Below are 57,394 nucleotides of genomic sequence, written 5' to 3'. Positions count from 1 at the left end.
TGGGATAGGTGCGATACAGGCGCGTCAGCACCGAGCGCTCGAAACGCTTGCTGATGTCGTCCAGCGAGCCGTCCAGCACCTCGTCGCCCAACGACATCTCCACCTCGAACTCCGGCAACACGATATCCTGCGGCCGCAGTTCGTAGCCTTCGGTTTGCGTCAGCGCGCGGTAGATGGCGTTTTTCAGCTGGCGCACGTTGCCCGGCCAGCCGTATTTGCTGAGGAAGCCGCCCAGATCGTTCGCCAGCTTGGGCCGCGCCACGCCCTGCTCATCGGCGAAGCGCGCCACGAACAGCTCGGTCAGCGGCATGATGTCCTGCGGACGTTCGCGCAGCGGCGGGATGGTGATGGTCAGCACGTTGAGGCGATAATAGAGGTCTTCGCGGAATTCGCCGCGCTGCACCAGCTCGGTCAGGTTCTTCTGGGTGGCGCAGATCACGCGCACGTCGACGTGCACCTCATGCTCTTCGCCGACCCGGCGGAACGTGCCGTCATTGAGAAAACGCAACAGTTTGGTCTGCATGCGCGGCGACATTTCGCCGATCTCATCCAGCAGCACCGAACCGCCGTTGGCCTGCTCGAAGAAGCCCTTTTTGCCTTCCAGCGCGTTGGGATAAGCGCCCGGCGCATGGCCGAACAGCTCGCTCTCCACCACGTCATCCGGCAGCGCGGCGCAGTTCAGCGCCAGGAACGGCTGCTTGCCGCGCGGGCTGCGCAGGTGGCAGGCGCGGGCCAGAATATCCTTGCCGGTGCCGGTATCGCCCACGATCAGCAGCGGCGCATCGAGCATCGCCAGCTTGCGCGCCTGCTCCAGCACGTGACGCATCTTGGCGCTCACCGCGACGATGTGGTCGAATTCGGTATCGTCGTTCACCGACAGATTTTGCAGTTGGCGGCCCATGCGCGCGGTGGACTTCAACATCACCACCGCGCCAACCGCGGCCGGCTGTTGCTGTTCGTCCTCCAGATAGATAGGCGTAATGTCCATCAGGAAGTCCTGGCTGCGGATCACCACCCGTTCTGAGTGCGGCGCCGTATGCTCGCTCTCCAGCCAGCGGCTGAAGTTATAGCCGCCGATCAGCGCCCCGGCGGTCTGGTTGCGGATCTTGTCTTCGCTCAGGCTGAACAGCGCCAGCGCCGCCGGGTTGGCCAGCTCGACCTTGCCCTTCATGTCGATAGAGAACACCGGCTCCGGCATCGACTCCAGCAGCGCACGCAGCGCGCGATGCTCGCGTTCGGAAGGCATAAAGCTGACGGTGCGCACGTCGGTTACGCCGGCGATGCGGCGGATCTCCGCCATCAACGCGCGGAAAGTATCGAACTCCAGCTGGGAGAAATTGAGGTAAATGCGGCCGATGGGATCGATCTCGATGCCACGTAAGTCAATGCTGCGCGATACCAAAAGATCGAGTAATTCTCGAGTGAGACCGAGGCGGTCTTCGCAAAATACTTCCAAACGCATCAGTGTTGGCCTTATCTCTGCAAGTGCGGGGATCGTTAGCGATGATGATACTCCCTCGCACCGGGCGGTAGAAGCGATCTGTCAGCAAAAGTTGACAGAACTCTGATTTATTGCCGTGGTTGCTGATTTTAAACGCAAGTGAATAACAGCATCGGCGTCATTTTAGCCTACAAACAGAGAGTTATCACAACCATAATTAATTTTGCAGAGATTTATCACGCAATCACAGGGGGATCGACTGTCGTCAAGTCTCGATTACGTCCGGCGTCGGCACCGCTCAGAAAACGGCGCTCCTGAGAGCGCCGTCGCGGGGTTATTTGGCCTTGCCGTCGCCCTTTTTCAGCGTATCTTTCAACTGGCCAATCAGCTGGCTGCGGAAATCGCCGAGCTTCGGTTTTTCCCCTTCCAGCCACGGCAGCGGGCGGCACAGTTCCATCGCCTTGATGCCCAGCCGCGCGGTCAACAGCCCGGCGCCAATGCCCTGCGCCGCGCGCGCCGACAGCCGCGCCGCCAGATCCTGCGACATCCAGTCCATCCCCACTTCGCGCACCAGCTCGGAAGCGCCGGCGAAAGCGATATTGAGCAGCACCAGCCGAAACAGACGAATGCGGCTGAAGTAACCCAGTTCGATGCCGTACAGCGCGGCGATGCGGTTAATCAAACGGATGTTGCGCCAGGCGATAAACGCCATATCCACCAGCGCCAACGGGCTGACGGCAATCATCAGCGTCGATTCGGCGGCGGAGCGGCTGATTTCGCGCCGCGCCTGATTGTCGAGCACCGGCTGCACCAGTTTGGCGTACAGCTCCACCACTTCACGATCGTTTTGCGTTTCATGCAGCGAGGCCTGCCAGCGCTGCAGCGCCGGATGCCCCTGATCCAGCCCGGCCTGGCGCGCCAGCTTCTCGCAGAATTCGCGCCCTTGCCCCAGCCCGTGGCTGTGCAACAGCTCGCGCGCCACGTCGCGCTCTTCCGCGCGCTGGCGCAGCCGATACAAACGCCGCCACTCAGTGACCACCGAACCGACGCCAGCGAACACGATCAGGCCGCCGGCCACGCCGCCGCCCATGGCGATCCAGTCCTGCTGCACCCAGGCGGTATGCACCCACTGCACGCCCTGCGCCACCACGCTGACGCCGAACAGCGCCAGCCCGGCGGTCACCATTTTGCGCCACAGGCTGCGTTTAGGTTTCAGCGCGGCGTTAATGATGCCTTCGGCGCGCCCTTCTTCCTCCTCCTGCTGCAGCTCCGGCGCCGCCGGAAAGAAGCTCTCCGCCTGCTCGGCGTCGAAAGCGACGCCGGCGCGCAACGCCGGTTCCTGCGGCGGCTGCAGCGGCTCGTCAAAGTCGATACGCGGTTTGATCGGCTCGCTCATCGCAATTTATCTCCCAATAAAAACTCCATTACCGCATCCAGACGGATATGCGGCAACGGGCTGTCCACGCTCATGGCGCGCGGGCGAAATTCATCGAAGTGGAACCCCTGGCTCTGCCAGAACGCCGGCCCCGGCAGGCGGGCGGGCACTTCGCCAGGGAACACCGTCAGCGGCGCGCCGTCGCTGAGGCGGTTGCCCTTCAGCGCCGGGATACGCTGCCCCTGATGATCGACGATGCCGCTCTCGGTCGCCTGCACCGAGGCCAGGCCGACGCAATCCATGCTGATGCCTTCGAACGCCGCATTCTGCCACGCCTCTTGCACCAGCTGTTGCAGCAAGGACACCAGATTGGCGTGCTGATCGGCAGTGATATGGTCCGCTTTGGTGGCGGCGAACATCAGTTTGTCGATGGTCGGCGAGAACAAGCGGCGAAACAGCGTGCGCTTGCCGTAATGGAAGCTCTGCATCAGTTGGGTCAACGCCAGACGCATGTCGTTGAACGCCTGCGGGCCGCTGTTGAGCGGCTGCAGGCAGTCGACCAGCACGATTTGCCGATCGAAACGGACGAAATGCTCTTTGTAGAAGTTCTTGACGATCGACTGGCAGTAGTAATTGAAGCGAGCGCGCAACATGCCGATGTTGGTGTGTTTGTCGGCCTGCGCCAGCTTCGACTCGCCGATCGCGGCCACGTCAGGCCACGGGAAAAACTGCAGCGCCGGCGCGCCGGCCATGTCGCCCGGCAGCACGAAACGCCCCGGCTGAATGAAGTGCAGCCCTTCGCTCTTGCAACGCAACAGATAATCGGTGTAGGCCTGGGCGATCACCGCCAGCCGGTTTTCGTCGGCCGGCGCCAGCGGATCGCAGGTTTTGCACAGCTCAAGCCAGGGCTTAGCCCATTCGGCGCGTTCGCCCTGCAGCAGCCCGGTCATCTGGCGCGACCAGGCCAGGTAATCCTGTTCGAGCATCGGCAGATCCAGCAACCATTCGCCGGGATAGTCGACGATCTCCAGGTACAGCGTTGAGGTGTCTTTGAAGTGGCGCAGCAGCGAGTCGTTGGAGCGGTAGCGCAACGCCAGACGAATTTCGCTGACGCCGCGCGTCGGCGTCGGCCAGGCCGGCGGCGTGCCGTACAGTTGCGCCAGCCCTTCGTCATAGGTGAAACGCTGGATGCCGAGATCGCGCTGCGGGATGCGTTTAACGCCCAACAGGCGTTCTTCGCGCACCGGTGAAAACAGCGGCATGCGCGCGCCGCTGTGCACATGCAGCAGTTGGTTAACGAAAGCGGTGATAAAGGCGGTTTTGCCGCTGCGGCTCAGGCCGGTCACCGCCAGGCGCAGATGGCGATCCATTCCGCGGTTGACCAGCGAGGTTAACTCATTTTGCAGTCGTTTCATTGCTCTCCTTGACGTAACGCCCGAAAGCCTTGTTCAGGCCTTTACGGAACAGCGGTTCCAGCACCAGCGCCAGCACGAAGCGCACCGGTTTGCGGCCGACGGTTTTCAACAGCCAGCCGGCAGCGCCCGCCGGGCCATAGTTCAATAACGCTATGATGATGACTTTAGCCAATGTCTTCAACATTGCCGCCGCTCCTCGTTTAAATCCACCCGTTCTGGCGGTGTTCGCGACATCGATTTTATTCATGACAATGCCCTCCGGCACAAGACGATTAAGGTTATTCACGGGATAACGGCGGCGAAGATGCCCGGCCTGCGCAGGCCGGGTCTCGCAAGAAGGGTTACAGCTTGCGGAAACGGCTCTGTACGCCGAAGGTGTCGGACGTCACGTAACGCTCGACCTGACGCAGCTGCTGCTCGCCGCTGCCCAGCTCATACTCCAGCTGATCGAGCAGCTGGCGCGGCGTCTTCTGATGCTCGCCTTCGAAGCGGCTGGCCGGCGCCTCGTCCAACACGAACACCAGCGCGATATAGGCCACCAGCGTGAAGAAGAACAGCCCAAAGAACAGCGACAGCACCACCATCACGCGGATCAGGCGCACCGGCACGTCGAAATAGTGGGCCAAACCGGCGCAGACGCCTTTCACCATGCCTTCTTCGGGTACGCGATAAAGCTTTTTACTGCCCAGCGTATTACTCATCAGGACTGTCTCCAGTTCGGGTGTTCCGCATCAAGGATCTCTTCCAGCGCCTGAATGCGTTCACGCATGCGTTTGGCGTCTTCCGCCAGCTGCGCCAGGCGCTGCATTTCTTGCTGACTCAGCTGGATGCCAGTCTGTTGCCGATTGCTGTAATGCAGCCAAAGCCAAATCGGCGCGACAAACAGCACGAAAATTGTCAGCGGAATGGCAAGTAATAAAGCACTCATTGTTATTCCTTCTTATCGGGTCCTGGATTGGCGGCCACCTCCGGCGTGTGGCCGCGGTTCGCCTTACTCTGAGCGGTTCATCTTGGCTTTCAGCGCCGCCAGCTGCTCACTGATGGCGTCGTCGGCTTTCAGCTCGGCAAACTCCTGGTCCAGCGACTTCTTTTTACCGATGCTGATGCTTTCCGCTTCGGCTTCCATGTGGTCGATGCGGCGTTCGAACTGTTCGAAACGCGCCATCGCCTCGTCCAGCTTACCGCTGTCGAGCTGGCGACGCACTTCACGGGAAGAAGACGCGGCCTGATGGCGCAGCGCCAGCGCCTGCTGCCGCGCGCGGGTTTCGGTCAGCTTGTTTTCCAGCTCGCCGATTTCGCTCTTCATGCGCGCCAGCGTTTCTTCTACGGTCGCCACCTCCTGCGTCAGCGTGGCGATCAGGTCGGCAACCTTTTGTTTTTCGATCAGCGCCGCGCGGGCCAAGTCTTCTTTATCTTTGCGCAGCGCCAGCTCGGCTTTTTCCTGCCAGTCGCTTACCTGGCTTTCGCCCTGCTCGATGCGACGCAGCAACTGCTTTTTCTCCGCCAGCGCGCGCGCCGACGTAGAACGGACTTCAACCAGCGTGTCTTCCATCTCTTGGATCATCAACCGCACCAGCTTCTGCGGATCTTCCGCCTTGTCCAGCAGGGTGTTGATGTTGGCGTTCACGATGTCGGCAAAACGAGAAAAAATACCCATAATTCACTTCCTCTTGGTTCTGATGGCGTCTGAAGCGCCGCGTTAAGTCGTACAGCTTGCCCAAAGAGATAATCAAAACCCGTGCCAACTTTTATATTATTGAAAAACAACAACTCTTTATTTTTGACTCTCTGCGCGCTTGCTGTAGAGTGATTATTTTCACCAAACATTGGCGAATTTCATCATGAACGAACAGCCAGAAAATTTGTTGGGCGAAGCAAATGCCTTTGTCGAAGTATTGGAGCAAGTCTCCCAGGTGGCAAAGCTGAACAAACCGGTGCTGGTGATCGGCGAGCGCGGCACCGGCAAAGAGCTGATCGCCCATCGTCTGCACTACCTCTCCAACCGTTGGCAAGGGCCGTTCATCTCGCTCAACTGTGCGGCGCTGAATGAAAACCTACTGGACTCCGAGCTGTTCGGCCACGAGGCCGGCGCCTTTACCGGCGCGCAGAAACGTCATCTGGGCCGCTTCGAGCGCGCCGACGGCGGCACGCTGTTCCTCGATGAGCTGGCGACCGCGCCGATGCTGGTGCAGGAGAAATTGCTGCGGGTGATCGAATACGGCCAGCTGGAACGCGTGGGCGGCAGCCAGCCGCTGCGGGTGGATGTGCGCCTGGTGTGCGCCACCAACGACGATCTGCCGGCGCTGGCGGCGGCGGGCAAGTTCCGTGCCGACCTGCTGGATCGGCTGGCGTTCGACGTGGTGCAGTTGCCGCCGCTGCGGCAACGCCGGCCCGATATCATGCTGCTGGCCGAGCACTTCGCCATTCAAATGTGCCGTGAGCTGGCACTGCCGCTGTTTCCCGGCTTTACCGAACGCGCCAGGCAGACGTTGCTCAACTACGGCTGGCCGGGCAACGTGCGCGAACTGAAAAACGTGGTGGAACGTTCGGTCTATCGTCACGGCGACAGCGACAACCCGCTGGATGAGATCGTCATCAACCCGTTTGCACCACGCGAGGCCACGCCGCTTGCGCCCGCCCCTGAAGGCGCCGGCGTGTTGCCGTCGCTGCCGCTCGAGCTGAAAAACTGGCAGTTGGAGCAAGAGAAGGCGCTGATCGAGGCAGCGCTGCAGCAAGGGCGATTCAACCAGCGCAAGGCGGCGCAGTTGCTGGGGCTCACCTACCATCAGCTACGCGGCATGCTGAAAAAACATGCGCTGCTGCAAAACGGCGAGCAAGACGAGGATTAGCAACGCGGGGATTGGGTGCCGGTCTTTCCCGGCCGTCAGCTATTAGCCCAGGTTAAGAGATGTGGCCTGAGAACGGCCGCCTGGAGATGTCGGCCTTTCCCGACGGTCACTTCTATCTGCGGATAGCCCGCCGATGAATCACCTTTTTGCAAGATCACTGCGGTATTTTTCCTGACCGGTAAATGACGCCGAGCGACAACGCGACGCAGACCAGAAAGGCATAGCGCAGACCGACAGTTTCGGATAAGAACCCGATTAACGGCGGCCCGATCAGCGTACCCAGAAAGCCGATGGTCAGCACCGCCGCGATGGCGGCGCTTGGCGCCATGGAAGAAGACCTTGCGGCCGCCCCCGCAACCAGCGGAATAATGGCGCAAATGCCAAGGCCGACCAGAAAAAAACCGATTATCGACATCACTAAACCCGGTAACCAGGTCGTTAGCGTCATGCCGGTGAACGCCAGCATCCCACCCCACTGCAACGTTCTTCTCACTCCGATCCGATCCACGAACCGGTTCAACATGAGCCGGCCGATCGTCATGGCAGCCATAAATACCGTAAAACCCAGGCCGATGTATTTTCGATCGACCGAGACGACGTCCTGAAAATAAACGACGCTCCAGTCATACATGATGCCCTCACAAGCCATCGAGCAAAAAACGATCAGACCATAGTTGAACAGAGAACGGTCCGGGATGGCGAAAACGCGCCCAGTCTGTTCCAGCTCCGGTTTGTCGAACAATGCCCGCCGACACAACAAGGCGGACATCAGAGCCACCGCCGCTATGCCCGCAAAGTGCAGCGGCAAGGCGACACCCCGACCGATCATTAACGCCCCGATCCCTGCGCCGACGAACCCCGCCACGCCCCATATACCGTGAAAGAACGGCAACCTCGTTTTACCGCTGACCGCCTCGGCGATACTGGCCTGCATGTTGTTCGAGACATTGACCGCGCTGTAAGCGAACCCGGAGAAAAACAGCAACGCCGCCAGTTGAGGGACCGTCGCGGCGAAGGGCACCAGAAGCAAAAGCGTGGCGTTGATCAGAATAGCCGCAACGCCGACCACCCTGCTGCCGAGTTTGGCGATCGCCCATCCCGATATCGGCAGCGACACGACCACGCCGGCCGACATGGCGAACAGGACGGTGCCGAATACGCCGTCAGACAACGCAAGCCCTCCCTTGATCGTCGCCATCCTTGAACTCAAACTGCCGAAACACAGCCCCAGCATGAAAAACATGCTGGATATCGCCAGGTTTTTTTCTTTCATCATCGACATCATAAGCGCCCCCTTATCCGATTAGCGGTCTGGTCAGGCAAAGGCATCAATGCCGGTCAGCGATGCCGAAAGCGCCCACAGACGCTGCGCCTGTTCCGGGTCGATCGCGTATTCCTTCACGCCGACCAGCGCCTGACTGTCGTGGACGGCTATGCCGGCAATATCGCCATCCTCGCAGTAGAGGCCCCCCAATCCCTGCAACTGCGGTGAGGTGGCGGCCCACACCTGCGTAGCAGCCCCCTGTTGAGGCGTTTTAAGGGCATCGGGATCGGCCGGGTTGCCGTCTTCGTCCATCCAGCCCAGGGCTATCATCTCTGCTCTCGATATGTGCCGCTGCAGCGGCGTGGCGATGCTGCCCGGATGCAGGCTAAATGCGCGGATCCCCCGCGAGCGGCCCAGAAGATCCAACCGGACGGCGAACAGGGCATTCGCCGTCTTCGACTGACCGTACGCCAGCCACTTGTCATAACCGCGTTCGAACTGCACATCTTCCCAGCGGATCGCCGAATGGTGATGCCCGGCGGAGGAGACAGTGACCACCCGCCCGCCATCGGCAATGGTCGGCCACAGCAAATTGGTCAGCGCATAGTGGCCGAGATGGTTGGTGGCGAACTGCCTTTCCCAACCGTGCCCCACCCGCGCCTCCGGGCATGCCATCACCCCGGCGTTGTTGATGACGATATCCGCCCGTAGGCTCGATGCGGTAAAGTCTGCAGCGAAACGACGCACGCTGTTCAAATCGGCGAGATCGAGTTCGGCGATCTCGACGCCGGCGCTCTGCCCTAACACCGCTTTGGCTGCCGCCGGTGCCCGGCAAGCGACGATAACCCGTGCGCCGGCGTCGGCCAGCGCCAGCGTCGTCTCCAGACCGAGGCCTGAATAGCCACCGGTGACGATGGCCAGCGTGCCTGACAGATCCTGGCCCGCGAGCACCTCACCGGCGGTCGTTTTGGGCCCGAATCCTGACTTGATGGGGGTTTGTTGGGTAATCACAGGCATGCTCCTCACGGTTAACAGTGGCCGGCCAAACGCAGCCGGCGCGTCGATGAGAAGGAGTATGAAATTCCGTCACGGGACTGTGAATGCATGAAACCCCGAACTTCTGTCGAGATCGTCCAGGTTACGCGGCGAAAAAAGAAGAAAGTGGAGCATGGCGGCTCGCCAGGCGAGGTTTCCGGTCTGAGACAGGCAAAAAAAAAGCCAGCACCCGAGCTGGCTTAAAAAACACTGGAAGCAATGTGAGCAATGTCGTGCCTTCCACATCAGAGCCGCAAACTGTGGCCTTCCGTGAACTGCCAGGCGATGATAATAGTTATCAGTATCGTCTGTAAAGCACTTTGTTGAGAATTTTTCTCATTACCACACGAAGATTGCGCAATTACCACTCAGGGAACGGGTCCGCCATGTCCAGCCAATAGTCCACGCCAGCGGCCATTTCGTCGTCGTTCAGCAGGCAGTCGTCCAGCAGACGCACGATCGCCGCCTGTTGCAAGTGCTGGCCGATAAACACCAACTCCTGGCGCATGTCGCCGAACGGCTCCACCCATTTCTCCTGAATATGCGCCCGCGTTTGCGGATCCTGCGGCCAATTATCTTGCGGGATCGCGCGCCAAAAGGTGCCCGCCAGGCCGTAATGGGCGATGCCGCCGGCCTGGCTCCACTGCCCGGCCTGCCGCGGCCGCGTCGCCAGCCAGAAGAAGCCTTTCGAGCGCAGCAGCTTGCCGCCGCCCCAGTCGCCGTTGATCACGCGGTAGAACTTGTCCGGCGCAAACGGCCGCCGCGCCTGATAGACAAAGCTGCTGATGCCGTAGCTTTCCGTTTCCGGCACGTGTTCGCCGCGCAGCTCTTTCAGCCAGCCGGGCGCCTGCTGCGCCTTTTCAAAGCTGAAGCTGCCGGTATTCAGCACCGCCTCCAGAGGCAGTTTGCCCGGCGCGATCGGCACAATGCGGGCGTCGGGATTCAGGCTGGCCAGCAGCGCCATCACTTCGCCCTGCTGCGTTGGCGTCAACAGATCGGTCTTGCTGACCAGGATCACGTCGCAAAATTCAATTTGCTCAATCAACAGGTCCGCCACGCTGCGCAGATCGTCCTCGCCCAGGCTTTGGCCGGCTTCCTGCAGGCTTTGCGCCTGCTGGTATTGCTGAATGAAATTCACCCCGTCGACCACCGTCACCAGCGTATCCAGCCGGGCGAATTGGGACAGGCTTTCGCCCGTTTCATCCTCAAAGGTAAAGGTTTCCGCCACCGGCAGCGGCTCCGAGATGCCGCTCGATTCGATCAACAGGTAATCGAAACGCCCCTCCTGCGCCAGTTCGCGCACCGACACCAGCAGGTCTTCGCGCAGCGTGCAGCAGATGCAGCCGTTGCTCATCTCCACCAGCTTCTCTTCCTGGCGATCGAGATGCACTTCATTCTCCACCAGCGCGGCGTCAATGTTCACTTCGCTCATGTCGTTAACAATCACCGCCACGCGCATGCCCTGCCGGTTGTTCAGGATATGGTTCAGCACCGTGGTCTTGCCGGCGCCGAGGAAGCCGGAAAGCACGGTCACGGGAAGTTGTTTCATGGGGACCTCATTAAAATTCATTGCGTAATGCCTGGTAACCGCGCACCAGTTCGACGTTGGTGGCGGCCACTTCTTCCGAAAACTGCAGCGCGCCGCGATCGACCTGGCGATAGCGCGACAGATCGCTGTCCGGCCCCACGCGTTCGGTCGAGGGGATATAGCGGTTTTCCGGCAGCGTCACGCCGTCCACCACCGCGTTGTAGCGCACCACGCAGCCGGACTGAACGTGGCAGTTGAACAGCACGCTGTTGAAACCGATAAACACCCGATCGCCGATGCGACACGGGCCGTGCACGATGGCGCGGTGGGCGATCGAGCTGTAACGGCCGATGGTCACCGCCGCCCCGCTCTTGGAGTGGATCACCACGCCATCCTGAATATTGGAGTGCGAGCCGATGACGATCGGCTCCATGTCGCCGGCGGCGTTCAACTCGTCGGCGCGGATCACCGCATACGGGCCGACGTAAACGAAATCTTCAACGATCACCCGACCGCAAATAATGGCGGTGGGATCGATGTAGGCCAGCGGCGAGACCTGCGGCAGATGACCGCTGGGATTTTTACGCAGCATGGTGTTCTCCCCGCCAACTCAGCTCCGCCACCGCATTGTGGGCATGCAGGCTCTCCTGATGTTCAACGCGCAGCGAGAAAGCGCGGTAGTCGCACTGGCTGCGCAGCATGCGGTACAGGCGCCGCGCCGCATCCTCGCAAAACATCAGGTTCTGACCGTTGGCCAGCGCGAAGGCCTGCTCGTCGCGGCGTTTCACCAGCGTTTGCACTGGCGTGCCCAGCGCGTGTTCGATGCGGTCGATCAGTTTTACCGGTTCGAACGCCCGTTCATTCTCGGGCGTTACTGTGATCCAGGCCCAGCTGCGCTGGCTGTGGGGGGTGGCCGGCATTCCCTGCTCCAACAGCCACTCGCTCACCTGCCGCTGGCTGACCCGCTCCGCCTCCTGTTCAAAATCAAACTGGAACTGTTGCTGCGCCAGCTGGCGGCTGAGCGCCGCTGAACTCGGGCAGGTGGAGGAATAAGGCACGCCGACGGTCAGCGCCAGCGTCAGCGTGTCCGTCAGGGTGGCCTCGATGCGCAGCGGATAGGCTTTCCAGCCGCGCTGCGGCGACAGCAGCGCCGGGCGCGACAGCAACAGCTCGCCGCTGAGCGTCAGGCTGGCGCGATCGCTGTGTTCCGGCTGCGAAGCCAAAAAGGCCTGCAACGTCCGACCGATGCGCTGTGGCGTCAGCTCTCCCTGCGTCAACTCGTCCAGCGCCAGATACAGCCGCGACATGTGAATGCCGCGTTCCCCCGCCGCTTCGGCGCGCAGGTTGATACCGGCGTCGACCTTCGCCATCAATGGCTTGCCGGCCAGCTCCAGCGGCAGCGCGATCCCTTGCATCCCGACCCAATCGAGCCCGACATCACTCATTTCGCCGCGCCATGCCTGAGCGTCCGGCAGCGAACGGCGTGGTGGAAGTGCAACTTCGTTCATACATCCCCTTGCGTTATGGTGACTTTGCCGGGGAACGGTAACATGATTTTGTTATATTATAACATAACATAAAAAACTTTTTTCTTGCCGCTGAACGGGCTGATTAATCAAGTCGCAGAAAACTCAGCGATTTTGCTCAATGGATTGGGCTGCTGGTCAGAGTGCGATACACTAACGCTATTGCTGATTAACCCATGAGCCTCTATGCGTGGTTTACCCTTTTGGATACTGTCGTTGTGCCTGACGGGCTCTGCCCTGGCCGCGACAACACCGCCCGCGCCCGCCGCGGCGCCGCTGCCGGACATTCGCCAAAGCGGCTTTGTTTATTGCGTCAGCGGCATACTGAATACCTTCAACCCGCAAATGGCCAGCAGCGGCCTGACGGTGGATACCCTGGCCGCCCAGCTGTACGATCGCCTGCTGGACGTCGATCCCTACACCTATCGCCTGATCCCCGAGCTGGCGCAAAGCTGGGAAGTGCTGGATAACGGCGCCACCTACCGCTTCCATTTGCGCAAGGACGTGCCGTTCCAGACCACCGCTTGGTTCACGCCCACCCGCAAGATGAACGCCGACGACGTGGTGTTCAGCTTTGCCCGCGTATTCGATCAAAAACACCCGTATCACGACGTGAACGGCGGCGAATACCCCTATTTCGACAGCCTGCAGTTCGGCGATTCGGTGCAGAGCGTGAGAAAGCTCGACGACTACACGGTGGAAATTCGCCTGCAGTCGCCCGACGCCTCGTTCCTGTGGCACCTGGCGACTCATTATGCGCCGGTATTGTCCGCCGAATACGCCGACGCGCTGACGCGCGAAGGCCATCAGGAGCTGATCGATCGCGAGCCGGTCGGCAGCGGCCCGTTCCTGCTCAACGAATACCGCTCGGGGCAATATATTCGCCTGGCGCGCAACGCCGCCTACTGGAAGGGCCTGCCGCGCATGCCGCAGGTGGTGATCGATCTGGGCGCCGGCGGCACGGGCCGCCTCTCCAAGCTGCTGACCGGCGAGTGCGACGTACTGGCCTATCCGGCGGCCAGCCAGCTGTCGATTCTACGCGACGATCCGCGCCTGCGCCTGACGCTGCGTCCGGGGATGAACATCGCCTATCTGGCGTTCAACACCCGCAAACCGCCGCTCGACAACCTCAACGTGCGCCAGGCGATCTCGCTGGCGATCAACAACCAGCGGTTGATGCAGTCGATCTATTACGGCACGGCGGAAACCGCCGCCTCGATCCTGCCGCGCGCCTCCTGGGCCTACGACAACGACGCGCACGTCACCGAGTACGATCCGGCCAAATCTCGCGAGATGCTGCGGCAGGCCGGCGTCAGCCAGCTGAACCTGAAGCTGTGGGTGCCGACCGCCTCGCAGTCTTACAACCCGAGCCCGCTGAAAACCGCCGAACTGATCCAGGCCGATCTCGGCCAGGTGGGCATCAACGTCACCATCGTGCCGGTGGAGGGCCGTTTCCAGGAAGCGCGCCTGATGGAGATGAACCACGATCTGACCCTGACCGGCTGGGCCACCGACAGCAACGATCCGGACAGCTTCTTCCGGCCGCTGCTGAGCTGCGCGGCAATCCGTTCGCAAACCAACTATGCTCACTGGTGTGATCCGGGCTTTGACGAAGTGCTGCAGAACGCGCTGCTGTCGCAGCAGCTGTCTCAGCGCATCGACAACTACCGCAAGGCGCAGAAAATCCTCGAGCAGCAATTGCCGGTGCTGCCGCTGGCGTCTTCCCTGCGCCTGCAGGCCTATCGTTACGACATCAAGGGATTGGTGCTGAGCCCGTTCGGCAACGCCTCGTTCGCCGGGGTGTACCGTGAATCCGCGCCGGAGGTGAAAAAGTGATTATCTTTACCCTGCGCCGCATTCTGCTGCTGCTGATCACGCTGTTCTTCCTGACGCTGGTCAGCTTCAGCCTGAGCTATTTCACGCCGCGCGCGCCGCTGAACGGCGCCGCCCTGCTGGACGCCTATCAGTTCTACTTCGTCAGCCTGCTGCACTGGGACTTCGGCGTCTCCAGCATCAACGGCCAGGCGATCAGCGAACAGCTGCGCGAAGTGTTCCCGGCCACCATGGAACTGTGCCTGCTGGCCTTCGCCCTGGCGCTGTTCATCGGCATTCCGCTGGGCATCATCGCCGGCGTGCTGCGCGGCAAGTGGCAGGACACCGCCATCAGCACCTTCGCGCTGCTGGGCTTTTCGATGCCGGTGTTCTGGCTGGCGCTGCTGCTGATGCTGTTCTTCTCGTTGCATCTGGGCTGGCTGCCGGTTTCCGGCCGTTTCGATCTGCTGTATCAGGTGAAACCCATCACCGGTTTCGCGCTGATCGACGCCTGGCTGTCGGACTCGCCGTACCGCGCCGAGATGATCGGCAGCGCGCTGCGCCACATGATCCTGCCGATCGCCGCGCTGGCGGTGGCGCCCACCACCGAAGTGGTGCGGCTGATGCGCATCAGCACCGACGACGTGCTGAGCCAAAACTACATCAAGGCCGCCGCCACCCGCGGCCTGTCGCGCTTTACCATCATTCGTCGCCACGTGTTGCACAACGCGCTGCCGCCGATCGTGCCCAAACTGGGGCTGCAGTTCTCCACCATGCTTACGCTGGCGATGATCACCGAAGTGGTATTCAGCTGGCCGGGCCTCGGCCGGTGGCTGATCAACGCCATTCGCCAGCAGGACTATGCGGCGATCTCCGCCGGCGTGATGGTGGTCGGCACGCTGGTGATCACCATTAACGTTCTGGCCGACATTCTGGGTGCGGCAACCAACCCGCTGAAACATAAGGAATGGTATGCCCTTCGATAACGTATACCGCGAGAAAAAGATGCCGAGCCCGCTGCGCTACACCTGGCGGATTTTCTACGGCGACGCGCTGGCGATGATCGGTTTTTACGGCGTGATCGCCCTGCTGCTGCTGTCGCTGTTCGGCAGCCTGCTGGCGCCCTATGCGCTGGATCAGCAGTTCCTCGGCTATCAACTGCTGCCGCCGTCCTGGTCGCGCTACGGCAACGTGTCGTTCTTTCTCGGCACCGACGATCTCGGGCGCGACATCCTCAGCCGCCTGTTGACCGGCACCGCCGCCACCTTCGGTTCCGCGCTGGCGGTGACGCTGGCCGCGGCGTTCTGCGGGGTGATCCTCGGCGTGTTCGCCGGCGTCACCCACGGGCTGCGCTCGGCGGTGCTTAACCACATTCTCGATACCCTGCTGTCGATTCCGTCGCTGCTGCTGGCGATCGTGGTGGTGGCGTTTATCGGCCCCAAACTGGAACACGCCATGCTGGCGGTGTGGCTGGCTCTGCTGCCGCGCATGGTGCGCACCATCTACAGCGCGGTGCATGATGAGCTGGAGAAAGAGTACGTGGTGGCGGCGCGGCTTGACGGCGCTTCCACGCTGCAGATCCTGTGGTATGCGGTCATGCCGAACATCGCGGCGGTGCTGGTGACCGAATTCACCCGCGCGCTGTCGATGGCTATTTTGGATATCGCCGCGCTCGGCTTCCTCGATCTCGGCGCGCAGTTGCCTTCTCCTGAATGGGGAGCGATGCTCGGCGATTCGCTCGAGCTGGTGTACGTCGCGCCCTGGACGGTGATGCTGCCCGGCGCGGCCATCCTCGTCAGCGTGCTGCTGGTTAACCTGTTGGGCGACGGTATGCGCCGCGCAATCAATGCCGGGGTGGAATAATGCCGTTACTTGATATCCGCAATCTGACGATTGAATTTATGACCGCCGAAGGGCCGGTCAAGGCGGTCGATCGCGTCAGCATGACGCTGACCGAGGGTGAGGTGCGCGGCCTGGTGGGCGAATCGGGCTCCGGCAAGAGTCTGATCGCCAAAGCCATCTGCGGCGTGACCAAAGACAACTGGCGTGTCACCGCCGATCGTTTCCGCTTCGACGACATCGATCTGCTGCAGCTGAGCCCGCGCGAGCGGCGCAAGCTAGTGGGCCACAACGTCTCAATGATCTTCCAGGAGCCGCAGTCCTGTCTCGACCCTTCCGAGAGCATCGGCCGCCAGCTGGCGCAGGCCATCCCGGGCTGGACCTACAAGGGCCACTGGTGGCAGCGCTTCAACTGGCGCAAACGCCGCGCCATCGAGTTGCTGCACCGCGTCGGCATCAAGGATCATGACGACATCATGGGCAGCTTCCCGTACGAGCTGACGGAAGGCGAGTGCCAGAAAGTGATGATCGCCATCGCGCTGGCCAACCAACCGCGCCTGCTGATCGCCGATGAGCCGACCAACGCCATGGAACCGACCACGCAGGCGCAGATTTTCCGCCTGTTGGCGCGCCTCAACCAGAACAACAACACCACCATTCTGCTGATCAGCCACGACCTGCAGATGATGAGCAAGTGGGCCGATCGGGTGAACGTGCTGTACTGCGGGCAAACGGTGGAGAGCGCCCAGTGCGAAGAGTTGCTGGCGGCGCCGCACCACCCTTACACCCAGGCGCTGATCCGCGCCATGCCGGACTTCGGCCGCTCGCTGCCGCACAAAAGCCGGTTGAATACGCTGCCGGGCGCCATTCCTTCGCTGGAGCACCTGCCGATCGGCTGCCGCCTGGGGCCGCGCTGCCCTTACGCGCAGAAGAAGTGCATCGAAACGCCGCGCCTGCGCCCGGTCAAAAACCACTTCTTCGCCTGCCACTTCCCGCTGAACATGGAGGAGCAATAACATGGAAACGCTGTTGGAAGTGCGCAACCTGAGCAAAACCTACCGCTACCGCACCGGGCTGTTCCGCCGCCAGCACGTTGAGGCGGTGAAATCGGTCAGCTTTACCCTGCGCGAAGGCCAGACGCTGGCGGTGATCGGCGAGAACGGCTCCGGCAAATCCACGCTGGCGAAGATGCTCTCCGGCATGGTGGAGCCGACCGCCGGCGAACTGTTGATCGACGATCATCCGCTGGAATTCGGCGACTATCGCTACCGCAGCCAGCGCATTCGCATGATTTTTCAGGATCCGAGCACCTCGCTCAACCCGCGCCAGCGCATCGGCCAGCTGCTGGACGCGCCGCTGCGGCTGAACACCGATCTTGAGCCTGCCGAGCGCGAGCAGCGTATCAACCAGACGCTGCGCCAAGTCGGCATGCTGCCGGATCACGCCTACTACTATCCGCACATGCTGGCCTCCGGGCAAAAACAGCGCGTCGCGCTGGCGCGCGCGCTGATCCTGCAACCGAAGGTGATCGTCGCCGATGAGGCGCTGGCCTCGCTGGACATGTCGATGCGCTCGCAAATCATCAACCTGATGCTGGAGCTGCAGGAAAAACACGGTATTTCCTATATCTACGTCACCCAGCACCTCGGCATGATGAAGCATATCAGCGACCAGGTGCTGGTGATGCACGAAGGGGAAATCGTCGAACGCGGCAGCACCGCGGAGGTGTTGGCGGCGCCGCTGCACGAATTGACCAAGCGCCTTATCGCCAGCCACTTCGGCGAAGCGCTGACCGCCGATGCCTGGCGGCGCGACGGCGGCCGCTTCTGAGTCACGCCTTCACCTACAAACCCGCTGCGGCGGGTTTTTTATCGCCTTGCGCGCCTGCCGCTTAGCGAGAAAGCGCACATGCAAATTACATTCTTGTTATATATCCTTATATTTTATTCCTTTCAGTTATTGATTAGTCCGTAACATTATTTTATCTCGCCAGGACGATCGGTGAGGATATCCCCTACGTTGCACTTCTCATACGACAGGATATCGCACTGATGAACAGCCTTCGCCATCGCCGCCTTACGCAGTTTCTGCTCACCTTGGCCGCCGGTTTTTCTGTTTACGGCCACGCGCTGTGCTGCGATGAGCTGCGCTAAATCCGCCTTTCGCCCCGCCTGCGGGCATGTTGCCTCTTTGTCCAGCCGCCGCTGCCGTACGCAGCGTTGGCTGTTGATCATGATTAAGGATTGACCCTATGGAACGACTCCGTCGACAACATAATGCCCAGTGGTATCACGAAACCCAAAGCAGCGTGCGGGGCGATGCGCCGCTGGAGCCTCAGGCGGCTACCCTGCGTGACCGTTTTCTGCTGGGGCTGGGCGCCTTCGCCGATGAAGCCTTAAACAGTGCGCTCAGCGCTCGCGCCGGCGTGTTCAGCGCCTCGTTGGCCGGTTACCACGCGCTGTTTCCCGACCAGGTGCCGCTGTCACGATACGTGACATTGTCACCCTACGATCGCCTCAGCACCGCGTTGACCGTCGCTCAGGTGACGGGTGTGCAATCGCTTTGTAGCCACTACGCCGCTCGCCTCGCCCCGCTGCACAGCCCGGACGCCTCCCGGGAAAGCAATATCCGCCTCGCTCAGATCACCCAATATGCCCGCCAGCTTGCCAGCCAACCCACGCTGATTTGCCGCAAGGCGCTGCAACAGCTCGCCGACGTCGGGCTGAGCCCGGCGGATATCGTCACCTTTTCGCAAATCATCGGTTTTGTCAGCTATCAGGCGCGCGTGGTCGCGGGCGTCGCGGCGTTGGCCGGCCGGCCGGCGGTGGTGGTGCCCGGCTTCCCTAACGTCGAAGACGCCGATGGCGTCGCGTTCAGTGCCGAAGAGTTAAGCTGGACCGCGCGTCTGCCGCCAATCGACACCGAAGCCGCCGCCGCCGAACAGCTTGACGTGCTGGATCAGAGTCACCCGCAGGCGCGCGCCGAATCTTATTATCTGCTGTTGGCGCACAATGCCGCCGCACTGCGCGAGCGTAACGGGGTGTTCAACGGCATCAATGCCGAAGGATATGGGTTATCGAGCCGCCTGAAGGCGCTGGCGACGCTGGCGGTCTCGCGCATCAACGGCAGCCACTATTGCGCATCCACGGTGACACAAGAACTCCAGGACGACGGACTGGCCCAGGCGCTGTTCGCCGGGCTGCCTCAGGGGCTGGCATTTACCGAGGATGCCGTCAAACGCGCGGTGATCCACACCGCCGCCGAACTGACGCGCGCACCGGAGAAATTTACCCCGCAGAGCGTGCAGCCGTTGTTCAACAGCGGCCTGAATCAGGCGCAGGCGCTGGAGGTGATCCTCACCGCCGCGCTCTACGCCTGGGAAAATCGCCTGCGCCAAACGCTGGGCGATGCGGAACCGGCACAACCGGCGCCGTGATCTGTCATCACTGAGTTGACGGCTAGCGTCCTTCGCCGTTAACTCACCCTTCTCTGTTTCGGCGAAAAACTTCACCAAAATATAAATTGATAAAGCAAAAATCCAAACACACTTCATTTATCAGGATTATGATTCGTTTTGTTCTACCATCGGCGAAAAACAGGGTTCGTCAAAATTATGTCTGCAAACAAAGTAATAGGCAGATTGCGCCATCGCTCAATTCTGTAACCGTCCTCATCGCATAAGCAGTAAAACAAGGTTTTAACCCTGCTAATTAATAGATGAACTCATTAACACCCCTAACCTTTCAGCAGTGGTCGTCTTGCTATTTAGTTTCTATGATTAAGCCGATAGCGGCGTTGTGATGACCCCTTTTAAATATTCAACAAAGATAAACGCTCGCCGTTATTCCCATTATTTTAATTTTCTATCACAGCAAAAAAATATTGTGAGGTAACCCTATGTCTGAACAAGAACTTAAATCCAGCAACAGTATCGTTAACGTGATTGTCGTCATCGATACCGATGCCCTGATAGAAGCATTCGAGAATAACAACCCCAGCCAGGACGCCGGCAACCCGACGGGCATTGGCCATCAATACGCCTATATGGTCGTCACCTCCGAACAGGTGATCGGCGGCTCCGGCACGGCGGACCTGAACTTTAAGGCCAATGTCGGCGATGTCATTCGCTGGACCGGCACCTCGGAATCCGCCAATTTCGACGCCAGCGTGCTGATCTACGGGCTGCCGCAGTTCGGCAGCGGCAACCAGGTTTTCTCCAACCCGACCTTCAAAATGTATACCCGCAGCTCGATGATGCCGGCGCAAAATACCGTATTCCCCGTCAGCTTCACCAACCAAACCTATTGGTTTATACAGGCGGACATTACCAATACCGGCACGGAAAACTATTGCATCCAATTTGGCCTTTATTATCGGCCAAACGGCGGCGATCAGAAATTACTGGGTTATTTCTATTGGGATCCGACCATTACCATCAGTAATTAACATGATTTCATCGGCCGTTAGAGAAAACATGATTATGGCCCCGTAGGGCCATAATCATGGCGGGAACATAGGATAAACATAAACGTCTCTATTCTTTTTGCCGCCGCAACCACTCGCTGGCGGCATCGAAAAACTTCTGCGCCAACGGCGTGGCGCGCTCCGACATATCGACCACCACCGCCGCATGACGCGGCATGGCGCCGATGGCCACCGGACGGCGCTGCAACGCCGGCATCAGCGGCGATTGCAGCTGGCCGCGCGGAAACAGTCCGCAGCCCAAGCCGACGAAAATGCCCTCGAGCAGTTGGAAGATCGAGGCAGTCTCCAGCCGCGTGTGCAGCGTCAACCCGGCGTCGCGGAAATGCTGATCGAGATAGCGGCGGAAATACCGCGTCGGCTCGGCCAGGCACAGCGGCAAGGCGGCCACCGCCTCCAGCGGCAACGGCGTGTCGCCCACCAGCTTAGGGAAGTGTTGCGGATGAAATACCAGCTCTACGCCGGTTTCCACCAGCGGTTGTGATTGAAAATGCAGTTCCTTCAGCGTCGACAGCTCGAAAAAGCCGATGCCGATGTCGACGGTATGCGCCGTCAACGCCTCCAGCAATTGATCGGCGCTCAGCACCGCCAGCCGGTAATCAAGATGGGGATAACGCTCGCTGACCGCCTTGAGCATTTCCGCCACCGAGATGCTGCACTGCGGCACCACGCCAAGGCGCAACGTGCCGTGCAAACCGTGCTTGAGCGACTCCACCTCCAGCTTCAGCCCTTGGTAAACCGAGACGATCTCACGCGCCCACGCCAGCACCCGCTCGCCTTCGGCGGTAAAACCGCCGAAATGGTTGCCGCGGTTAATCAGCGAAACGCCCAGCTCTTTTTCCAGATTTTTCAATCGCATGGACAGCGTCGGCTGGCTGACGAAGCTGGCCTCCGCCGCCCGGCCGAAGTGGCGTTCCCGTTCTAAATTACACAAATAAATCAGTTGTTTAATATCCATAGCGCGGCTCAATGATCGGCATTCGCGCTCAGTATACCACCGGGCGTCGTCGCTCGCCCGGTGAGTCAGAGCTTCAGCTTCATGTAATCCATCAGGCGTGAGAACACGCCGCCCTGCGGCACCGCCTGCAGCGCCACCAGCGGCAGGGTTTTCACCACCTGGCCATTATCGCTGATGCGGATCTCGCCAACGGTTTGTCCTTTGTTGACCGGCGCTTCCAGCCGCGCGGCATTGATCACGTACTGCGCCTTCAGCTTGTCCGCCTCGCTTTTCGGCAGGCTGAGCGTCTGGTCCTGCGCGCTGCCGACCGGCAAGCGGTGGCTTTCGCCGTACCAGACCGGCTCTTCCCCCAGGCTCTGGCCGGCGCTGAACAGGTGTACGGTGGTAAAGTCGCGCAGCCCCCACGTCAACAGCTTACGCGCCTGTTCCTCGCGGCCTTTGGAACTTTTGCCGCCCATCACCACGGCGATCAGGCGGCGATCTCCTTCGGTGGCGGAGGCGATGATGTTGAAGCCGGCCGAGGCGGTGTGCCCGGTTTTCAGGCCGTCGACGTGCAGAGTCTTATCCCACAGCAGGCCGTTGCGGTTCTGCTGCGTGATGCCGTTCCACGTCAGCGATTTCTCGCTGTACATGTGGTATTCCGCCGGCTCGCTCATGATGATGGCGCGCGCGATCACCGCCAGATCGCCGGCGGTGGTGAACTGCCCTGGCGCATCCAGCCCGTGCACCGTCTCAAAATGGGTGTTCTGCAATCCCAACTGGGCGCTCTTCTCATTCATCAGCTTGACGAAGTTGGCCTGACTGCCGGCGACATAGTCCGCCATCGCCACGCACGCGTCGTTGCCGGAATCAATGATGATGCCGCGGCTGAGATCGCGCACCGTGACCCTGTCACCGGGTTTCAGAAACATCAGCGAGGATCCTTTGAACACCGGGTTGCCCTGCGCCCAGGCGTCTTTCCCCACGGTGACGACATCGTCGAGGCCAATCTTATGCTGGTCGAGCGCATGGTCGATCACCAACCCAGTCATCAGTTTGGTCAGGCTGGCCGGATTGCGCCGCTCGTCGGCATTGCCGGCGGCCAACACCTGGCCAGTGGTGTAATCCATCAACACGTAAGAGGCGGCGTCTATCGCCGGCGGAGTCATGGCGGGAAAATGGGACACCGTTTCCGCCGCCTGCGCCGCCAAAGGCAGTAAGATACCGCCGATCACTACTGATACTGAACGCTTCACGCTGTGTTCCTCAGGCCCGCAGGCTAAATAAAATTCCAATGTAATCCGTGAGATAGACTGCATGAATTCACTTTCAGACGAAACCATTACTCTTTTGCAGCGGGTGTCTTTATGCAACCATTTGTTTAGGTCAACAAACATCTGCGATAGATATGCTCTATGCCGCCATTGCCCCATTCGATTAGACGCCCGCCTGCCGCGCTCCTAAACTTGTGACATAAATACGCAAAACGCATAAAAAAGCGTTTACTTTTTAGCTACAACCACCTGCGAAGTGTCACCATGAAATTCAAACCGTCAATCAAGCCTTATACCGGCCCGGCGGGCGGCTGGGGTTCGCTTGAAGCCACCACCCGCTTTGTCCTCGACAGTAAACAAACGCTAAAAAACATGCGCAACCTGATGCGCGTCAACAAGGCGCGCGGCTTCGACTGCCCCGGTTGCGCCTGGGGCGACGACAACCACAGCACCTTCAGCTTTTGCGAAAACGGCGCCAAAGCGGTCAGTTGGGAAGCGACGCGCAGCGCCGTGGAGCCTGAGTTCTTCGCCGCCCACAGCGTCAGCACCCTGCAGCAGCAGAGCGACTATTTCCTCGAGTATCAGGGGCGCCTCACCCATCCGATGCGCTACAACGCCGAAACCGACCACTATGAGCCTATCCATTGGCCGGACGCGCTGGCGCTGATCGCCAAACACATCAACGGCATGGACAACCCGAACCAGATCGAGCTGTATACCTCGGGCCGCGCCAGCAACGAAGCGTCGTACCTTTATCAGCTGTTTGGCCGCATGCTCGGCACCAGCAACTTCCCCGACTGTTCCAATATGTGCCACGAGGCGAGCGGCGTTGGGCTGAAGCAGAGCATCGGCGTCGGCAAAGGCACCATCCGCATCGATGACTTCGAAAAGGCCGATGCCATCTTCGTGTTCGGTCAAAACCCCGGCACCAACCACCCGCGCATGCTGCACAGCCTGAAAAACGCCGCCCGACGCGGCGCGCGCATCGTCAGCTTTAACACCCTGCGCGAACGTGGGCTGGAAAGGTTCGCCGATCCGCAGGATCCGGTGCAGATGCTGACGCCAAAATCCTCGCCGATCAGCTCTTCCTATTACCAGCCGAATCTGGGTGGCGATATGGCGGCGGTGCGCGGCATGGTGAAAGCCCTGCTGGAAACCCACCGTCAGCGCCTCGCCGCCGGTGAGCCCCCCCTGTTTGACCTGGCGTTTATCGAACGGCACAGCGTCGGCGTAGAGGCTTATCTGGCGCAGGTGGACGCCACCGAGTGGCAGACCATCACCGCGCAATCGGGCCTGAGCGAAGCGCAATTGCGCCAGGCGGCGGCCACCTACCAGGGCGCCGAACGGGTGATCTGCACCTGGGCGATGGGCGTGACGCAGCATAAACACTCTATCGCGACGGTGCGCGAAATCACCAACCTGCAGCTGCTGTTCGGGCAACTGGGCAAACCGGGCGCCGGTCTGTGCCCGGTACGCGGCCACAGCAACGTCCAGGGCAACCGCACCATGGGGATCGATGAGAAGTCGCCGAAGGCGCTGCTCGACAGCCTGGAACGCCACTTTAACTTCACCGCCAATCGCGCGCTGGGCCACAACACGGTGGAAGCGATCGAAGCGATGCTGCGCGGCGAAGTGAAAGTGCTGATCGCGCTGGGCGGCAATCTGGCCGCCGCAGCGCCGGACACCGAGCGCACCGCCCGCGCCCTGCGCAACTGCGATTTGACGGTACACATCAGCACCAAACTTAACCGCAGCCACCTGGTGACCGGCAAAGACGCGTTGATCCTGCCAACGCTGGGCCGCACCGAGCTGGATATGCAGGCCAGCGGCTCGCAGTACATCACGGTCGAAGATTCTTTCAGCATGGTTCACGCTTCGGAAGGCATCGGCAAACCGCTGGCGGATACGCAACGTTCGGAAACCGCGATCGTTTGCGGCATTGCCGACGCGGTGCTGGGCACGCAGCAGCTGGACTGGCTGGAGTTGGCCGACGACTACTCGCTGATCCGCGATCATATCGCCGCCACCATTCCCGGCTTCGAGGATTTCAACCGGCGCTGCGACCAGCCCGGCGGGTTCTACCTGGGCAACGCCGCCGCCGAACTGCGCTTCGCCACGCCAAGCGGCAAGGCGGAATTCAGCGCCGCCGCGCTGCCGGCGACCCTGTTCCCGCAGCTGGGCGACGAGCAAGCGCCGTTTACCCTGCAAACCCTGCGTTCGCACGATCAGTACAACACCACCATCTATGGCCTGGATGACCGCTACCGCGGCGTTTACGGGCAGCGCGAAGTGTTGTTCATCCATCCGGAAGATCTGGCGGCGCTGGGCCTGCAGGATGGCGAACGGGTAGAGATAGAAACCCTGTGGAACGACGGCGTGGTGCGCAAGGTGGACGGCTTCAAGCTGGTGAGTTACGACATTCCGCGTGGCAACCTGGCGGCCTACTATCCGGAAACCAACCCGCTGGTGCCGCTGGCGAGCTTCGGCGACGGCACCGGCACCCCGACGTCGAAGTCTATCCCGGTGGTGATTCGCCGCAGCGAGCAGCAACCCTCGCTGCGTATTGCCTGAAAACGCGCGCCCGGTTCACGCCGGGCGCGCCAATATCTCCAGGATGGTCTGCAATTCGTCAGACAGCTGATGCCTGCGCCAGACGAAGTAGAGATCGCTCACGCCCTCCTCGCCCATTTCCACCACCTTCAGCCCCGGCGCCGGCAAGATCTGCGGCAGCAAAGAGCCAGGCACGCAGGCGACGCCGCAACCGGCTTGCACGCAGGCCGCCATCGCGGCATAAGATTCCATTTCCAGCGTCATGCGCGGCTTCAGCCCGCGCGAGGCCAGCCAGTGATCGACCTTCAGGCGGAACGAGCATTCGCGGCTGAAGGTGTAAAACTCCAGCGCCGCCAGGATAGCGGCGTCGGGTTGCCCGGCGTCGGCCGGCATCAGCAGCACCAGCCGCTCGTCAAACGCCTTTTGGCTGGCCAGCAACGGATGTTCAATCGGGCCGTCGGTGATCGCCAGATCGAGAGTACTGTCGATCAGCATGCGCTCCAGCACCAATGAATCGCGGCTGAGCACGTTGATCTGCAGATGGGGTTGTAAACGGCGCAGCCGGGCGATGCGCGCCGGCAAATGGCTGACCAGCGAGAAATCCAGCGCCCCGAGGTTCAGCAGCCCGTGCTGGTACTCGCCGGCGAACAGTTGCTTGCTGCGCTCAGCCTGCGCCACGATGTCGCGCGCCTGCTGGTAGAACAACCGGCCTTTGGGATTGACGTACAGCCGGTTCTTGTCGCGAAAAAACAGTTCGCCACCCAGCGACTCCTCCAGCTCGCGCAGCCGCAGCGTGACGTTGGAAGGCACGCAGTGCAGCTCGCGGGCGGCGGCGGCGATGGTTTTATGCTCCACCACGGTACAGAAAAACTTCAGCTGACTCAGCTTCATTTATCATTCATTTTTAGTTAGTGTTTTAGTTAAAAACAATCACTTTAGATTAGCATCGATTTCATCTACAGTCTGCCAACACCCTGAGGAGGACCTCTGATGCCACTGAATGACCTACTGACGCTGCCCGGCGTGGCGGCCCAACCGGACGCGGTAACCGATGGTTACGTGTTCAACCACACCATGATCCGCGTGAAGGACCTGACCAAGGCGCTGGATTTCTATACCCGCGTACTGGGCTTTACGCCTGTCTATCTGGAAACGTTCGAAGAAGCCGCTTTCACCATCTGCTACCTGACGCGCAGCCCGCGCGAGCAGATCCCGCAGGATGACGACGAACGCAAACGCTGGGCGCTGAGCCAACCGGGCATTCTCGAACTGACCCATAACCACGGCACCGAAAATCAGGCGGATTTCCACTACCACAACGGCAACGGCGAGCCGCGCGGCTTTGGCCACCTGTGCGTCACGGTGCCGGACGTGCGCGCCGCCTGTGAGCGTTTTGAGCGCCTGGGCGTCACCTTCCAGAAACGCCTGCATGAAGGCCGCATGAACTACGTGGCGTTCATTCGCGATCCGGACGATTACTGGATTGAAATCCTGCAGCCGACGCCGCTGCGGGACTGATTGCCCCCTCCTTCACCCCGGCCCTCGCGCCGGGGTTTTTCGTCGATAGCGCTTCGATTGACCATTCTTGCGCAAAATCGCGCGGCAACGCGGGGTTCCGTGACGTTAGGCTTGCTCGCAGCGGGTGATTCGCGTAAAACTGTCAGCCGCAAATCTTGCCACTCACAACCCATTCACTGGACGATATGTTTCAAGATAACCCGCTGCTGGCGCAGCTTAAACAGCAACTTCACTCTCAGACCCCGCGCGTTGAAGGCGTCGTGAAAGGGACTGAGAAAGGCTTTGGCTTTCTTGAAGTAGACGGTCAAAAAAGCTACTTCATTCCACCGCCGTACATGAAGAAAGTCATGCACGGGGATCGCATTATCGCCACCCTGCACACCGAGAAAGAGCGCGAAATCGCCGAGCCGGAAACCCTGGTCGAGCCGTTCCTGTCGCGCTTTGTCGGCCGCGTGCAAAAGCGCGACGATCGTCTGTCCATCGTGCCCGATCATCCGTTGCTGAAAGAGGCGATTCCGTGCCGCCCGGTGCGTGAACTGACCCACAACTTCCAGGCCGGCGACTGGGCGGTGGCGGAAATGCGTCGCCACCCGCTGAAAGGCGATCGCGGCTTCAACGCCGATCTGACCCAGTTTATCACCGACGGTGAAGACCATTTCGCCCCGTGGTGGGTGACGCTGGCACGCCACAATCTGGAAAAAGAAGCGCCGGAGATGCAGGCCCTCAGCGAGCCGGACGCCGCGCTGACGCGTGAAGACCTGACCGCGCTTGAATTCGTCACCATCGACAGCGCCAGCACCGAAGACATGGACGATGCGCTGTATGTGACCGACAACGGTGACGGTTCGCTGCAGTTGACCATCGCCATCGCCGATCCGACCGCCTACGTCGAGCAAGGCAGCAAGCTGGACGATATCGCCCGCGTGCGCGCCTTCACCAACTACCTGCCGGGCTTCAACATCCCGATGCTGCCGCGCGATCTGTCGGACAACCTGTGTTCGCTGCGCCCTAACGAGCGCCGCCAGGTGCTGGCCTGCCGCGTAACCATCGCCGCCGACGGCGCGCTGGGCGACGATATTCAGTTCTTCGCCGCCGAGATCGAATCCAAAGCCAAACTGGTGTACGACGAAGTCTCCGACTGGCTGGAAGGCATTGCAGGCTGGCAGCCGCCGAGCGACGCCATCGCACAACAGATCACCCTGTTGAAACGCGTTTGCGACGCGCGTAACGCCTGGCGCCACCAGCATGCGCTGGTATTCAAAGATCGCCCGGACTACCGCTTCGTGTTGGGTGAAAAAGGCGACGTGCTGGAGATCGTCACCGAGCAGCGCCGCAGCGCCAACCGTATCGTTGAAGAGTGCATGATCGCCGCCAACGTCTGCGCCGCCATCGTGCTGCGCGATCGCCTGGGCTTCGGCGTGTACAACGTGCACACCGGTTTCGATCCCGCGTTGGTTGAGCAAGCGGTCACCGTATTGCAGGCTAACGGCGTGGAAGCCGAAGCCGAAAAACTGCTGACCCTTGAGGGCTTCTGCGAACTGCGCCGCCATCTGGATGCGCAGCCGACCCAGTTCCTCGACAGCCGCATCCGCCGCTTCCAGACCTTCGCCGAGATCAGCACTACGCCGGGGCCACACTTCGGTCTGGGGTTGGAGGCTTACGCCACCTGGACATCGCCGATCCGTAAATACGGCGACATGGTCAACCATCGCCTGCTGAAGGCAATCATCAACCAGCAATCGGCCGAAAAACCGCAGGATGACGTAACGGTGCAGCTGGCGGAACGCCGCCGCCTGAACCGCATGGCGGAACGCGACGTCGGCGACTGGCTGTACGCCCGCTTCCTGCAGGACAAGGCCGGTACCGATACCCGCTTCAACGCCGAGATTATCGACGTGACACGCGGCGGCCTGCGTGTGCGCCTGCTGGACAACGGCGCGGTTGCCTTCATCCCGGCGCCGTTCATTCACGCAGTGCGTGACGAGATGCAGTGCAGCCAGGAAACCGGCACCGTGCAGATCAAAGGTGAAGTGGTTTACCGCCAGAGCGACACCTTGCAGGTCACCATCGCTGAAGTGCGCATGGAAACCCGCAGCGTAATCGCCCGCCCTGTGGCCTGAACGCCAACCTGAAACGGTCGTAACGCAAAACGCCGGCGGTGAGAACCGCCGGCGTTTTTTTCGCCCCGCGTCTGCTAGCGCAGCGGATCGCCGCCGGTTTCACGCAACAGCGGCAGCGCGGCCAGCGAGATCAGCGTCGCCAACATCAGATAGCCGGCGGGCGCTAACAATGAACCGCTGAGCACGATCGACTGTGAAGCGATGTATTGGGCAAAGCCGCCGAAGATTGCGACGCCAAGGCTATAAACCAACGCAAACCCCAGCGCGCGCACGCGCTGCGGAAACAGCTCGGAAATCATCAACAGCGTAGGAACAGACCCCAACGTCGTTAGCCCAACCATCAGCGCCACCACACTCAGCAACACCGCCGGATGCGGCGCCACCGTCAACAGCCAGAAAACCGGCAACGCCAGCAGCAAAATGGCGATCCGCGCCCAGCGGATCAGCGGCAGACGGCCATAACGATCGCACCAATGCCCGACCAGCAGGCTGCCGACGAAGGTGATAATCCCGGCCAGCAGCATCGCCGCATACCCGTAGGTCTGCGCCATCCCCAGGTACTTAACCGCAAAGGTGCCCAGATAGTACATCGAGATATAGGTCGCGACGGTGGCGCCGATGGTCAACATCACGCCGAGCATCACCGCCCGGGAATGTTTGCGCAGCGGTACAGGCGCCTCATGGGTACGCTCCGCCGGCGGCCGGTCGCTTTCCAGCCCGAGACGCAGCCAGCAACCGAGCGGCGCCAGCGCCACGCCGATAAAGAAAGGAATGCGCCAGCCCCATTCAGCCATCGCGTTCGGTTCGCCCGAAAGCAGCGGCAGCGCGGCGCTCAACCCCAGCGCTGTCACACCGCCAATCACGCTGGCAATGCCCTGCGTCGCCAGTGACCAGCTGGAATAGAAGCCGCGCCGATTGGGCGGCGCCGACTCCACCAGCAACGACATCGACGCCCCCACCTCTCCGCCCGCCGCCACGCCCTGGATCAGGCGCGCCACCACCAGCGTGATGGTTCCCCAATAGCCGGCGCTGGCGTAGGTCGGCGCAAAACCGATCATCGCCGTACCCAGGCTCATCAGTGAAATCGTCAGGATCATCGCCGGTTTGCGTCCGCGGCGATCGGCATAAGCGCCGATCAAAATACCGCCCAGAGGCCGCATAATAAAACTGACGCCGAACGTGGCGAACGCCAGCAGCAACGCCAGATTAGGATCGCTCGACGGCGGAAAGAACAGCACACTAATATAAATGACGAAGAAGTTATAAATGCCGAAGTCGAAAAATTCCAGTGCATTACCGAAGGAGGCGGCAAATATCACTTTCTTGCCACCCGCCTTCGACGGCGCATTTATTTCTGATTGCGTCACCGCCGTATTTTCACTCATTATGACCTTCCCTGTTATTATTCTTTTAGTTTATTTTAAATAGGCTTCCACCAGCGCTCCCCAATAATGGCTGCCCGCCGCCAGGCATTCATCGTTAAAGTCATATCCCGGGTTATGCACCATACAGCTTCCTTCACCGTCGCCATTACCGATCAGCAGATAACAACCCTGCGGCTGCGCCTCGAGCATGAAGGTGAAATCTTCACTGCCCATCAGCGGCTTGGCGCCGTAGTGCGCGCGCGCGGCGCCGAACTGCTGCTGCGCCACCTGATGCGCGAAGCGCGTCATGGCCTCATCGTTAACCAATACCGGAGCGCCGTTGATGTGGTTCACGATTGCCGTGGCACCGAAGCTTTGCGCCTGCGCCTGAATCAGCGCAGGAATGCGCGTTAACAGCTCGGTTCGCCACTCGCGCCCCAGCGATCGCACGCTAAGCCGCATTTCCGCGCTGTCCGGGATAACATTGGCCGCCTCACCGGCCTTAATGCTGCCGACGGTGATCACCGCCGCCTCCAGCGGATCGGTATTACGCGAGACGATGCTTTGCAGCGCGACGACGATATGCGAGGCCACCAGCACCGGATCGACGGTCAGATGCGGCATAGCGCCGTGCCCACCGCAGCCTTGCACGGTAACGACGAATTGGTCCGTCGAAGCCATAAAGGCGCCGTGACGGAAGAAAAACTCGCCCACCGGCAGACCCGGCATGTTGTGCATGGCGAAGATGGCGTCACAGGGAAAGCGTTCGAATAACCCTTGCTCCACCATCAACGCGCCGCCGCCCAGCGTCTCTTCCGCCGGCTGAAAAATCAGATGCAGCGTGCCATTGAAGCGGCGGGTTTGCGCCAGGTAACGCGCAGCGCCGAGCAACATGGTGGTATGGCCGTCGTGGCCGCAACCGTGCATGCGGTTGGGCACGCTGCTGCTCCAGGATTTGCCGTTGTTTTCTTCGATCGGCAGCGCATCCATATCGGCGCGCAGCCCGACGCTTTTCACGCCGTCACCCACCCGCAGCGTACCGACGACGCCGGTGCCCGCCAATCCGCGGTGCACCTCATACCCCCACGAACTCAGATAATCCGCCACCAAATCGCTGGTACGAAACTCCTCGAAGCCAAGCTCCGGGTGCTGATGAATATCATGACGAATGGCCGTTAGCTGCGGTAAATACCCTTCAATAACTTTATTTATCATAATTAAATCCCTTTTCTTTCCCTATTATTTATTTAATGAATGAATAAACATGCGGATGAAAATAAAGGTATAACACGATGCGTGCCATTTTATTCCGGCACACCTCTACAGATGAAATAATAAGCCGACAAACGCCGCACCCAGATAAAAAACGGCGATGATTCGCTGCATGCGCAGTAAAAGTGCAGAATGAAAATCTGTTCGGAAATGCGTGGGCGGCAGCCTGCGCCAACGGCGTTTCATCGCCTTGTTTTTACACCAAAACCCCACCTGCTTCACATTTCTCATCCGACCTGCCGCGGTTCGGCGGCAAAACTTCTACTGTTAAAACGTCATCCCTAATAACAACGTCAATTTCTACCTCTGTACGCCAAGGAGTTGTTTCATGAAAAACATCAGGTCCGGACTTATCTGGCTGCTGGTGGCGTTGGTCGGCGCTTTCGCCTTCGCCATGCTGGCGCTCAGCCGCGGCGAACACGTCAACGCCGTCTGGCTGGTGGTCGCCGCCGTCGCCTGCTACAGCATCGCCTACCGCTTCTACAGCCGGTTCATCGCCGACAAGGTCTTTGAACTGGATGACCGCCGTCTTACCCCGGCCGAACGCCACAACGACGGCCTGGACTATGTGCCCACCAACAAATGGGTGCTGTTCGGCCACCACTTCGCCGCCATCGCTGGCGCCGGGCCGCTGGTGGGGCCGATCCTGGCCGCGCAGATGGGCTTCCTGCCGGGAACCATCTGGATCCTGGTCGGCGTTATGTTGGCCGGCGCGGTGCAGGATTTTCTGGTGCTGTTCATCTCCACCCGCCGCGACGGACGTTCGCTGGGGGAAATGGCCAAGCAAGAGCTGGGCGCGTTCGCCGGGGTGATCACCATGCTCGGCGCGCTGGGGGTGATGATCATCATCCTGTCGGCGCTGGCGCTGGTGGTGGTAAAAGCGTTGGCCGACAGCCCGTGGGGGCTGTTCACCATCGCCGCCACTATCCCGATCGCGCTGTTCATGGGCATCTACATGCGCTTTATCCGGCCGGGCAAGATCGCTGAAATTTCGGTGATCGGTTTCGTGCTGATGCTGCTGGCGATCGTTTACGGCGGTAACGTGGCGCAAGATCCCTATTGGGGGCCGTTCTTCACGCTGCACGGCACCACCCTGACCTGGGTGCTGGTGATCTACGGCTTCGTCGCCTCGGTGCTGCCGGTATGGCTGCTGCTGGCGCCGCGCGATTACCTTTCCACCTTTATGAAAATCGGCGTCATCATCGGCCTGGCCATCGGCATCGTCTTCGCCATGCCGGAGATGAAAATGCCGGCGGTCTCGCGCTTTATCGACGGCAGCGGCCCGGTGTTCGCAGGCGCCCTGTTCCCATTCCTGTTCATCACCATCGCTTGCGGCGCCATTTCCGGCTTCCACGCGCTGGTTTCCAGCGGCACCACGCCCAAACTGGTGGAGCGCGAAAGCCACATTCGCTTTATCGGTTACGGCGCCATGCTGATGGAGTCTTTCGTCGCCATCATGGCGCTGATCTGCGCCTCGGTGCTGGATCCGGGCGTTTACTTCGCCATGAACTCGCCGGCGGCGCTGATCGGCACCACGGTGGAAAATGCTTCGCAGGTCATTAACAGCTGGGGCTTTATCGTCACGCCGGAAACGCTGGCGCTGATCGCCAAAGAGGTGGGTGAGAATTCGATACTGTCGCGCGCCGGCGGTGCCCCGACCTTCGCCGTGGGCATGGCGCACATCATCAGCGAGGTGTTCAATAGCCGGGCGATGATGGCGTTCTGGTACCACTTCGCCATTCTGTTCGAAGCGCTGTTCATCCTGACCGCCGTCGACGCCGGCACCCGCGCCTGCCGCTTTATGGTGCAGGATCTGGTGGGCGTGGCGGTGCCGCAGCTGGCCAACAACCGCTCCTGGCTCGGCAACCTGGCGGGCACCACGGTGGCGGTGGCCGGTTGGGGCTTCTTCGTGTATCAGGGGGTGGTCGATCCGCTCGGCGGCATCAATACCCTGTGGCCGCTGTTCGGCATCGGCAACCAGATGCTGGCATCGATGGCGCTGATCCTCGGTACCGTGGTGCTGTTCAAGATGAAGAAGCAGCGTTACGCCTGGGTGACTATTCTGCCGACCGCCTGGCTGTTCGTGACCTCCATGACCGCCGGCTGGCAGAAGATCTTCCACGAAAAACCGAGCATCGGCTTCCTGGCGCAGGCGAAGAAGTTCTCCACCGGCATCGAGCAAGGCACGATCATTGCGCCGGCCAAGTCGTTAAAAGACATGGAGACCATCGTGTTCAGCAACCAAATCAACGCCGCGCTGTGCGGGTTCTTTATGCTGGTGGCGGTGACCATGCTGATCGCCGCTTTCTTCGCCATCCGCCGGGCGCTGCGTTCCGAACAACCGACGGCGCACGAGGTCAGCGCCGCACTGCGGGAGGAAACCAGCCGTGGCTGAGTCCCGGGGTTGAGATAGACGGCCGGCCTCTCGAGCAATGCGCTGCTCGAGGGGTTGGGTCGTTACCGCGCCGGTGGGCAATATTGCGTTTACGGCGGCATCCGCCTCCGCCTCACCGATCAACGGACTGCTGCAGCTGTTTTATTTCTTGCCTGCCTAGGCTATTTCTATTTTTTGCTTTCGCTCAGTTGCGTATGGCACGACTGGCACCCGGCCATGCCGTTCGCCTGACGCTAGACCACAACGTGCAGTAAAGACACGAGATAGGGGATAGGAGATTTTCAGCGACTACTCGGGAACATACATACCAGAAGCTTCGGTGCAATGGGCATTTACCGAAGTGCAAAGAAACTGAAGTATCACAAGGGTATCATTGCTGATCTTCCATTATCGTTATGTTATATTTCAGATTGTTTTAAAACGTAACATAAGGAAATGATTATGAAAAAGAGACATATGGCATGCTTGCTCTATATATTGATGGGAATTGCAGAATACGCAAACGCTAACTCAACAATTCAAGCACTCGCAAACTGCGATGCATCATTTTTTAAAGAAATACAGAATGATGGGAATTTAAAGTCGCTCATCCCTTCGTTAGATATATCCATGTTAAAAACCACCGGAAAATTATCGTTCCCGACCACATTTACATCCCCGGAAGGCATTGAGGTTAATAGTTTTATTGTTACTTATACCGACTTTGATAAATACAAAGAAATTAGCACATTTGATGTGAAAGGCCAATTCTACTATTGGGGGTTTGAGTCCCTTCAATCCTTTAATGAGATTGTGAAAATTCTATCCCAGAAAATCAACCTAGTTAAAATTGGAAATATTTACACCTACAACCCAATGATACGAAACACCGTTGATGGCCAATGGATGGCTAATAACTCAGCCGTTGACGGTGTAGCACCAGAAGAGAACTCAGCAGAAAAATTGTTTATAATAGAAGACAATAAAGAGAAAGGTGTTGTGAGTATCATGTGTACATTACAAGGGAAAATTACTGACAAAGACTTATATCTTACTGGGTTATTGAAAAAATGAAAAAATACAACCAATTGATCATCACACTCTTAGGTTTCGCACTCATATCAGGTTGTAGCAGCGAAAAATCAAAAGACACATCTCCACCACCAGGGTATACCAAATTATTCCAGGGAAGCGACTCGATTACCTACCTGAAGAAAAGTGCAATATTATAAATAATTTAAATAATTGTAATGACACTGCTTTAGTGACGAATTATGAGCCGATAAGGGCGAAAATCAATCGATTTTTCCCGAAAGAGAGGTCGTGCGGAAAATAAACAGTTCAGCGAAAATTAAGTGAAAGGAAAGCCGATAATGGATAATGAAAGGAGGATGGCGCGTAGCCGCCATCCTTTAGCGATAATAGTGTGAGCACCGAGGAATAGACGCAGGCCATCAGTTCAGCAGGCTGCTGCCGAACGCCCCCTGCCAATCCTGCTCGAACTTCTCGACCGCGGCCTGTACGGCCGGCGCATTCAGGAACTGCTCCGCCACGTCCACCGGCAGCGTGATGGCCTGACAGCCCGCGAGCAAGCACTCCAGCGCCTGGCGCGGCGTTTTGAAGCTGGCGGCCAGCACCTGCGCCGACGGCGCATGCAGGCTCAACAGCTGCTGCAGCTCGTGCACCATTTCGATGCCGTCGCCGCCCTGCGCGTCCACGCGGTTGACGTAAGGCGCCACATATTCCGCACCGGCCAATGCCGCCAACAGCCCTTGCCCGGCGCCGTATACCGCCGTGCCCAGCGTCGGGATGGACATCGTTTTGAGTTTCTTGATCGCCGCCAACCCTTCGGCGGTTGCCGGGATCTTGACCACCAACCCCGGTACCCGCTGGCTGAGCAGCGCCGCCTCCGCCACCATACGTTCCGCATCGGCCGCCATCACCTGCGCAAACAGCTTGCCGGTGCCGCCGAGGGCGTCGCGCAGCGCGGGCAGCACTTCCCAGATCGGCTTGCCTTCCTTCGCCACAATGCTCGGGTTGGTGGTGACGCCGTGCAGCGGCAGAATGCGCGCCAGGCGTTTTACCGCGGTCACATCGGCGGTATCGAGATAAAGCTCCATCACGGACTCCTGTGTCATGTTCTGTTGACGGATTCAAACTCTGATCATCATAGGGCAAAAAAAACGTCAACCTTTGATCAAAATCAATCCAACTTTCATTCGAAACACCTTTAATAGCGAAAGATTCAGCAACGCCAAACGGGTGACTCATGTTCTTCAATCTGCAGCGCTACTCGACCCATGACGGCCCCGGCATCCGCAGCGTGGTCTTTTTAAAAGGCTGCCCGCTGAGCTGCCGCTGGTGTCAGAACCCGGAAAGCCGTTCGCGCCACGCAGACCTGCTGTTTGACGAGCGCCTGTGCCTGAGCGGCTGCACGCTGTGCGCCGAGCGTTGTCCGCAAGGGCTGCAGCGCACCGACGGGCCGCTGACGCTGCAACGCGAGCTGATTAGCGCAGACGATTATGCCGCCCTGGCCGCCACCTGCCCGACCGGCGCACTCAGCCTGTGCGGCAGCCCGGTCACCCCCGACGATATCATGGCCGAGGTGATGCGGGATAAGCCTTTCTACCTGCGCAGCGGCGGCGGTTTAACGCTGTCCGGCGGCGAGCCCTTTATGCAGCCGGAGGTTGCGGCGGAACTGCTGCGGCGCGGCCGCGAGGCCGGTATCCACACCGCCGTCGAATCCTGCCTGCACGTTCCCTGGCGTTACATCGCCCCTTCGCTGCCGTGGCTGGATCTGCTGCTGGCCGATCTCAAGCACATCGACGAAGCGCGCTTCAGAGCCTGGACCGGCGGCTCCGCACGCCGGGTGATGAACAATTTCCGCCGGCTGGCGGCGCATGGCGTGCCAATGACCGTGCGCGTGCCGCTGATCCCCTATTTCAACGCCGATCGCCGCTCAGTCCGCGCGATCGTCGACTTCGCCGCCGACGAGATCGGCGTATCGGAGATCCACTTTCTGCCGTACCACACGCTGGGCATCAACAAGTACCACCTGCTCGGCGAGCCCTACCGCGCCGCCCACACGCCGCTGGACGCGCCCGATCTGCTGGCCTTCGCCGAAGCCTATGCCGGCGCCAAAGGCCTGACCGCCATTTTGCGAGGATAACGCCATGACCACGTTGGATTTGACCACCCTCAGCGCCCGCATTCAGGCGCACAAGAACGCGCTGATTCACATCGTCAAACCGCCGGTGTGCACCGAACGCGCGCAGCACTATACCGAAGCCTATCAACAGCATCAGGACAAGCCGCTGCCGGTGCGCCGCGCGCTGGCGCTGGCCAACCACCTGGCGAAACGCAGCATCTGGATCGCCAACGACGAGCTGATCGTCGGCAACCAGGCCAGCGAACTGCGCGCCGCGCCGATCTTCCCCGAATACACCGTCGGCTGGATAGAAAACGAAATAGACCAGTTGGCCGACCGGCCGGGCGCCGGTTTTTCGGTCAGCGAAGAGAACAAGGCGATTTTGCATCGCCTGTGCCCCTGGTGGCGCGGCCAAACGGTGCAGGATCGCTGCTACGGCATGTTCACCGACGAGCAAAAAGCGCTGCTGGCCACCGGCATCATCAAGGCCGAGGGCAACATGACCTCCGGTGATGCTCACCTGGCGGTCAACTTCCCGCTGTTGCTGGAGCTAGGTCTCGACGGCCTGCGTGAAAAAGTGAACGCGCGCCGCAACCGCCTGCGCCTGAGCGAGTGGGAAGATCTGCACAAAGCGCAGTTTCTCAACGCTATCGACATCGTGCTGGCGGCGCTGAGCGAACACATCCTGCGCTTCGCCCGCTTGGCGCGCGACATGGCGCAAAACGAACCGCGCACTGGCCGGCACACCGAGCTGCTGGCCATCGCGGATAACTGTGAACAGATCGCCCATCGCCCGCCGCAAACCTTCTGGCAGGCGCTGCAGCTGTGCTATTTCATCCAGCTGACGTTGCAGATCGAATCCAACGGCCATTCGGTTTCCTTTGGCCGCCTCGATCAATACCTCTATCCCTGGTATCGGCGTGACGTGGAGCTGGAGCAAAAGCTGGCGCGGGAAGACGCCATCGAGCTGTTGCACAGCTGCTGGCTGAAGCTGCTGGAGGTCAACAAGATCCGCTCCGGCTCGCATTCCAAGGCTTCCGCCGGCAGCCCGCTGTACCAGAACGTCACCATCGGCGGACAGAAGCTGCTCGACGGCCGGCCATGCGATGCGGTCAACCCGCTGTCCTACGCCATTCTCGAGTCCTGCGGCCGCCTGCGCTCCACCCAGCCCAACCTCAGCGTGCGTTACCACGCCGGGATGAGCGCCGATTTCCTCGACGCCTGCGTACAGGTGATCCGCTGCGGCTTCGGCATGCCGGCATTCAATAATGACGAAATCGTCATTCCCGAGTTCATCAAGTTGGGGGTCGAACCGCAAGACGCTTACGACTACGCCGCCATCGGCTGCATCGAGACCGCCGTCGGCGGAAAATGGGGCTATCGCTGCACCGGCATGAGCTTCATCAACTTCGCCCGCGTGCTGCTGGCGGCGCTGGAACAGGGCCGCGACGCGACCTCCGGGCAGATCTTCCTGCCACAGGAACAGGCGCTGTCCAAAGGAAACTTCGCCGATTTCGAGCAGGTCTTAACCGCCTGGGATAGGCAAATCCGCTACTACACGCGCAAGTCGATCGAGATCGAGTGCGTGGTGGACAGCGTGCTGGAAGAGAATGCCCACGATATCCTCTGTTCCGCGCTGGTGGATGACTGCATCGAACGCGGTAAAAGCATCAAGCAAGGCGGCGCCAAATACGATTGGGTTTCCGGCCTGCAGGTCGGCATCGCCAACCTGGGCAACAGCCTGGCGGCGGTGCGCAAACTGGTGTTCGACCAGGGGGCGATCGGCCAGCAGCAGTTGGCGACGGCGCTGGCCAAAGACTTCGCCGGGCTGGATGGCGAGCAGCTGCGCCAGCGGCTGCTTAACGCTGCGCCCAAATACGGCAACGACGTGGACGAGGTCGATCGGCTGCTGGTGCGCGCCTACCAAACCTATATCGAAGAACTGAAGCAGTATCGCAACACCCGCTTCGGCCGCGGGCCGATCGGCGGTGGTTACTACGCCGGCACCTCGTCGATCTCGGCCAACGTGCCCTTCGGCGCCGCCACTCTGGCCACGCCCGATGGTCGTAAGGCGCACGCGCCACTGGCGGAAGGCGCCAGTCCGGCGTCCGGCACCGACCACCTGGGGCCGACGGCGGTGTTCAATTCGCTCGCCAAGTTGCCGACCGAGGCGATCCTCGGTGGCGTGCTGCTCAACCAAAAGCTGAACCCGGCGACGCTGGACAACCCGCGCGATCGGGAAAAGCTGATGCTGATGTTGCGCACCTTCTTCGAGAGCTACCGCGGCTGGCATGTGCAGTACAACATCGTGTCGCGCGAAACGCTGCTGGCGGCGAAGCAACACCCTGACCAATATCGTGATTTAGTGGTTCGCGTAGCTGGCTATTCCGCCTTCTTTACCGCATTATCCCCTGAGGCGCAGGATGATATTATTGCGCGCACAGAACATACTCTTTAAACCTTTGACTCTTAGCGGCCGCGCCTTGGCGGCCGCATCATCAGGCCGATATGAATTTACGACAACAGACCATATTGCAGTTGGTTAACGATCGCCGGCGGATCAGCGTCAATGAGCTGGCGCGCGCCTCGGGCGTCTCGGAAGTCACCATCCGGCAGGATCTCAACCTGCTGGAAAAGCGCAGTTATCTGAAGCGGGTGCACGGTTCCGCCGTGGCGTTGGAGAGCGACGACGTCGACGCCCGCATGATGTCCAATTTCACCCTCAAGCAGCGGCTGGCGCAATACGCCGCCGCGCAGGTCAACGACGGCGAGACGATCTTTATCGAGAGCGGCAGCGCCAACGCCCTGCTGGCGCGCTACATTGCCGAACGCAAGCGCATTACGCTGATCACCGTCAGCCACTACATCGCCAACCTGCTGAAAGAAACCGACTGCGACGTGATTGTGCTGGGCGGCATGTACCAGAAGAAAAGCGAGACCGTGGTCGGCCCGCTGACGCGGCTGTGCATTCAGCAGGTGCATTTCAATAAGGCGTTTATCGGCATTGACGGCTTTCAGGCCGAAACCGGCTTTACCGGCCGCGACATGATGCGCGCCGATGTGGTCAGCGCGGTACTGGCCAAGGGCGTGGAGAATATCGTGCTGACGGACTCCAGCAAATTCGGCCAGATCCAGCCCAATCCGCTGGCGCAGCCGGGGCAAATCAGCCGGGTGATCACCGATTCACGTTTGGCGCTGGAGTATCAGCATCAGCTGAAACGCCAGGGCGTACAGGTGGAATTGGTCAACGAATAACGCAGACCACCGCCGCACCGCGCGGGCCACGCCGCGCGTCTTTCCCCTTGCACCGCAGGATTTTAAGACTATTTACCTGTTTATCCTTCCCGAGAAACCTATACTCAGTTTCGGCGACTTTTGGGCCGTAACCCGCTAATTATTCGGCCGTTAACAAAAAATGCCATTTTTTATATCGATACTGTGCGGGAATCAACAGCAGGCCTGATTTATGGTTAACGCCTATACTTATAGGGCACTTCCATATAGCCAATGCTAAGGAGAAGTCATTATGATGATTATCAATAAACGTTTCGCCACCGCCGCTCTGGCACTGACTCTGGCGTTTTCACTCAGTGCCTGTTCCAACATGTCCAAACGCGATCGCAACACCGCTATCGGCGCCGGCGCCGGTGCAGTCGGCGGCGCAGTGCTGACAGACGGCAGCGCGCTGGGTACGCTGGGTGGGGCTGCGGTAGGGGGCATTATCGGTCACCAGGTAGGTAAATAACCTGACCGAGAGCCCTCCGCCGACAGGCGGGCAAAAGCGCCTTGGCGCTTTGACGTATTAACCAATAACGATGATTTCAGGTCTGTTTTACGTTAAGTCTATGGTTCTTTTGCCGTTAACGGGCTAACCCCCGGCAGCAACAACCTCAAGCCATGCCACGGCATTGCACCGCGGCATGGCGATTCACCTCAACCGCCCGCCAGTTTGACCTTCATGCCTTTGGCTTCCAGCAGTTGCTTGAGCAGATCGCGTTTATCGCCCTGGATCTCGATGACCCCGTCTTTCACCGAACCGCCGCAGCCGCATTTCTTTTTCAGCTCGGCCGCCAGTTTATCGAGCGCAGCATCATCCAGATCAACGCCGGCGATCAGACATACGCCCTTCCCCTTGCGACCGCTGGTCTGGCGCTGGATGCGCACGATGCCGTCGCCCTTGGCGCGTTGCGGTTTAACCTCTTCCTGCTTGATGCGGCCGGTGTCCGTGGAATACACCAGGCGGCTGTTATCGTCACTCATCGGCGGTTCCTCAGGCCAAAGAGGCGCGGATCGCGCGCAGCGTCGCGGCCGGATCGGCAGATTGGGTGATCGGACGCCCGATCACCATATAGTCCACGCCGGCGCCCTGCGCCTGCACCGGCGTCATGATACGGCGCTGATCGCCCGCCGCGCTGCCTTCAGGGCGGATCCCCGGCGTAACCAGTTGGAAAGCCTGCCCGCAGGCCGCCTTCAGCCGCTGCGCTTCGTGTGCCGAACACACTACGCCGTCCAGCCCACAGTCGCGGGTCAGGCGCGCCAGGCGCTCGGCGTGTTCCGCCGGGCTGGCCTCGATGCCGATGCCGCGCAGGTCTTCCGCTTCCATGCTGGTGAGCACGGTTACGGCGATCAACAGCGGCGCATCCGTCCCGAATGACGCCAGCGCTTCTTTAGCGGCAGTCATCATGCGCGAGCCGCCGCTGGCGTGGACGTTAACCATCCAAACGCCCAGTTCGGCCGCCGCCGCTACCGCATGCGCAGTGGTATTGGGAATATCGTGGAATTTCAGGTCGAGAAACACGTCGAAACCGCGCCCATGCAGATCGCGCACCAGCTGCGGCCCAAACAGCGTGAACATTTCTTTGCCCACTTTCAGCCGGCAGTCTTGCGGATCGATACGGTCGGCGAACGCCAGCGCAGCGTTCTTATCGGCGTAATCTAACGCCACAACGATTGGAGATGATTTTAAGTCATTGTTATTAGCGTTATTTTCAGACTTCATTTCTTCTACCTTTTGTAAAATGGAGATAATCAGGGACTCACCCGCGAAACTGACCGCCGCATTCTACATGTCGGGGGCCCGAAATCCCAGCCGCAGCGCGCACCTACGCTCTGTCATGTTACCTCCCGCCTTTGTCATGGCGCGTCAATGAACGCCCGTCAGCAATAAACCACGCAGCGTAAAACGCCGTAAAGATGCGTAAATTGTTAATCAGATATTTTGAAAGACTTGCTCAGCATTATCAGATTTTCAATCGGCACGGATGCTTTATTATTCACCACATCGGAAGCGAACGGCTTCCTTCCTAAATAAACAGACTGGAGTCACCTATGAAAACCATCAAATATTTTGCAGCCGCAGCCGCTATCGCACTGACCTCTTTCGCCACCTTAGCCGCTGAACCGATCAGCAGCCAGCAGGCCGATAACCTGACCGCCACCGGCATCGTTTCCGCAGGTCACGCAACGACCCTCAGCAGCCTGGAGAAAAAGCTGGCCGCTAAAGCGGATGCCCAGGGCGCCAGCAGCTACCGCATCATCTCCGCCGGTGGTAACAACATGTTGAGCGGCACCGCGATCATCTACAAATAATGTTTCCGGTACAGGGCCCGAACGTTCGGGCCCTGCCTCTGTTTGCCGCCTGAAAAAAACGCATTTTCCCCGCCCCATTTGTTACATAAATATTAAATTTTTATTACACACTAGACACCCGATCGCCAGTGGCTTAGCTTGAAGGCATCTTCCTGCAGAAAGGCTTTCAAAATGAGCGAGATATCGACACTTACCATTAAAATTCCTCTGGAACTCAAGGAAAAAATCCGCGCCGCCGCCGCTGAAAACGAATTTTCGTTGAGCGTGGAAGTGTGCCAGCGCCTGGAAAGCAGTTTCAGCGCGCCCGCCACCAAAGCAGAAAAACCGGCCAAAAAGGCGGATGAGCTGCACCACGGCGAAATCGACAATCAAAGCACCGAAGAAGAAATTGAACAGCCGCTGAGCCAGAAAGAGCTGAAGAAACTCCGCCAGCTGTTAAAAACCGGCGCCAAAGGCGGCAAGAAAAAGTAAGTATGAACATAAAAAAACGGGGCGATAAATCGCCCCGTTTTATTTTGTCGCGCCGCCGCGTTATTGCCCGTCCAGACCGCGGATCGGTTTGACCGATGACCAGGCGCGGCACGACGGGCAATGCCAATAGAGCGAGTGCGCGGTGAAGCCACATTTGTGGCAGCGGTATCGCGGCTTGGTGCGAATTTGCTCGCCGACCATATCGCGCAACAGCAGCAGACTTTCTTTCGCACGGCCGTCTTCAGCGTCCGCCAGGTGATAATCCATCAGCCGATAAAACACCCGCATAGTGGGATGACGCTGCAGCTGACGGTTGATATAGATCTGCACCACGTCGCGCCCTTCGTGCTGCTCGATGATCTCGGCCAGCATCAGATCGGCAGTAGCGCCGGTGTTCTCTTCCACGCAGCGCTTAAGAAAATCGGCCCAGTTGTGCTGTTGTTCCGGCAGATGCGTGTAGCATTCCTGCAGCATCGGCAGCGTTTCGCTGACCAACTCTTTATCCTGGCTCAATACGCGTTGCAGCGACTCTGCCGCTTTGGCGTAGTCGTTTTGCGCCATGTAGATGCGCCCGAACATGATGGACACGCGCGCACACTGTTTATCGGCGGCGTCCGCCCGCTTGAGCAGGCTCATCGCCCGATCGAGATCGTCGCTGCCCATTGCCTGCAGCGCCAACTCACAGTAAAAGTGCGCGATCTCGACGCGTTGTTTCTCTTTGCCCAGCTTGACCAACTTTTCCGCCACGTCGATCGCTTTCTGCCAGTCGCTGGTCGCCTGATGGATCACCAGCAGTTGCTGCAGCGCCGAGACGCGAAAATCCGCTTCGTCAGTCAACTGGCTGAACATGTCTTCCGCGCGGTCGTACAGCCCGGCCGCCATATAGTCGCGGCCCAGCTGCTGCACCGCCAGCAGGCGCTGTTCGAAGGTCAGGGAGGCGCTTTCCATCAAGGCCTGATGGATGCGGATGGCGCGGTCGACTTCACCGCGCGAACGGAACAGGTTACCCAGCGTCAGGTGGGCCTCAACGGTGTTGCTGTCCTCTTTCAACATGTCGAGGAACAGATCGACCGCCTTGTCCTGCTGGTTGGAGAGCAGAAAGTTCACCCCTGCCACGTATTCGCGCGACAGGCGGTTGGCTTCTTGCTGTTTATCCTGCTGAGCGCTTCTGCGCCCCATGTACCAACCGTACGCGGCAGCCACGGGCAGCAACAGAAACAGCAGTTCTAACATAGAGGATTATTCCTTGCTGACAACAGGCTGAGCCGCCGGTTCAGCGGGCTGCTCAAGCTGCAGCTCCAGCCTTTTGATCTTGCGCTCGGCGCGACCCAGCGCAATACGCGTGCGCAGGTAGAACAGGCCGCAAATGATCCAGCCGAGAACGAAACCGGCACCAAACAGCGTGGCCAACAGGGTCGATACGCGATAGTCGCCCTGCGCAACCAGATAGTTAAAATTGACCACCTGATCGTTATGCGCACCCAAGGTGACGGAAATCACGAAGATCACCAGAACCAACAAAAAAATCAGCAAATATTTCACATTCTTTCCCGCGATGCCGAGTGAATCGGATGAACGATGCCAAAATGTGGCGTCCCTAACCCTTAAGTTAGCATTTCCCGCTGCGGCAGGGAAACCCTGCCGCACGATAAAACCACATATCTGCTGGCATATTCGGCAGTAAACGGTCTTAGCGAACAAATTGATGAGAAAGCTTCTCAAAACGTCGAATTTATAAGGATATGGGGGCAACCGGGCGAATTGCAATGGCGGGAAAATGTAAGCGGTTAATGCGGCACCGATCCGATGCCGCCTATTTTGTGACATGGTCACATAGCGATCATATCTCCGGCTTGCGCGCCGCGATTTCCTGCTGCTCTTGTGGCGGCGGCGTCAGCGGGCCGAACCAGCGCTGCGCCAGCCAGCAGGTGACCACCACCAGCAGCCAACTGATCAGCGTAGCCATCGCCAGATCGCGCGGCCAGTGCATGCCCAGAAGCAGACGGCTGCCCATCACCCCCGTTGCCCACACCATCAGCAGCGCAACGGTTTTATAATGGCGGCGCGGCCACAGCAGCCCTACGCCCAACAGCGCCCAGGTGGCGGCGAACATCGTATGCCCCGACGGGAAAGCGAAGCCGGTTTCAAACTGCCAGTGCTTGCGCAGCCAGTTCGGTACCAGCGTCTGGTCTTGCAGTTGCTCGCGCACCAGCGCGCTGCGCTCTTTGCGATGCAGCGAATAGAAATATTTTCCGTCCACGCCGTGGGTTTGCTCGAGCCATACCACAAACGGCCGCGGTTCTTGCACCCGATCCTTGATCAACGACTTGACCCCCTGCCCAATCACCAACGCGGCGGAAAGCAGGATCGCCAGACCGATGGCCGCCTTCAGCCGAAAGCGCAGGCACCACAAAAACCAACCGCAAAGGACAGCGCTGGTCATAATACCCCACGGCGAGGTTACGGTTTCGGTCACCCAGAACAGCGCTTTGAGCAGCCGATCATTGCCGCCGGGCTGCCAATGCCAGCCGGATGCCCATACGACCAGCGGCATCAACAGCAGCAGCAGCGCGCCGCCTGCCGTACGTTTTGCTATCTCATACATTCCCATTTTCCTCTGCGTGAATCAGGCTGCAGTGTAACAAGAGTGCAATATTGATAACACGCGAAAAATTAAACAGATAGGAAACCTATCGCAATAATAGGTGGCCAGAAAACGCCATCTGCTGGTTTGCTGAGCACCGCCCGGCAAGAAGTTGTGGCAAAATAGCCGATAATTAACGAAATAGAGATCGGCGTAGCACGTTTTAGTCTTGGTCAATTTACTGAACCGGACTTAGGATGCGCGACAATGATTGAATCGTAGGTTTTTGTGGAGAGTGACATGCAGCTGAAACGGGTGGCAGAGGCTAAACTGCCGACACCTTGGGGCGATTTCCTGATGGTAGGATTCGAAGAACTGGCGACCGGACATGACCATCTGGCACTGGTATTCGGTGATATTTCCGGCGAAGCGCCGGTGCTCGCACGCGTGCATTCCGAATGCCTGACCGGCGACGCGTTGTTCAGCCTGCGCTGCGACTGTGGTTTTCAACTGGAAGCCGCACTGGAGCAGATTGCGGAAGAAGGCCGCGGCATCCTGCTGTACCATCGCCAGGAGGGCCGCAATATCGGCCTGTTGAACAAGATCCGCGCCTACGCCCTGCAGGATAAGGGCGCAGACACCGTGGAAGCCAATCACCAGCTCGGCTTCGCCGCCGACGAGCGCGACTTCACCCTGTGTGCCGACATGTTCAAACTGCTGGGCGTCGACGCGGTGCGTTTGCTGACCAACAACCCGAAAAAGGTCGAGATCCTGACCGAAGCCGGTATCAACATCAGCGAACGCGTGCCGTTGATCGTCGGCCGCAACCCGAAGAACGAACGCTATCTGGCAACCAAGGCCGCCAAAATGGGCCATTTGCTCGACCAGAAGTGATCGCCACCGCCGCGGAAACAATCAGGGCGCCTTACGGCGCCCTTTTTATTGATTAATTACAGCATTTTCCTGATCACATAGTGCAGGATGCCGTCGTTTTCGTAGTAAGTCAGCTCATTGCCGGTATCGATGCGGCAACGGGTGTCGACCACTTCCTTGCGCCCGTCGGCATAGGTGATGTGCACCGGCACCGTCTGGCCCGGCTGCAGCTGTTGCAGGCCGCCAACGCTGATCTGCTCATCCCCGGTCAGCCCCAGCGTTTTACGCGTCACCCCTTGCGGGAACTCCAGCGGCAAAATCCCCATGCCGATCAGGTTAGAGCGGTGAATACGCTCGAAGGATTCGGCAATCACCACCCGCACGCCCAGCAGGCGCGGCCCCTTCGCCGCCCAGTCGCGGCTGGAGCCGGAACCGTACTCTTTACCGGCGATCACCGCCAGCGGCACCTTCTCCTGCTGATACTGCATGGCGGCGTCGTAGATAGACAGCTGCTGTTGCGAAGGAATATGGCGGGTATAGCCGCCTTCCACGCCCGGCACCATTTCGTTGCGGATGCGAATGTTGGCGAAGGTGCCCCGCATCATCACTTCGTGGTTGCCACGGCGTGAACCGTAGGAGTTGAAATCCTGCGGCGCTACGCCATGCTCGCTCAGGTAACGCCCCGCCGGGCTGTCGCGCTTGATGTTACCCGCCGGCGAGATGTGATCGGTGGTCACAGAGTCGGCCAGAATCGCCAGAATGCGCGCATCTTTGATGTCCTGCACCGGATCCGGCTTCACCTTCATGGTGCTGAAGAACGGCGGATGGCGGATATAGGTAGAATCCTCCTGCCACTGATAGGTCGCCGAACCGGTCACCTGGATCGCCTGCCAGTTGGCATCGCCGTCGAACACTTCGCCGTACTCCTTGTGGAACATCTCGGTGCGCACTTCTTCCACCGCCTGAGCGATGTCCCGGCTGCTCGGCCAGATGTCCTTCAGGTAGACCGGCTGGCCATCGTTGCCCTCGCCCAGCGGCTCTTTGGTCAGATCGATCTTCATGCTGCCCGCCAGCGCATAAGCCACCACCAGCGGCGGCGAGGCCAGCCAGTTGGTTTTCACCAGCGGGTGGATGCGCCCTTCGAAGTTACGGTTGCCCGACAGCACCGCGCCCACGGTCAGATCGCCCTCTTTGATCGCCTGCTCGATCGGATCCGGCAGCGGGCCGGAGTTACCGATGCAGGTGGTACAGCCATACCCCACCAGGTTGAACCCCAACTCTTCCAGATAAGCGGTGAGTTTGGCGCTGTCGAAGTAGTCGGTCACCACTTTGGAACCCGGCGCCAGCGAGGTTTTTACCCAGGGTTTGCTGCGCAGCCCTTTCTTGACGGCGTTTTTCGCCAGCAGGCCGGCCGCCATCATCACGCTCGGGTTGGAGGTGTTGGTGCAGGAGGTGATCGCCGCGATCACCACTGCGCCGTCGCGCAGTTCGTGCTGCTGCCCGTCCAGCGTAAAGGTTTTGCTGTCTGTTTTGGCCTTGTGACCGCCGATATCCAGCTCGGTAGCAGCCTTGAACGCCTGCGGCACATTCGGCAGCGCCACGCGATCCTGCGGGCGTTTCGGCCCGGCGAGGCTCGCCTCCACCGTCGACATATCCAGCGCCAGCGAGCTGGTGAATACCGGCTCATCCCCCGGGTTGCGCCACATGCCCTGCGCCTTGGCGTAGGCTTCCACCAGCGCGATTTGTTCGGCGCTGCGGCCGCTGAGTTTCATGTAGCCGAGCGTGACATCGTCTACCGGGAAGAAGCCGCAGGTAGCGCCGAACTCCGGCGACATGTTGGCGATGGTCGCCCGATCGGCCAGCGGCAGATCGGCCAGGCCGTCGCCGTAAAACTCGACGAACTTGCCGACCACGCCGTGTTTGCGCAGCATTTGGGTGACGGTCAGCACCAGATCGGTGGCGGTAATGCCCTCGCGGAGCTTGCCGGTCAGCTTGAAGCCGACCACGTCCGGGATCAGCATCGACACCGGCTGGCCCAGCATCGCCGCTTCCGCTTCGATACCGCCGACGCCCCAGCCGAGAATGCCCAGGCCGTTGATCATGGTGGTGTGAGAATCGGTGCCCACCAGCGTATCCGGATAGGCCACGCGGCGGCCGCTTTCGTCGCTGTGCCACACCGTTTGGCCAAGGTATTCGAGGTTAACCTGGTGACAAATGCCGGTGCCCGGCGGCACCACGCGGAAGCGGTTGAAGGCCTTCTGCCCCCAGCGCAGAAAGGTGTAGCGCTCGTGGTTGCGCTGCATTTCGATGCGCACGTTGTCTTCAAAGGCATTATCGTCGCCAAATTCATCGACGGTGACCGAGTGGTCAATCACCAGATCCACCGGCGACAGCGGGTTCACCTGGTCGACATTGCCGCCCAGTCGCCGTACCGCTTCGCGCATCGCCGCCAGATCCACCACCGCCGGCACGCCGGTAAAGTCCTGCATCAGCACGCGCGCCGGACGGTAGGCGATCTCACGGTCAGCATGGCCGGTTTGCAACCAGGCGACGATGGCCTTGAGGTCGTCAACCTGCACGGTATCGCCATCCACATGGCGCAGCAGGTTCTCCAACAGCACTTTCATTGATTTCGGCAACCGGTCGATATCACCCAGCTGCTTCGCCGCCAGCGGCAGACTGTAGTAGTAATATTCGCTATTCAGCGCAACCAGCTTATCCAGACTTGTTTCACGAAGATCGGGCGACATAGCTCCTCCATTTCTTATTGTGACTAAAACAGGGTAATCAGTGAGGTCTTGTTTAAAGATACCACAAAGATAAGTTAACGTTTTGATAACAACACGATTTGATCACAACGATAGGCGGGAACAATCACAGAGGTTAATGTGAAGAGTGTCAGCGAGTTACCTTAACCGCCGCTCCGTGCCTGAAACGCCAACGCCGCATGAAACGGTTTCATCGAGCATGCGCGATAATTTCAATCGGCATTTCCCGATACATCAGCGATATTGAACATTCTGACAATAAAGCACGCGCATGGAGCACATTTTGAATATCACCATCGATCCAACTTTCCAAAATCTAATGGTAGCGGCAACATCACTCATACCGTTGATTTTGTTTATCATTATTATCTATCGCACGCGTTCGGGGTATATTCTGCTCAAATTCTTGTGGGATAAAGTACTGCGCGGTAAGGGCAGCCAGTATGAGAGCATCAAAACATTCGACAGTGAACAGTATGAGGTGCATCGCTTTATTTACCATTACGGCATCAAGGTAAGAAACCTCACGGAAATTGAGGCAACGCTGCATTGGATGAAGAACAAAGACGTCGCAATGTATGAGTTGCGGCGCATAAAGGACAGATTTACCCCTAAAGATCAGAAAATTAGGCTGGCAAGCGCCATGGAGTTTGCCTACCTTGCCGTATCTATCGTGCTTTTGTACTTCATTACCATTGCCGCAACGAAACTGACAATCACCAATGAAGCCTGGTATGAGTTCAAACAGACCACGCACAGTTTTCTGTTGGGCAAAGACTATGCGAAAAACTCAGATCTGTTTATTCCGTTCACATCAGACAAAAAATGGGAACTGACACGAGAGCAATGCGGCACCCGCGATGCTTTTCACCGCGCCGGCGAGGTAGGTCTATTGGAAAGTGAAGTACAATCAATCTGTTATCGACTCACCACCGGTGATGACAGTGAACGGCGCGCCGATGTCAAAGTACAAAAGAGAATAGGATGGACACTTTTGGCATCAAGCCTTTATCTGCTTTACCTGGCTGTTATAGCGATCGTCGCCGCCAAACGGGCCAAAGCGTTGGATAAGCGCATCAATCAACACGTTAACGCTTTACCTCAGTCTCAACCTCCGACGAATAACCAAGATGTGTCGTAAGCGGCAGCAAACAAAACAGGAGGGACAACCCCTCCTGTTTTGACGCACGCTCTGCCAACCTGAACCTATTTAATCGGCAGCTTGATGTCCTTGAACATCGCCTCGATCTCTTCGTTGGAGCGCAGCGCCACCGCGCTGTCGACCACGTCGCGCGTCAGGTGCGGCGCGAAGCGCTGAATGAAATCGTACATGTAGCTGCGCAGGAAAGTGCTGCGGCGGAAGCCGATTTTGGTGGTGCTGTAGGTGAAGATGTCGCGCGCATCCACCGTCACCAGATCCGGATCCTGCACCGGATCCACCGCCATGCTGGCGATCACCCCCACCCCCAATCCCAGACGCACATAGGTTTTGATGACGTCAGCGTCAGTGGCGGTGAAGACGATGCGCGGCGTCAGGCCGGCGCGGTTGAAGGCGGTGTCCAGCTCCGAGCGGCCGGTAAAGCCGAAGGTGTAAGTGACGATGGGGTAAGCCGCCAGCTCTTCAATGCTGATGCTGCTTTTGCCCGCCAAAGGATGATCGGGCTTCACCACCACCGCACGGTTCCAGTGGTAGCACGGCAACATGATGAGATCGTCGTACAGGTGCAGCGCCTCGGTGGCGATGGCAAAATCGGCGGTGCCCTTGGAGACCGCTTCGGCGATCTGCGTCGGCGAGCCCTGATGCATGTGCAGCGAGACGCGCGGATAACGCTCGATAAAGCCCTTGATCACGTTTGGCAAGGCGTAGCGAGCCTGCGTATGCGTGGTGGCGACGTACAGCGAGCCTTTGTCCGGGTAGGTGTGTTCACCGGCAACGGCTTTGATGGCGTCTACTTTGGACAACACTTCACGCGCGATGCGAATGATTTCCTGGCCGGCGGGGGTGACCTGGGTCAGGTGCTTGCCGCTGCGGGCGAAAATCTGGATGCCCAGCTCATCTTCGAGCATGCGCACCTGTTTGCTGATGCCAGGTTGAGAGGTATAGAGCCCTTCTGCCGTCGAGGAGACATTCAGGTTGTGGTTAACCACTTCCACAATGTAACGAAGCTGCTGCAATTTCATATCTTATACCATCCTAGGTTAAACACTGCGGCTTACCCGCAGCCAGGTATATCGGTGTCGCCCCGGTATGCTGAAACTCACAAGCCATAAACCCCGTGTTCTACCCTGATGGTGAAGAAAACGCCGTTGTTAATAAGCTTTAATAATAAAAAAACTTTTTATATAACCACTATACCACGATGCAGCTTCAAGTATAGATCCGCGTCACACTATGATAACGATTATTTTGCATTGGTATCAACGTGAAACGGCGATGTCGGAGGGATAAAAACAGCAAAGGATAGATCCGTTTGCCTCTTTTCACCAATAAAAAAACCAGCCGCCGGGGCTGGTTTTTCATCTTGCAGGCAGGGCATCGCCCTTACTTCTTGCCTTCGACCCACTTGCCGTCCACGTAGAACGCAGACCAACCGGTCGCCTTGCCGTCTTTTTCAGAGGAGACGTACTGCTGCTTGGTTTTACGGCTGAAACGCACCAGCGTTTTGTTGCCTTCGGCATCCGCCACCGGCGCATCGGCCAGATAGCGCAGTTTCTCCGGCAGACGATCCTTGAAGCGAGCCAGCTCTTCCACCAACGGCGCGCGGGTCTCGCGCGATTTAGGGAAGGTGTTGGCCGCCAGGAACACGCCGGCAGCGCCGTCACGCAGCACGAAATAGGCGTCGGACTTCTCGCACGGCAGCTCCGGCAACGGCACCGGATCTTCCTTCGGCGGCGCTACATCGCCGTTACGCAGGATCTTGCGGGTGTTTTTGCAGTTTTCGTTGGTGCAGCCCATGTACTTGCCGAAACGCCCCATTTTCAGGTGCATTTCCGAACCGCACTTGTCGCATTCCACCACCGGGCCGTCATAGCCTTTCAGGCGGAACTCGCCCTCTTCGATCTCATAGCCGTCACACGCCGGGTTGTTGCCGCAGACGTGCAGCTTGCGCTGGTTGTCGATCAGATAGCTGTCCATCGCCGTACCGCATTTCTGGCAGCGGCGGCGGGCGCGCAACGCGTTGGTTTCCGCGTCGTCGCCTTCGAGGATGTTGAGCACTTCCGCTTCCGGCACCAGGTTGATGGTGGTTTTGCAACGCTCCTTCGGCGGCAACGCGTAGCCGGAACAGCCGAGGAACACGCCGGTGCTGGCGGTACGGATGCCCATCTTGCGGCCGCAGGTCGGGCAGTCGATGCTGGTCATCACCATCTGGTTAGGCCGCATGCCGCCTTCTTCCGGATCCTTCTCCGCCGTTTCCAGCTGCTCGCTGAAATCAACGAAGAATTCGTCCAGCACCACTTTCCACTCAGCCTGATTGTTGGCGACCTCATCGAGGCCGTCTTCCATGCGTGCGGTGAAGTCATAGTTCATCAGCTCGCGGAAGTTCTCTTCCAGACGATCGGTGACGATCTCGCCCATTTTCTCGGCATAGAAACGGCGGCTTTCCACCCGCACATAACCGCGATCCTGAATGGTCGAGATGATGGAGGCGTAGGTGGACGGACGGCCGATGCCGCGTTTCTCCAACTCTTTCACCAGCGAAGCTTCGCTGTAACGCGCCGGCGGCTTGGTGAAGTGCTGGCTCGGGATCAGTTTCTGCAGATCCAGCTCGCTGCCGATTTCGACGAACGGCAACGTGCGATCTTCATCGCCTTTGCGCAGGGCCGGCATCACCTTGGTCCAGCCGTCAAAGCGCAGCGTACGACCCTTGGCGCGCAGCTGATAATCGCCGGCTTTTACCGTCAGCGTGGTGGAATCGTATTGCGCCGGCGTCATCTGACAGGCTACGAACTGACGCCAGATCAGCTGATACAGCTTCTGCGCGTCCGCTTCCATGTCTTTGAGCTGTTCGGCGAGCACGTTCACGTCCGAAGGACGGATCGCTTCGTGCGCTTCCTGCGAATTCTCTTTGCTGCTGTACTGATTCGGCGCCTTCGGCAGGTATTTATCGCCGAAGTTGTCGCCGATGTAGCCACGCACCATGTTGAGCGCATCCTGGCTCAGGTTGGTGGAATCGGTACGCATATAGGTGATGTGGCCGGCTTCATACAGCCGTTGCGCCATCATCATGGTTTTCTTCACGCCGAAGCTCAGTCGGGTGCTGGCGGCCTGTTGCAACGTGGAGGTAATGAAAGGCGCGCCCGGCTTGCTGCTGGTCGGTTTGTCTTCGCGATCCAGCACCGTGTAGCGGGCTTTTTCCAGCAACTTGACCGCGGCGTGCGTCTGCTCGCGGTTGACCGGCTTGAACGGTTTGTCGTGCGCATGGGTCACTTCCATCTGCAGCGCGGTTTCACCCTTCGCCAGCAGATCGGCATGCAGCTCCCAGTACTCTTCCGGCACGAACGCCTTGATGTCGCGTTCGCGCTCAACCACCAGACGCACCGCCACCGACTGCACACGGCCGGCGGACAGGCCGCGGGCGATTTTCTTCCACAGCAGCGGCGAGACCATATAGCCCACCACGCGGTCCATAAACCGGCGCGCCTGCTGCGCGTTGACACGATCAATGTTCAGCTCGCCCGGCTGTTTGAACGCCTGTTGGATCGCGTTTTTGGTGATTTCGTTAAACACCACGCGGCTAAAGCGTTTGTCATCCCCACCGATCACTTCCCGCAGGTGCCAGGCGATGGCTTCCCCTTCGCGGTCAAGGTCGGTTGCGAGATAAATGTGGTCGGCGTTTTCCGCCAACGATTTTAACTCGGCGACCACTTTTTCTTTACCCGGAAGGATTTCATAATGCGCTTTCCAGCCGTGGTAAGGGTCGACGCCCATGCGATTTACCAGCGCCGCCTTCTCATCTTTTTTAACTTTTTTCTTGGCTTTGTCTTCGGTTGAGTCAGCGCTCTTTTTGCTGGCTGAGCCACTGGTCGGCAAATCACGGATGTGACCGACGCTGGACTTCACCACGTAGTCACTTCCTAAATATTTATTAATAGTTTTGGCTTTTGCCGGGGACTCAACTATTACGAGAGCTTTACCCATATTTACCTTTACCTAATTTATTTCTTCTAAAAAGAAGTCTTTTATCTCGCCGTGCCGCGGCAATTCGTGTCTCTTTTTTTATATTGCGGCAGTCTGGCAAGAGATCAACAGATTTTTTTCTTTTGGTTGCCCAACTGCTCAACCTGAACGCAAGTTGTTGATCCTGCCTGCTATTCACCCATGCCCCAGAAGTATGGCTGTGTGAGTTTTATTCATGGCGTAAACAAAACCTTCCACCCGACGCCGCAAAATCCCACACTGTACCTGATAAAAAGCGTCACGCAACCTAATTAGCATGGAAAGTCCGATTTCGCCAACCGGCGGCCGCCCATGGCCATCCAGACGGCAAATAAACCTTAGTCGGTTTGCGGATAAAAGCGAACCGGCGTTAGAATATGCGCAGAGTTTTTAGTTTGGAGTCTAATAAATGCGCACGAATACTGCACCTATCGGCCGCGAGGCCCTGCTGGCGGAAGCAAATAACATCATCCGCCAACACGAAGATTATCTGCACGGCATGATCGCCACCGACGTTGAACAAAAAAGCGGCGTTTTAGTTTTTCGCGGCGAATACTTTTTGGATGCCGATGGATTGCCCACCGCCAAAACCACCGCGGTATTTAATATGTTTAAACATTTGGCTCACCTGCTTTCGGAAAAATACCACCTGGTCGATTAAGACAAGAAAACGGGGGCGCCTGGCCCCCGTTGATTCCCGCTCTCGTTGCCGTTACAACAACGGCTTTTCCCCACGCTGCCACCAGCGCAGCAGCAAACGATCGACGCTTTCCGCCGCGCTGCCGGTGAAGCGATCCATCAGGCGTTTGCGGCGCGTATAGCGCACAGCGATCACTTCGTGGTTATCCAGCTCGGCGATCAGCAAATCATCGCTGGTGCCGATGGCGTCGATCAGGCCCTTCTCTTTCGCCTGTGAACCGAACCAGTGCTCACCGGTAGCGACGCTGTCGATGTCGAGCGACGGGCGCTGCTCATGCACAAAGCGCTTGAACAGCTCGTGCGTTTCGTTCAGATCTTCTCGGAACTTCTCGCGCCCTTGTTCGGTGTTTTCGCCAAACAGCGTCAGCGTGCGTTTAAATTGCCCGGCGGTGTGCAACTCCACGTCGATATCGTTCTTTTTCAACAGGCGGTGGAAGTTCGGGATCTGCGCCACCACGCCGATGGAACCGATGATGGCGAACGGCGCCGCCACGATGCGATCCGCAACGCAAGCCATCATGTAGCCGCCGCTGGCCGCCACTTTATCCACCGCGACCGTCAGACGAATGCCGCCTTTGCGCAGGCGCTCCAACTGCGAAGCCGCCAGGCCGTAGCCATGCACCACCCCGCCAGGGCTTTCCAGGCGCAACAGAACTTCATCCTGCGCCGACGCCACCGCCAGCACCGCCGAGATCTCTTCGCGCAGCGAGGTGACCTCGTGCGCGTCCATGCTGCCCTTGAAGTCCAGCACATACAGGCACGGCTTGGCCACTTCCACCGCGCCGGACTTGGCGCGCTGTTTCTTCAATTTGTCATCAGATTTGGTCTGCTTTTTGAACTGTTTCAGCCAAACCTTCTGCTCGGCGGCATCCATGCGCGCCAGGCGCATATCGCGCTGCATCTCGCGATACTGTTCGCCGAGATCGGTCAGCTGCAGCTCCCCTTTCTGGCGGCTCTTGCGTTGCCCCAAACTGACCGCCAGGATGGCCAACGCGGCGATGGCGAGCACCACCGTGGCGACCTTGGCCAGAAACAGGCCATAAACAGATATAAACTCCACAGATTCCGCCTTTATTTACAGGTTGTTAGTATGCTTATTTCCATTTTAGCCAACCGCAGCGGCTGCTGTCGCGGCTAAATGAAAATTCATTGCGCACAGAGCATCACTATGGGGACGATTTACGGCCGAACCAAGCCGCCACCGCCGCGCTTTTGTTACAAAAGAATGCCATTTCAGCCTGCTACGCATTGAAAATGCCCGCGGATTAAGGCATATAACACCCATTATTCATCAATATGATGAGACAGATTCGCTGCGCGGCCCGCAGACGGTCGAGCCTTCGCTCCCGCCCCGGCCGCGCGTTTCACCCTTGCTCCCCGATATCTGCGGGAGAACAGCCACCCAGGCGAGGATTTATCGTGCATTACCAACCCAAACAAGATCTGCTCGAACAACGAATCATTTTGGTCACCGGCGCCGGCGACGGCATCGGCCGTGAAGCGGCGCTGACCTACGCGCGCTTCGGCGCCCAGTTGGTGCTGCTGGGGCGCACCGAGAGCAAACTGCTGGCGGTACAACAAGAGATCGCAGCCCAGGGCGGTGCCCCGGCCCTGGTGGTGACGCTGGACTTGCTGCACGCCACTCAGGAGCAATGCCGGCAGATAGCCGACGATCTGGCGCGCCAGATCCCCCGCCTTGACGGCGTGCTGCACAACGCCGGCCTGCTCGGCGACATCGCGCCGATGGCCGACCTGTCGATGACCATGTGGCAAGAAGTGATGCAGGTTAACGTCAACGCCACCTTTATGCTGACTCAGGCTCTGCTGCCGCTGCTGCTGAAATCCCACGCCGGTTCACTGGTGTTCACCAGCTCCAGCGTCGGGCGTACCGGCCGCGCAGACTGGGGTGCCTATGCGGTGTCGAAGTTCGCCACCGAGGGCATGATGCAGGTGTTGGCCGACGAGTACAAAAACCGCAATCTGCGGGTGAACTGCATCAATCCGGGCGGCACTCGCACCAAAATGCGCGCATCTGCCTTCCCGCACGAAGACAAGAACAAGCTGAAAACCCCGGCCGATATCATGCCGCTGTATCTGTATTTGATGGGCGAAGACAGCCGCCGCAAAAC

General features: G+C 59.3%; 51 protein-coding genes (2 of these 51 running past the window's edge). 23 read left to right on the top strand and 28 right to left on the bottom strand.

The window, feature by feature from the left end:
* The 7 genes from tyrR to pspA form a co-directional block, all read right to left on the bottom strand.
* On the bottom strand, positions 1–1,462 hold the 5' portion of the coding sequence (tyrR, locus tag ACOWVD_RS03620; protein WP_049239786.1) for a transcriptional regulator TyrR. It extends 110 nt beyond the left edge of the window; the window shows 1,462 of its 1,572 coding nt (coding positions 1–1,462); it begins with the start codon at positions 1,460–1,462; the stop codon falls past the left edge of the window.
* 313 nt (positions 1,463–1,775) lie between these two features.
* Entirely contained in the window at positions 1,776–2,837 is a 1,062-nt protein-coding gene (locus ACOWVD_RS03615) for a YcjF family protein (RefSeq protein WP_015378009.1), read from the bottom strand.
* On the bottom strand, positions 2,834–4,231 hold the full coding sequence (locus ACOWVD_RS03610) for a YcjX family protein (protein ID WP_342134675.1): 1,398 nt from the start codon (positions 4,229–4,231) through the stop codon (positions 2,834–2,836). Before ACOWVD_RS03610 ends, ACOWVD_RS03615 begins: the two co-directional genes overlap by 4 nt.
* Entirely contained in the window at positions 4,212–4,478 is a 267-nt protein-coding gene (gene pspD / locus ACOWVD_RS03605; RefSeq protein ID WP_031299672.1) for a phage shock protein PspD, read from the bottom strand. The genes ACOWVD_RS03610 and pspD overlap by 20 nt, the downstream gene beginning before the upstream one ends.
* Positions 4,479–4,572: 94 nt before the next feature.
* Positions 4,573–4,932, bottom strand: coding sequence for an envelope stress response membrane protein PspC (gene pspC / locus ACOWVD_RS03600; RefSeq protein ID WP_015378011.1), 360 nt, complete (start codon positions 4,930–4,932; stop codon positions 4,573–4,575).
* Positions 4,932–5,159: an envelope stress response membrane protein PspB gene (gene pspB / locus ACOWVD_RS03595; protein ID WP_004930553.1), complete on the bottom strand. Its 228-nt coding sequence runs from the start codon at positions 5,157–5,159 to the stop codon at positions 4,932–4,934. The genes pspC and pspB overlap by 1 nt, the downstream gene beginning before the upstream one ends.
* Before the next feature lie 63 nt (positions 5,160–5,222).
* Positions 5,223–5,888 carry a phage shock protein PspA gene (pspA, locus tag ACOWVD_RS03590; protein WP_004930555.1) on the bottom strand — a complete coding sequence of 222 codons (666 nt, stop codon included), beginning with the start codon at positions 5,886–5,888 and terminating at the stop codon, positions 5,223–5,225.
* Positions 5,889–6,072: 184 nt separating this feature from the next.
* Between pspA and pspF the strand changes: the two genes are divergently transcribed.
* Entirely contained in the window at positions 6,073–7,080 is a 1,008-nt protein-coding gene (pspF, locus tag ACOWVD_RS03585; protein WP_049239784.1) for a phage shock protein operon transcriptional activator, read from the top strand.
* Between the two features lie 154 nt (positions 7,081–7,234).
* Here pspF and ACOWVD_RS03580 read toward each other — a convergent pair whose 3' ends face one another.
* From ACOWVD_RS03580 to folE2, 5 genes are all read right to left on the bottom strand, one after another.
* Positions 7,235–8,365: an MFS transporter gene (locus ACOWVD_RS03580; RefSeq protein ID WP_164094905.1), complete on the bottom strand. Its 1,131-nt coding sequence runs from the start codon at positions 8,363–8,365 to the stop codon at positions 7,235–7,237.
* Between the two features lie 30 nt (positions 8,366–8,395).
* Positions 8,396–9,361, bottom strand: a complete 966-nt coding sequence (locus tag ACOWVD_RS03575) for an SDR family NAD(P)-dependent oxidoreductase (RefSeq protein ID WP_325994359.1) — start codon at positions 9,359–9,361, stop codon at positions 8,396–8,398.
* A 379-nt stretch (positions 9,362–9,740) separates the two neighbouring features.
* Positions 9,741–10,928 (bottom strand): zinc metallochaperone GTPase ZigA, encoded by a 1,188-nt coding sequence (gene zigA, locus ACOWVD_RS03570; protein ID WP_015378013.1) that lies wholly within the window; start codon positions 10,926–10,928, stop codon positions 9,741–9,743.
* Between the two features lie 10 nt (positions 10,929–10,938).
* A complete protein-coding gene (locus ACOWVD_RS03565; RefSeq protein ID WP_049239781.1) occupies positions 10,939–11,499 on the bottom strand; it encodes a carbonate dehydratase in 561 nt (186 codons plus the stop codon).
* Positions 11,489–12,415 carry a GTP cyclohydrolase FolE2 gene (folE2, locus tag ACOWVD_RS03560; RefSeq protein ID WP_049239780.1) on the bottom strand — a complete coding sequence of 309 codons (927 nt, stop codon included), beginning with the start codon at positions 12,413–12,415 and terminating at the stop codon, positions 11,489–11,491. Before folE2 ends, ACOWVD_RS03565 begins: the two co-directional genes overlap by 11 nt.
* A 204-nt stretch (positions 12,416–12,619) precedes the next feature.
* On the opposite strand from folE2, the gene sapA reads away from it, so the two are divergent.
* The 5 genes from sapA to sapF are packed head-to-tail and all read left to right on the top strand — an operon-like array spanning position 12,620 to position 17,914.
* Positions 12,620–14,269, top strand: a complete 1,650-nt coding sequence (gene sapA / locus ACOWVD_RS03555) for an ABC transporter substrate-binding protein SapA (protein WP_049239779.1) — start codon at positions 12,620–12,622, stop codon at positions 14,267–14,269.
* The gene (gene sapB, locus ACOWVD_RS03550) at positions 14,266–15,231 is read left to right on the top strand and encodes a putrescine export ABC transporter permease SapB (protein ID WP_004930575.1); all 966 of its coding nucleotides are present in this window, start codon (positions 14,266–14,268) and stop codon (positions 15,229–15,231) included. The genes sapA and sapB overlap by 4 nt, the downstream gene beginning before the upstream one ends.
* Positions 15,218–16,108 (top strand): putrescine export ABC transporter permease SapC, encoded by an 891-nt coding sequence (gene sapC, locus ACOWVD_RS03545; protein WP_004930580.1) that lies wholly within the window; start codon positions 15,218–15,220, stop codon positions 16,106–16,108. Before sapB ends, sapC begins: the two co-directional genes overlap by 14 nt.
* A complete protein-coding gene (gene sapD, locus ACOWVD_RS03540) occupies positions 16,108–17,100 on the top strand; it encodes a putrescine export ABC transporter ATP-binding protein SapD (protein WP_016927551.1) in 993 nt (330 codons plus the stop codon). Before sapC ends, sapD begins: the two co-directional genes overlap by 1 nt.
* A 1-nt stretch (position 17,101) precedes the next feature.
* Positions 17,102–17,914 (top strand): putrescine export ABC transporter ATP-binding protein SapF, encoded by an 813-nt coding sequence (gene sapF, locus ACOWVD_RS03535; protein WP_004930589.1) that lies wholly within the window; start codon positions 17,102–17,104, stop codon positions 17,912–17,914.
* Positions 17,915–18,060: 146 nt separating this feature from the next.
* On the opposite strand, the gene ACOWVD_RS03530 is transcribed toward sapF, so the two are convergent.
* Positions 18,061–18,318 (bottom strand): hypothetical protein, encoded by a 258-nt coding sequence (locus ACOWVD_RS03530; protein ID WP_049239778.1) that lies wholly within the window; start codon positions 18,316–18,318, stop codon positions 18,061–18,063.
* A gap of 17 nt (positions 18,319–18,335) precedes the next feature.
* On the opposite strand from ACOWVD_RS03530, the gene ACOWVD_RS03525 reads away from it, so the two are divergent.
* A complete protein-coding gene (locus ACOWVD_RS03525; protein WP_049239777.1) occupies positions 18,336–19,520 on the top strand; it encodes a CMD domain-containing protein in 1,185 nt (394 codons plus the stop codon).
* Positions 19,521–19,981: 461 nt separating this feature from the next.
* Positions 19,982–20,530, top strand: a complete 549-nt coding sequence (locus ACOWVD_RS03520; protein WP_421079825.1) for an inclusion body family protein — start codon at positions 19,982–19,984, stop codon at positions 20,528–20,530.
* 88 nt (positions 20,531–20,618) lie between these two features.
* Here ACOWVD_RS03520 and ACOWVD_RS03515 read toward each other — a convergent pair whose 3' ends face one another.
* Positions 20,619–21,524: a LysR family transcriptional regulator gene (locus ACOWVD_RS03515; protein WP_197799142.1), complete on the bottom strand. Its 906-nt coding sequence runs from the start codon at positions 21,522–21,524 to the stop codon at positions 20,619–20,621.
* 65 nt (positions 21,525–21,589) lie between these two features.
* Positions 21,590–22,759 carry a serine-type D-Ala-D-Ala carboxypeptidase DacD gene (dacD, locus tag ACOWVD_RS03510; protein WP_049239775.1) on the bottom strand — a complete coding sequence of 390 codons (1,170 nt, stop codon included), beginning with the start codon at positions 22,757–22,759 and terminating at the stop codon, positions 21,590–21,592.
* Between the two features lie 282 nt (positions 22,760–23,041).
* On the opposite strand from dacD, the gene ACOWVD_RS03505 reads away from it, so the two are divergent.
* Positions 23,042–25,348 (top strand): FdhF/YdeP family oxidoreductase, encoded by a 2,307-nt coding sequence (locus ACOWVD_RS03505; protein WP_049239774.1) that lies wholly within the window; start codon positions 23,042–23,044, stop codon positions 25,346–25,348.
* A gap of 15 nt (positions 25,349–25,363) precedes the next feature.
* On the opposite strand, the gene ACOWVD_RS03500 is transcribed toward ACOWVD_RS03505, so the two are convergent.
* Positions 25,364–26,218 carry a LysR family transcriptional regulator gene (locus ACOWVD_RS03500; RefSeq protein ID WP_049239773.1) on the bottom strand — a complete coding sequence of 285 codons (855 nt, stop codon included), beginning with the start codon at positions 26,216–26,218 and terminating at the stop codon, positions 25,364–25,366.
* Between the two features lie 99 nt (positions 26,219–26,317).
* Between ACOWVD_RS03500 and gloA the strand changes: the two genes are divergently transcribed.
* Both gloA and ACOWVD_RS03490 read left to right on the top strand, forming a co-directional pair.
* Positions 26,318–26,845 (top strand): lactoylglutathione lyase, encoded by a 528-nt coding sequence (gloA, locus tag ACOWVD_RS03495; RefSeq protein WP_015378023.1) that lies wholly within the window; start codon positions 26,318–26,320, stop codon positions 26,843–26,845.
* Between the two features lie 185 nt (positions 26,846–27,030).
* The gene (locus tag ACOWVD_RS03490) at positions 27,031–28,965 is read left to right on the top strand and encodes an exoribonuclease II (protein WP_044031130.1); all 1,935 of its coding nucleotides are present in this window, start codon (positions 27,031–27,033) and stop codon (positions 28,963–28,965) included.
* Positions 28,966–29,039: 74 nt separating this feature from the next.
* On the opposite strand, the gene ACOWVD_RS03485 is transcribed toward ACOWVD_RS03490, so the two are convergent.
* Positions 29,040–30,350, bottom strand: a complete 1,311-nt coding sequence (locus ACOWVD_RS03485; RefSeq protein WP_197763510.1) for an MFS transporter — start codon at positions 30,348–30,350, stop codon at positions 29,040–29,042.
* A gap of 30 nt (positions 30,351–30,380) precedes the next feature.
* On the bottom strand, positions 30,381–31,544 hold the full coding sequence (locus ACOWVD_RS03480; protein WP_421105450.1) for a M20 aminoacylase family protein: 1,164 nt from the start codon (positions 31,542–31,544) through the stop codon (positions 30,381–30,383).
* 385 nt (positions 31,545–31,929) lie between these two features.
* Here ACOWVD_RS03480 and ACOWVD_RS03475 point away from each other — a divergent pair, with 385 nt between their 5' ends.
* Both ACOWVD_RS03475 and ACOWVD_RS03470 read left to right on the top strand, forming a co-directional pair.
* Positions 31,930–33,996, top strand: coding sequence for a carbon starvation CstA family protein (locus tag ACOWVD_RS03475; RefSeq protein WP_197799626.1), 2,067 nt, complete (start codon positions 31,930–31,932; stop codon positions 33,994–33,996).
* A gap of 441 nt (positions 33,997–34,437) precedes the next feature.
* Positions 34,438–35,049 carry a hypothetical protein gene (locus tag ACOWVD_RS03470; protein WP_043147540.1) on the top strand — a complete coding sequence of 204 codons (612 nt, stop codon included), beginning with the start codon at positions 34,438–34,440 and terminating at the stop codon, positions 35,047–35,049.
* 380 nt (positions 35,050–35,429) lie between these two features.
* On the opposite strand, the gene fsa is transcribed toward ACOWVD_RS03470, so the two are convergent.
* Entirely contained in the window at positions 35,430–36,095 is a 666-nt protein-coding gene (gene fsa / locus ACOWVD_RS03465; RefSeq protein WP_049242933.1) for a fructose-6-phosphate aldolase, read from the bottom strand.
* Between the two features lie 149 nt (positions 36,096–36,244).
* On the opposite strand from fsa, the gene ACOWVD_RS03460 reads away from it, so the two are divergent.
* The 4 genes from ACOWVD_RS03460 to osmB all read left to right on the top strand — a co-directional run bounded on the left by ACOWVD_RS03460 (position 36,245) and on the right by osmB (position 40,868).
* On the top strand, positions 36,245–37,144 hold the full coding sequence (locus ACOWVD_RS03460; RefSeq protein ID WP_406887289.1) for a glycyl-radical enzyme activating protein: 900 nt from the start codon (positions 36,245–36,247) through the stop codon (positions 37,142–37,144).
* Between the two features lie 4 nt (positions 37,145–37,148).
* On the top strand, positions 37,149–39,581 hold the full coding sequence (locus ACOWVD_RS03455) for a formate C-acetyltransferase/glycerol dehydratase family glycyl radical enzyme (RefSeq protein WP_273890363.1): 2,433 nt from the start codon (positions 37,149–37,151) through the stop codon (positions 39,579–39,581).
* Positions 39,582–39,631: 50 nt separating this feature from the next.
* Positions 39,632–40,378 carry a DNA-binding transcriptional regulator YciT gene (locus tag ACOWVD_RS03450; protein WP_004930631.1) on the top strand — a complete coding sequence of 249 codons (747 nt, stop codon included), beginning with the start codon at positions 39,632–39,634 and terminating at the stop codon, positions 40,376–40,378.
* 271 nt (positions 40,379–40,649) lie between these two features.
* A complete protein-coding gene (gene osmB, locus ACOWVD_RS03445; RefSeq protein ID WP_004945176.1) occupies positions 40,650–40,868 on the top strand; it encodes an osmotically-inducible lipoprotein OsmB in 219 nt (72 codons plus the stop codon).
* Between the two features lie 188 nt (positions 40,869–41,056).
* Here osmB and yciH read toward each other — a convergent pair whose 3' ends face one another.
* Positions 41,057–41,383, bottom strand: a complete 327-nt coding sequence (yciH, locus tag ACOWVD_RS03440; protein WP_049242939.1) for a stress response translation initiation inhibitor YciH — start codon at positions 41,381–41,383, stop codon at positions 41,057–41,059.
* Positions 41,384–41,393: 10 nt separating this feature from the next.
* Positions 41,394–42,122, bottom strand: coding sequence for an orotidine-5'-phosphate decarboxylase (gene pyrF, locus ACOWVD_RS03435; protein ID WP_049242941.1), 729 nt, complete (start codon positions 42,120–42,122; stop codon positions 41,394–41,396).
* A 329-nt stretch (positions 42,123–42,451) separates the two neighbouring features.
* On the opposite strand from pyrF, the gene bhsA reads away from it, so the two are divergent.
* Positions 42,452–42,712, top strand: a complete 261-nt coding sequence (gene bhsA / locus ACOWVD_RS03430; protein ID WP_049242944.1) for a multiple stress resistance protein BhsA — start codon at positions 42,452–42,454, stop codon at positions 42,710–42,712.
* A 171-nt stretch (positions 42,713–42,883) separates the two neighbouring features.
* Complete coding sequence (locus ACOWVD_RS03425; protein WP_015378033.1) at positions 42,884–43,183, top strand: Arc family DNA-binding protein; 300 nt, start codon at positions 42,884–42,886, stop codon at positions 43,181–43,183.
* A 60-nt stretch (positions 43,184–43,243) separates the two neighbouring features.
* Here the strand turns inward: ACOWVD_RS03425 and lapB are convergent, their stop codons facing one another.
* The 3 genes from lapB to pgpB form a co-directional block, all read right to left on the bottom strand.
* On the bottom strand, positions 43,244–44,416 hold the full coding sequence (lapB, locus tag ACOWVD_RS03420) for a lipopolysaccharide assembly protein LapB (protein WP_164094893.1): 1,173 nt from the start codon (positions 44,414–44,416) through the stop codon (positions 43,244–43,246).
* Positions 44,417–44,422: 6 nt separating this feature from the next.
* Positions 44,423–44,725, bottom strand: a complete 303-nt coding sequence (locus ACOWVD_RS03415; protein ID WP_004930650.1) for a LapA family protein — start codon at positions 44,723–44,725, stop codon at positions 44,423–44,425.
* Positions 44,726–45,023: 298 nt separating this feature from the next.
* On the bottom strand, positions 45,024–45,788 hold the full coding sequence (gene pgpB / locus ACOWVD_RS03410) for a phosphatidylglycerophosphatase B (protein WP_197799633.1): 765 nt from the start codon (positions 45,786–45,788) through the stop codon (positions 45,024–45,026).
* A gap of 279 nt (positions 45,789–46,067) precedes the next feature.
* Here pgpB and ribA point away from each other — a divergent pair, with 279 nt between their 5' ends.
* The gene (gene ribA, locus ACOWVD_RS03405) at positions 46,068–46,661 is read left to right on the top strand and encodes a GTP cyclohydrolase II (RefSeq protein ID WP_004930678.1); all 594 of its coding nucleotides are present in this window, start codon (positions 46,068–46,070) and stop codon (positions 46,659–46,661) included.
* A gap of 56 nt (positions 46,662–46,717) precedes the next feature.
* On the opposite strand, the gene acnA is transcribed toward ribA, so the two are convergent.
* Complete coding sequence (acnA, locus tag ACOWVD_RS03400; RefSeq protein ID WP_197799635.1) at positions 46,718–49,390, bottom strand: aconitate hydratase AcnA; 2,673 nt, start codon at positions 49,388–49,390, stop codon at positions 46,718–46,720.
* A gap of 301 nt (positions 49,391–49,691) precedes the next feature.
* Between acnA and ACOWVD_RS03395 the strand changes: the two genes are divergently transcribed.
* On the top strand, positions 49,692–50,549 hold the full coding sequence (locus ACOWVD_RS03395) for a DUF6216 family protein (protein ID WP_164094891.1): 858 nt from the start codon (positions 49,692–49,694) through the stop codon (positions 50,547–50,549).
* 65 nt (positions 50,550–50,614) lie between these two features.
* Here the strand turns inward: ACOWVD_RS03395 and cysB are convergent, their stop codons facing one another.
* Entirely contained in the window at positions 50,615–51,589 is a 975-nt protein-coding gene (cysB, locus tag ACOWVD_RS03390) for an HTH-type transcriptional regulator CysB (protein ID WP_004930690.1), read from the bottom strand.
* Positions 51,590–51,950: 361 nt separating this feature from the next.
* A complete protein-coding gene (gene topA, locus ACOWVD_RS03385) occupies positions 51,951–54,548 on the bottom strand; it encodes a type I DNA topoisomerase (protein WP_421105449.1) in 2,598 nt (865 codons plus the stop codon).
* 427 nt (positions 54,549–54,975) lie between these two features.
* Here topA and ACOWVD_RS03380 point away from each other — a divergent pair, with 427 nt between their 5' ends.
* A complete protein-coding gene (locus tag ACOWVD_RS03380) occupies positions 54,976–55,227 on the top strand; it encodes a YciN family protein (RefSeq protein WP_004930700.1) in 252 nt (83 codons plus the stop codon).
* A 51-nt stretch (positions 55,228–55,278) separates the two neighbouring features.
* Here ACOWVD_RS03380 and sohB read toward each other — a convergent pair whose 3' ends face one another.
* Complete coding sequence (gene sohB, locus ACOWVD_RS03375) at positions 55,279–56,325, bottom strand: protease SohB (protein ID WP_004930703.1); 1,047 nt, start codon at positions 56,323–56,325, stop codon at positions 55,279–55,281.
* A gap of 359 nt (positions 56,326–56,684) precedes the next feature.
* Between sohB and ACOWVD_RS03370 the strand changes: the two genes are divergently transcribed.
* Positions 56,685–57,394, top strand: partial view of a YciK family oxidoreductase gene (locus ACOWVD_RS03370; RefSeq protein ID WP_004930705.1) — the 5' portion only. The gene runs 52 nt beyond the window's last position; 710 of the gene's 762 nt are visible here — the first part of the coding sequence; the start codon lies at positions 56,685–56,687; the stop codon falls past the right edge of the window.

Origin of the sequence: Serratia sp. SA088 (assembly GCF_049065515.1) — a bacterium.
Classification (GTDB): domain Bacteria; phylum Pseudomonadota; class Gammaproteobacteria; order Enterobacterales; family Enterobacteriaceae; genus Serratia; species Serratia nematodiphila.
Note: the sequence above shows the minus strand (reverse complement) of the source record. Positions and strands in the feature narration are given on the sequence as shown.

Excerpts from the sequence above, each read along its gene's own strand:
- folE2 (WP_049239780.1), bottom strand. The coding sequence starts at position 12,415 with ATGAACGAAGTTGCACTTCCACCACGCCGTTCGCTGCCGGACGCTCAG.
- ACOWVD_RS03530 (WP_049239778.1), bottom strand. The coding sequence starts at position 18,318 with ATGATCAACAGCCAACGCTGCGTACGGCAGCGGCGGCTGGACAAAGAG.
- topA (WP_421105449.1), bottom strand. The coding sequence starts at position 54,548 with ATGGGTAAAGCTCTCGTAATAGTTGAGTCCCCGGCAAAAGCCAAAACT.
- lapB (WP_164094893.1), bottom strand. The coding sequence starts at position 44,416 with ATGTTAGAACTGCTGTTTCTGTTGCTGCCCGTGGCTGCCGCGTACGGT.
- acnA (WP_197799635.1), bottom strand. The coding sequence starts at position 49,390 with ATGTCGCCCGATCTTCGTGAAACAAGTCTGGATAAGCTGGTTGCGCTG.
- cysB (WP_004930690.1), bottom strand. The coding sequence starts at position 51,589 with ATGAAATTGCAGCAGCTTCGTTACATTGTGGAAGTGGTTAACCACAAC.
- osmB (WP_004945176.1), top strand. The coding sequence starts at position 40,650 with ATGATGATTATCAATAAACGTTTCGCCACCGCCGCTCTGGCACTGACT.
- bhsA (WP_049242944.1), top strand. The coding sequence starts at position 42,452 with ATGAAAACCATCAAATATTTTGCAGCCGCAGCCGCTATCGCACTGACC.
- ACOWVD_RS03520 (WP_421079825.1), top strand. The coding sequence starts at position 19,982 with ATGTCTGAACAAGAACTTAAATCCAGCAACAGTATCGTTAACGTGATT.
- sapD (WP_016927551.1), top strand. The coding sequence starts at position 16,108 with ATGCCGTTACTTGATATCCGCAATCTGACGATTGAATTTATGACCGCC.
- sapF (WP_004930589.1), top strand. The coding sequence starts at position 17,102 with ATGGAAACGCTGTTGGAAGTGCGCAACCTGAGCAAAACCTACCGCTAC.
- pspA (WP_004930555.1), bottom strand. The coding sequence starts at position 5,888 with ATGGGTATTTTTTCTCGTTTTGCCGACATCGTGAACGCCAACATCAAC.
- pspB (WP_004930553.1), bottom strand. The coding sequence starts at position 5,159 with ATGAGTGCTTTATTACTTGCCATTCCGCTGACAATTTTCGTGCTGTTT.
- pspC (WP_015378011.1), bottom strand. The coding sequence starts at position 4,932 with ATGAGTAATACGCTGGGCAGTAAAAAGCTTTATCGCGTACCCGAAGAA.
- ACOWVD_RS03425 (WP_015378033.1), top strand. The coding sequence starts at position 42,884 with ATGAGCGAGATATCGACACTTACCATTAAAATTCCTCTGGAACTCAAG.
- pspF (WP_049239784.1), top strand. The coding sequence starts at position 6,073 with ATGAACGAACAGCCAGAAAATTTGTTGGGCGAAGCAAATGCCTTTGTC.
- ACOWVD_RS03505 (WP_049239774.1), top strand. The coding sequence starts at position 23,042 with ATGAAATTCAAACCGTCAATCAAGCCTTATACCGGCCCGGCGGGCGGC.
- ACOWVD_RS03460 (WP_406887289.1), top strand. The coding sequence starts at position 36,245 with ATGTTCTTCAATCTGCAGCGCTACTCGACCCATGACGGCCCCGGCATC.
- ACOWVD_RS03455 (WP_273890363.1), top strand. The coding sequence starts at position 37,149 with ATGACCACGTTGGATTTGACCACCCTCAGCGCCCGCATTCAGGCGCAC.
- ACOWVD_RS03615 (WP_015378009.1), bottom strand. The coding sequence starts at position 2,837 with ATGAGCGAGCCGATCAAACCGCGTATCGACTTTGACGAGCCGCTGCAG.
- ACOWVD_RS03380 (WP_004930700.1), top strand. The coding sequence starts at position 54,976 with ATGCGCACGAATACTGCACCTATCGGCCGCGAGGCCCTGCTGGCGGAA.
- ACOWVD_RS03450 (WP_004930631.1), top strand. The coding sequence starts at position 39,632 with ATGAATTTACGACAACAGACCATATTGCAGTTGGTTAACGATCGCCGG.
- pyrF (WP_049242941.1), bottom strand. The coding sequence starts at position 42,122 with ATGAAGTCTGAAAATAACGCTAATAACAATGACTTAAAATCATCTCCA.
- fsa (WP_049242933.1), bottom strand. The coding sequence starts at position 36,095 with ATGGAGCTTTATCTCGATACCGCCGATGTGACCGCGGTAAAACGCCTG.
- ACOWVD_RS03575 (WP_325994359.1), bottom strand. The coding sequence starts at position 9,361 with ATGCCTGTGATTACCCAACAAACCCCCATCAAGTCAGGATTCGGGCCC.
- pgpB (WP_197799633.1), bottom strand. The coding sequence starts at position 45,788 with ATGTATGAGATAGCAAAACGTACGGCAGGCGGCGCGCTGCTGCTGCTG.
- ACOWVD_RS03525 (WP_049239777.1), top strand. The coding sequence starts at position 18,336 with ATGGAACGACTCCGTCGACAACATAATGCCCAGTGGTATCACGAAACC.
- ACOWVD_RS03610 (WP_342134675.1), bottom strand. The coding sequence starts at position 4,231 with ATGAAACGACTGCAAAATGAGTTAACCTCGCTGGTCAACCGCGGAATG.
- ACOWVD_RS03470 (WP_043147540.1), top strand. The coding sequence starts at position 34,438 with ATGAAAAAGAGACATATGGCATGCTTGCTCTATATATTGATGGGAATT.
- gloA (WP_015378023.1), top strand. The coding sequence starts at position 26,318 with ATGCCACTGAATGACCTACTGACGCTGCCCGGCGTGGCGGCCCAACCG.
- sapA (WP_049239779.1), top strand. The coding sequence starts at position 12,620 with ATGCGTGGTTTACCCTTTTGGATACTGTCGTTGTGCCTGACGGGCTCT.
- sapC (WP_004930580.1), top strand. The coding sequence starts at position 15,218 with ATGCCCTTCGATAACGTATACCGCGAGAAAAAGATGCCGAGCCCGCTG.
- ACOWVD_RS03490 (WP_044031130.1), top strand. The coding sequence starts at position 27,031 with ATGTTTCAAGATAACCCGCTGCTGGCGCAGCTTAAACAGCAACTTCAC.
- ACOWVD_RS03475 (WP_197799626.1), top strand. The coding sequence starts at position 31,930 with ATGAAAAACATCAGGTCCGGACTTATCTGGCTGCTGGTGGCGTTGGTC.
- ACOWVD_RS03565 (WP_049239781.1), bottom strand. The coding sequence starts at position 11,499 with ATGCTGCGTAAAAATCCCAGCGGTCATCTGCCGCAGGTCTCGCCGCTG.
- ribA (WP_004930678.1), top strand. The coding sequence starts at position 46,068 with ATGCAGCTGAAACGGGTGGCAGAGGCTAAACTGCCGACACCTTGGGGC.
- pspD (WP_031299672.1), bottom strand. The coding sequence starts at position 4,478 with ATGAATAAAATCGATGTCGCGAACACCGCCAGAACGGGTGGATTTAAA.
- yciH (WP_049242939.1), bottom strand. The coding sequence starts at position 41,383 with ATGAGTGACGATAACAGCCGCCTGGTGTATTCCACGGACACCGGCCGC.
- ACOWVD_RS03480 (WP_421105450.1), bottom strand. The coding sequence starts at position 31,544 with ATGATAAATAAAGTTATTGAAGGGTATTTACCGCAGCTAACGGCCATT.
- zigA (WP_015378013.1), bottom strand. The coding sequence starts at position 10,928 with ATGAAACAACTTCCCGTGACCGTGCTTTCCGGCTTCCTCGGCGCCGGC.
- ACOWVD_RS03580 (WP_164094905.1), bottom strand. The coding sequence starts at position 8,365 with ATGATGTCGATGATGAAAGAAAAAAACCTGGCGATATCCAGCATGTTT.
- ACOWVD_RS03485 (WP_197763510.1), bottom strand. The coding sequence starts at position 30,350 with ATGAGTGAAAATACGGCGGTGACGCAATCAGAAATAAATGCGCCGTCG.
- ACOWVD_RS03500 (WP_049239773.1), bottom strand. The coding sequence starts at position 26,218 with ATGAAGCTGAGTCAGCTGAAGTTTTTCTGTACCGTGGTGGAGCATAAA.
- ACOWVD_RS03515 (WP_197799142.1), bottom strand. The coding sequence starts at position 21,524 with ATGGATATTAAACAACTGATTTATTTGTGTAATTTAGAACGGGAACGC.